This is a genomic window from Micromonospora sp. NPDC005254 (assembly GCF_042872525.1).
Taxonomy (GTDB): Bacteria; Actinomycetota; Actinomycetes; order Mycobacteriales; family Micromonosporaceae; genus Micromonospora.
In genome coordinates this window covers 1-41,876 of record NZ_JBIAKM010000015.1, presented here as the reverse complement: position 1 = coordinate 41,876, position 41,876 = coordinate 1, and the positions used below count along the sequence as shown (strand labels likewise).

Sequence of the window (41,876 nt, the reverse complement as noted above, 5' to 3'; positions counted from 1 at the left end):
GGCGGTTTCCGTGGCGGTGACCGCGAGGGCGGTTTCCGTGGTGGCGAGCGTCGTGAGGGTGGTTACCAGGGCGGTGGCGACCGTGGCCGTTCCGGCGCCCCCCGCGAGGGTGGTTTCCGTGGCGGCGACCGTGATGGGTCGCGTTCGGGTGCGCCGCGTGAGGGTGGCTTCCGTGGCGGCGACCGTGATGGGTCGCGTTCGGGTGCGCCGCGTGAGGGCGGTTTCCGTGGCGGTGACCGCGAGGGCGGTTTCCGTGGTGGCGAGCGTCGTGAGGGTGGTTACCAGGGCGGTGGCGACCGTGGCCGTTCCGGCCCGCCCCGCGAGGGTGGCTTCCGCGGCGGAGACCGCGAGGGCTTCCGGGGCGGCGACCGTCGTGAGGGCGGCTTCCGTGGTGGCGACCGTTCTGAGGGCGGCTTCCGTGGTGGCGACCGTTCTGAGGGCGGCTTCCGTGGCGGCGACCGTCGTGAAGGCGGCTTCCGTGGCGGCGATCGCGATGCCCCGCGTTCCGGCGCGCCGCGTGAGGGTGGTTTCCGTGGCGGTGACCGCGACGGTGGTTTCCGTGGCGGCGACCGCCGCGAGGGTGGCGGCTTCCGTGGCGGCGACCGTGATGGGTCGCGCTCGGGTGCGCCGCGTGAGGGTGGCTTCCGTGGCGGTGACCGCGAGGGCGGTTTCCGTGGTGGCGAGCGTCGTGAGGGTGGTTACCAGGGCGGTGGCGACCGTAGCCGTTCCGGCCCGCCCCGCGAGGGTGGCTTCCGTGGCGGCGACCGCGAAGGTGGCTTCCGTGGCGGCGACCGTCGTGAGGGCGGTTTCCGGGGCGGTGACCGTGACGGCGGTTTCCGTGGCGGCGAGCGCCGCGAGGGCGGCTTCCGCGATGGCTCCCGCTCCGGTGCGCCGCGCGAGGGCGGCTTCCGTGGCGGCGACCGCGATGGGTCGCGCTCGGGTGCGCCGCGTGAGGGTGGTTTCCGTGGCGGCGACCGCGATGCCCCGCGTTCCGGCACGCCGCGCGAGGGTGGTTACCAGGGCGGTGGCGACCGTGGCCGTTCCGGCCCGCCCCGTGAGGGTGGCTTCCGCAGTGGTGACCGCGAGGGCTTCCGTGGCGGAGACCGTCGTGAGGGTGGCTTCCGTGGCGGCGACCGCGACGGCTCCCGTACGCCGCGTGAGGGTGGCTTCCGCGGTGGTGACCGTCGTGAGGGTGGTTACCAGGGTGGCGGCGACCGTGGCCGTTCCGGCCCGCCCCGCGAGGGTGGCTTCCGTGGCGGAGACCGCGAAGGTGGCTTCCGTGGCGGCGAGCGTGGTGGCTCGCGCCCGGGCGCACCGCGTGAGGGCGGTTTCCGTGGCGGCGACCGCGACGGCGGCTTCCGGGGCGGTGACCGTCGTGAGGGCGGCGCACCCCGCGAGGGCGGCTTCCGAGGCGGTGACCGTCGCGAGGGTGGCTTCCGCGGTGGGGACCGTGACGGTGGCTTCCGGGCCGACGAGCGGCCCCGTCGCGAGGGCGACTTTCGGCGCGACGACCGTGGCGCGGCCTCCGAGTCGTCCGAGGGTGGGCGCAGCCTGGCCCCGGCGTTGCCGGACGACATCGTCGCGACCGACCTGGACAAGGACGTCCGTGCCGAGCTGCTCTCGCTGAACAAGCCGGTTGCCGAGACGGTGGCCCGGCACCTGGTCGCCACCGGTCAGCTGATCGACGAGGACCCGGCCGAGGCGTTGGCGCACGCGCTGGCCGCCCGACGGCTCGCGTCGCGCATCTCCGCGGTCCGTGAGGCGGTCGGCCTGGCCGCGTACCACGCGGGGGAGTGGCAGACGGCGATCGCCGAGCTGCGGACGTACCACCGGATGACCGGCCTGCAGAGTCACCTGGCCGTGCTCGCCGACTGCGAGCGTGCCCTGGGCCGGCCGGAGCGGGCCATCGACCTGTTCCGCGGCGCCGACCAGGCGAAGCTGGACCAGGCCGTCGCGATCGAGCTGCTGATCGTCGCGGCCGGGGCACGGGGCGATCTCGGCCAGAAGGACGCCGCTGTCGCGATGCTCCAGGTGCCGGACCTCACCAGCGAGGCGACGGTGCCGTGGACGGCGCGACTGCGGTACGCGTACGCCGACGCGCTGCTCGCGGTGGGCCGACGTGAGGAGGCCCGCGAGTGGTTCTCCCGCGCCGCCGACGTGGACACCGAGGGCGAGACCGACGCCGCGGAGCGGTTGCTGGAACTCGACGGCGTCGTCATCGAAGGTGATGACGAGGACGAGGCCGAGGAGATCGCCGCTGGCCCGGGTGCGCCCGGCGCGGTGCCGGCCCAGCCGGACGCCGACCTGACCGTCGGCGACGTCCTCGACGCCGACGACCTCGAGGACGAGGACGACCTCGACGACGAGGACGACCTCGAGGACGACGACGACCTCGAGGACGACGACGAGGACGACGAGGACGACGAGGACTACGACGACGACGAGGAGGACGGCGTCGCCGGCCGCTCGGACGAGCACGAGGGCGGCGAGGACGTCGCGGGCGACGACGAAGACGAAGACGTCGACGACCGCCACCCGGACGCGGGCGACGTCGCCCCGGCAGCCACCACGGACCGGAGCACGCCCGCCAGCGACGACAGCCGCGCAGGCGGCGCGGTGAACGGCGACGGGACCGCCCCCACCCGGGGTGACGAGCCGGAGTCGACGCAGCGGTGAGCGCGGACGCCGGGAAGCGGCTGATCGACGGGTACACCCTGGTGGTCTTCGACCTGGACGGGGTGATCTACCTGATCGACCGGCCGATTCCCGGCGCGGTCGACGCGGTGGCTCGGCTGCACGCCGAGGGGCGGGCGGTGGCGTACGCCACCAACAACGCCTCCCGCCGCTCCAGTGACGTCGCCGACCTGCTGACCGGGATGGGCGTGCCGGCGCGGCCGGAGGAGGTGCTCACCTCCGCCGCCGCGTCGGCCGAGCTGCTGCGCGAGCGCCTGCCGGCCGGAGCGCCGGTGCTGGTGGTCGGCGCGGAGGCGCTGCGCGCCGAGCTGCGCGCGGTCGGACTGACCCCGGTCACCCGCGCCGACGAGAAGCCGGCCGCGGTGGTGCAGGGCTACGGTCCGCAGGTCGGCTGGGCCGAGCTGGCCGAGGCGTCGATCGCCGTACGGGCCGGGGCGATCTGGGTCGCCACCAACACCGACCGGACGCTGCCCAGCGCCCGGGGCCCCCTGCCCGGCAACGGGTCGCTGGTCGCGGTGCTGCGAACCGCGTTGGAGCGGGACCCCGACCTGGTGGTCGGCAAGCCGGAGTCGGCGCTGTTCGAGACCGCCGCCCGGCGCGGCGACGGCGGCCGAGCCCTGGTCGTCGGGGACCGGTTGGACACCGACATCGAGGGCGCCCGCCGAGCGGGACTGGACAGCCTGCTCGTGCTCACCGGCGTCAGCGGCGTACCCGAGCTGCTCGCGGCCGAGCCACGACGGCGGCCCACGTACGTCGCGCGGGACCTGGCGGGGCTCTTCGACCCGGCGGCGGCCGTGCAGGTCCCGGGCTCGACGAACGGCGGCGGCTGGTCCGTCACCGACCGCGACGGGACGCTGGAACTGGCCGGCGCCGGCCGGGATCTGGACGCTCTCGCCGCGCTCTGCGCGGCGGCGTGGTCGGCTCCGGAGCTGCCGGCGATCCGCGCGGTGGGACCGGACGCGGCTGCCGCGCTGGAGAGCTTCGGGTTGGCCACCGACGGGTGACGCCGTCGAGCGCGCTCGTCAGAGCAGCTTGCGCAGCTTCATCAGGTCGAACGGGTTGGCCTTGATCGACACCCGGCGGGAGGTGACCGCCTTGGTGACGTCCAGGTCACCTCGGACCAGGGCGAGCAGATCGTCGCTGGACGTGCTCAGCGCGATCTTGGCCTTCGGGTCGTCGCCGTCGGTCAGCTCGACCAGCCGGCCACCGCTGATCTTGCCGTGGAACGCCGTGTCCAGGTCGGTGATCCGGCAGGCCAACGTCCGGTCCAGGTCGATCCGGTCGCGGACCGTCTCGGCGTTGCGGTCCAACCGGGCGGCCAGCTCCTGCAACGCCTGCCGGCACTCGTCCACGCTGGCCACATCTCCCCCTCGCCGATCGCCACGCCGTCCCCGGCACCGTACCGCACGAGACAGTCCGGGGTGCCCGGTAGCGTGACACCTGCAGACCCCGCCCCATGGAAGGACTCAGGCATGCAGGACGCGTGGCGCGCCTACCTCGAACTGGCCCTGGGCCTGGCGGAGGCGCCCCGGAAGAAGGCCCAGGACGCGGTGCGTCGCCTCGTCGGCTCGGGCGGCGCGACCGCCGCCCAGCTGCAGGCCCTCGGCGAGGAGCTGGTCACCACGGGCGCCGCCAACCGGGAGGCGCTGACCAAGCTGGTCCGCTTCGAGGTCGACCGGGCCCTGGGCGCGGTCGGTCTGGCCACCGCCGACGAGGTGGCCGAGCTGACCCGACGCGTGCGCGACCTGGAACGGCAACTGCGCGAGGCGCGCGCCACCGAAATGGCCGCCGGGCCCGCCCCACAGCTCGCCGTGCCCTCGACCGGGCCCGCGCCGCAACCCGATCCGACCCGCGCGGCGCAGCCCGGCAGCGGCCCGGTGCCGTCGGACGGCCCCGCCGGAGCGCCGGTCTCGGCGCCGGTGGCCAGGAAGGCCTCGGACGGTCCCGCCGCAGCGCCGGTCTCCGCGGTGGCCAAGAAGGCCGTCGCCAAGAAGGCGCTGGCCAAGAAGGCTGTCGCGAAGAAGGCCATCGTGAAGAAGCCGCCCGCGACGATCAGCCGGACCGACGACGACACCCCGCCGCCGGTCGGGCAGGACGACACCCCGACACCGGCGGTCATGCCGGCGAAGAAGGCCGCCCGTAAGCGCCGTCCGGACGGTGACTCGTGAGCGACGGCGCGCGTCCCGGCCCGCCGCCCGGCATCCGCCCCGGCCCGCCGGGAGGCTTCCGGCCCGGCCCGCCGCCGGCCGGGTCGTTCGCCGCCCGGCCCAGCCCGCCGGTGGGCGCCCGCCCCGGCCCGCCGCCCGAGGGCGTCGACGTCGGCGACGACACGGCCCGCCACCCGGCGGTGGACGCGGCCGTGCGGGCCATGGACAACGCGGCGACGCTCGCCCCGGCCGACCAGATCGCGCAGTACGAGGCGGCCTACGAGACGCTGCGCGAAACGCTCGCCACCATCGACCAGACCTGAGCAGGACGACCAGGTCGGACAGACCGGAGAACCACCCATGGCACGTCGCAACCGGCTGGACGCCGAACTCGTCCGCCGCGGGCTGGCCCGCTCGCGTGAGCAGGCCGCCGCGCTGGTCGAGGCCGGCCGGGTCCAGCTGCGCGGAGTGCTCGCGCGCAAGGCCGCCGCGATGGTCGACCCCGCCGATCCGCTGCTGGTCACCGGCGAGGACCCGACCGAGGAGTACGTCTCCCGGGGCGGGCACAAGCTCGCGGGCGCGTTGGCGGCGTTCGAGGCCGGTGGCCTACGCGTCGCCGGGCGGCGCTGCCTGGACGCCGGCGCGTCGACCGGGGGCTTCACCGACGTGCTGCTGCGCGCCGGCGCCGCCGAGGTGGTGGCCGTGGACGTCGGCTACGGGCAGCTCGCCTGGTCGCTGCGCACCGACGAGCGCGTCCGCGTCCTGGAACGCACCAACGTCCGTACCCTCGTCGCGGACGCGATCGGCGGGCCTGTCGATCTGACGGTGGCCGACCTGTCGTTCATCTCGTTGCGGTTGGTGCTGCCGGCCCTGGCCGGCTGCACCCGCGACGACGGCGACCTGGCGCTGATGGTGAAGCCGCAGTTCGAGGTGGGCAAGGAGCGGGTCGGCGCCGGCGGCGTCGTCCGCGACCCGGCGCTGCGCGCCGAGGCGGTGCTCGACGTGGCCGCCGCGGCCGCTCAGCTCGGCCTCGGGTTGGCCGACGTGGCGGCCAGCCCGCTGCCCGGGCCCAGCGGCAACGTCGAGTTCTTCGTATGGTTGCGCCGGGACGCACCACCGGCCGACCCGCAGCGCGTGCGGGCCGTGGTGGAGGCCGGGCCAAACGGCCCGACGACGGCCGGCGACGTGCCGGGCGTGGCGGCGGAGGAGGTCGCAGGGTGAACGCGTACAGCGAACGGCGCACGACGGCACGCGGCCGTGCCGGGGCGGCGGCGACGGCAGTGTGCCGTCCGATGGCGGACGGGCGGCCGCTCCGATGAGCCGCACGGCGCTGCTGGTGACCCACACCGGCCGTCGACGCAGCACCCAGCACGCCCGGTCGGTCGCCGCCGACCTCATCGCCGCGGGCTTCGAGGTGCGGGTCATCGCCGAGGAGGCCGACGACCTCGACCTGCCCGGGATGGTTCCGGTCACCGGCCCGGAAGCCGCCGAGGGCGCCGAGATCGTCTTCGCGCTCGGTGGGGACGGCACCTTCCTGCGCGCGGCCGAGCTGGCCCGCCCGGCGAAGGCGCCGCTGCTCGGCATCAACCTCGGCAAGGTGGGCTTTCTCGCCGAGGCGGAGATCAATGATCTGGACACCGCGGTCCGGGACGTCGTCGAGCGCAACTACACCGTGCACGAGCGGCTCACGCTCGACGTCACGGCCGAGTTCGACGGTGGCCCGACCATCGAGTCCTGGGCGCTCAACGAGATCAGCGTCGAAAAGGGGGAGCGGGCGCAGATGCTCGAACTCCTCGTCGACGTGGACGGCCGCCCGCTGTCCCGCTACGGCTGCGACGGCGTGGTCTGCGCCACCCCCACCGGCTCCACCGCCTACGCGTTCTCCGGGGGCGGTCCGGTGGTCTGGCCGGAGGTGGAGGCCCTGCTGCTGGTGCCGATCAGCGCGCACGCGTTGTTCAGCCGCCCCCTGGTCACCGCACCCACGTCGACGTTCATCATCACCGTCGACCCGTTCACCACCCTCGCCGTGCTCGCCTGCGACGGCCGGCGGGTCTACGACCTGCCGCCCGGCGCCCGGGTGACGGTGCGTCGAGGCGCCCTGCCGGTGCGCATCGTCCGGCTGCGCGCCCGTCCGTTCACCGACCGGCTGGTCGCCAAGTTCGGTCTGCCGGTGCACGGGTGGCGGGGCAGCCGCCGGTGACTGTGGGGCACACCGTCGGTGTCCGGCGGTTGTCCACCTGACGACATGTCGCCGCTGCGGCGGCGCAAGGCTAGTGACCTGGTTGTGCGCTGCGTCGCAGACTCCGATCGGTCCTCATCTACGGATGGCGGGCCCACCGGAGTTTAAGGAGCGCATCGCATGCACTGGTCCCCCCGCTGGCTCAGCGCCGGCGCGGTCGGCGCGCTGGTGGTCGGCCTCGCCGCACCGGCGTCCGCCGAGCCGCCCGTCCCGCCCACCGGCCCGAGCCTGGGCACGTCCGCCCCGGGCGCCGCGCCCGTCCGCATCACCCTCATCACCGGTGACCAGGTCGAGCTGGCGCCGGCCGCGCCGGGCCGGGTCGCCGCCACCGTACGCCCGGGACCCGGGCGCGAGCGGGTCATCTTCCAGACCCTGGAGGTCGACGGCGGGCTGCGGGTGCTGCCCAGCGACGCCCTGCCCTACGTCTCCAGCGGCGTCCTCGACGCCAACCTGTTCGACGTGCAGGAGTTGGCCGCCGACGGCTACGGCGACGCCGCGCAGGGCGCCCTGCCGCTGATCGTGCGCTACCAGGAGCAGGCGGCCGGCGGGGTCCGGCCGCTCGGCGGCGTCACCGACGCCCGCCCCCTGGAGAGCATCAACGGCGCCGCGTTGCGGGTCGGCAAGGCCGACCTCGGTGGACTGTGGAGCACCCTCGCCGGCACGCCGACGAGCCGGACCACGGCCGCCGCGCCCCGCCTGGGCGGCGGTATCGCTTACGTCTGGCTGGACGGGCGGGTGCACCCGACGCTGGAGCACAGCGTCCCGCAGATCGGCGCCCCGACGGCCTGGGCGGCCGGCCGCGACGGCAGCGGCGTGAAGGTGGCCGTACTCGACACCGGCGTCGACGCCACCCACCCCGACCTGGCCGGACGGATCGCCGAGGCGCGGGACTTCTCCGGCAGCGGCAGCGCCCGCGACGGCCACGGCCACGGCACGCACGTCGCGGCCACCATCGCGGGCAGCGGCGCCGCGTCGGCGGGGCTGCGCAAGGGCGTCGCGCCGGGCGCGCGACTGCTGGTCGGCAAGGTGCTCGACGACGGCGGCTCGGGCTACGACTCGGCCATCATCGCCGGCATGGAGTGGGCCGCCCACTCCGGCGCGAAGGTCGTCAGCATGAGCCTCGGCGGCGACCCGACCGACGGCACCGACCCGATGAGCCAGGCGGTGAACGACCTGACCGCCGAGACCGGCGCGCTCTTCGTGGTCGCCGCCGGCAACGCGGGCGCGGCGCGTACCGTCGGCTCGCCGGGCGCGGCCGCGGCGGCGCTCACCGTCGGCGCGGTGGACCGCGACGACAACCTGGCCGAGTTCTCCAGCCGTGGGCCGCGCCTGGGCGACAACGGCCTGAAGCCGGAGATCACCGCGCCGGGCGTCGGCATCGTCGCCGCGCGGGCCGCCGGCACCACCATGGGTACGCCGGTGGGCGACGCCTACACGACCGCGTCCGGCACCTCGATGGCCACCCCGCACGTGGCGGGCGCGGCGGCGATCCTCGCGCAGGACCACCCGGACTGGTCCGCCGGCAAGCTGAAGGACGCGCTGGTCAGCACCACCAAGGCGAACCCGGCGCTGACCGTCTTCGAGCAGGGCGGCGGTCGGGTCGACGTGGCGCGGGCGCTCACGCAGCGGGTGTACGCCTCGGCCACCGCCGACTTCGGCCGGATCACCACCGGTGGCGCGGCGGTGCAGCGCACCGTGACGTACACCAACGACACGACGGGCGCGCAGACCCTGCGGCTGGCCCTGGACCTGCGCAACCTGGACAGCGGCGCGGCCGAGAACGACGGGGTCGCCGTCGCGTCCGGCGAGGTGACCGTGCCGGCGGGCGGCAGCGTGGCGGTGCCGCTGCGCGCCGACCCGGCGAAACTGGCCCGGGGCCCGCACGGGGGATGGCTGGTGGCGACCGGCGCGGACGGCGTCGCCGTGCGCACGCCGGTGGGCCTCACCGTCAGCGGTCCGATCCACGACGTCACGATCAAGGTGCTGGGCCGGCAGGGTCAGTTGACCCTCTCGCCTGCGCTGACCCTCTTCGGTGAGCAGCCCGAGTCGGACTACTGGGGCTGGTGGCCGGGCGAGGGCACCCTGCGGGTCGAGGAGGGCACCTACCTGCTGACCGCGCTGGTCGAGCACGGCGCCCCCCTCGACGAGCAGCTGACCGAGGCCGTCGAGCCGGAGCTGACCGTCGACCGGGACCTGACCGTGGTGCTCGACGCCCGCACGGGCACGCCGGTGCGGATCGAGACGCCGAAGCCCAGCGAGCAGCGGGCCACGCTCAGCTTCTACGTGCACCGGGTGTTGGGCAACGGCCGGCAGATCGATCACGGCGTCATGGCCTACAGCACCATTCAGCAGGTCAATGTCACGCCGACCCGCCAGGTGCGTCAGGGTGAGTTCGAGTTCGCCTCCCGCTGGCAGCTCGTCGCGCCCATGGTGGACGCCACGATCAGCGGGGTGTCCGGCCCGTCGGACATCAACCTGCTGGGCACGTCCCCGGCGCCGACCGGTCGACGGAAGCTGCCGCTGGTCTGGGCCGGCACCGGAACCCCGGCCGAGCTGGCCCGGGTGCGGGGTGCGGCGGCGCTGCTCGCCGCCGACCCGAACCGTAACGAGAATGAGCAGGTGGCCGCGGCGGCGGCGGCCGGCGCCGCGGCGGTGCTGATCGTCCGGCCGGAGGACCAGAGCGCGTGGACGGTCTGGCGGCCGGCGGGGGAGCGGCTGTCCATCCCGGCGATGGTCGTCGCGTACGACGACGGGCAGCGGCTGATCGCGGCGGCGCGCAAGGGCCGGGCGACGCTGGACCTGACGCTGACCGTGGACAGCCCGTACCTGTACGACGTGTGGCAGGTGTCGAAGGGTCGGGTGCCGGAGCGGATCGTGCACACGGTGACCGCGAAGAACACCGCCGAGGTGACCGCCAGCTACGGCGACACGGGCGCGGGCTGGGCCACCGAGGAGCGGTTCGGCTGGCGTCCGTGGCAGGAGTACTCCTGGAACGACGACCAGCGCCTGGTCCGCAACGGGACCACCCGGCAGGAGTTCGTCAGCGCCGGGGACTCCTGGTGGCAGCACCGGGTGCTGCACAAGCAGATGTACATGCAGTGGGGGCAGGTGACCGGTGGGCTGACCCAGGAGCCCCGGCGGTACGCCGCCGACGACCGGGAGACCGAGACCTGGCACGCGCCGGTGGTCCGTCCGGCCGTGCCGGCCAGCGGGACGCCGGTGCCCACCCGCACGGGCGACAGCCTGGACGTGCGGGTGCCCGAGTTCGTCGACGCCGACGGGCACTACAGCGTGGCCGGCAACAGCGAGGAGGCGGACACCGTCGAGGCTCGCCTCAGCCGCGACGGTCAGCAGATCGCCGACCTGTCCGGCGGCTGGGCGCCGGTGCCGACCACAGCCGGGGCGGCCCGCTACCGCCTCGACGTGACGACGCGCCGGGCCTCGAACGAGTGGCGTTACGCCACCCGCACCGACACGGCGTGGCAGTTCAGCTCGGCCCGGCCGGCGGGTGACGCCGCCGTGCCGCTGTCGCTGCTGCAGGTGGACTACCGGGTGCCTGCCGACCTGCTCGGCACCGTACCCGGCAACCGACCGCACCAGCTGGGGCTGACCCTGCGCCAGCCGACCGGAGTCGCCGCCCCGACGGGCACCAGCCTGACGGTGCAGGTCTCCTTCGACGGGGGCGTCACCTGGCGGTCCGCGCCGACCAGAGGGTCGGGGACCCGCTGGACCGCGACCGTGCCGGCCGGGCGCGCAACCGTGTCGCTGCGGGTGCACGCCACCGACCGCAACGGGAACTCCGTCGACCAGACGGTGCTGCGCGCGTACGGGCTGCGCTGACTCCGAGCGTGTCCGGCCGGGCCCGCCGTCGCTTCGGACGGCGGGCCCGGCCGCGTTCAGAGCCAGCCGCGCCGGGCGACCTGGAACGCCAGCCCGGGTCGGGTGTCCACGCCAGCGGCGTCCATCAGGTCGGCGAGGCGCCGCTGCACCGTCCGGCGGCTCACCCCGAGCTGGGAGGCGATGGACTTGTCCGGTACGCCGGCCACGAACAGCGACAGCAGCCGGGCCTCGTCGGCGTCGGGCTGGTAGCCGTCGACCGGACGGTCGTCGGCCTCGTCGCGCCGGATCTCGGTCGCGGTGGCGGCGAGCGGGTCGTCGAGTCGCAGCCGGGTGGCCACCCGCCAGTGGCTCTCGAAGAGGGCGAGCAGCGCGTCGAGCAGTTGGCTGCGGCCGATCACCGCGGCGCTCGGCTCGCCGCCGTCGCGGTCGGGCACCAGCGGGCAGATGGCGGTACGCGCGTCCACGATGGCGAGTCGGACCGGCAGCCGGTCCAGCACGCGGGCCTGCTCGCCGGCGGCCACCCCCTTGGCCAGGTCGGCCAGCGCGCCCGGCTCCAGCAGCAGGTCCCGTTCGTAGATGGCCCGGTAGCTCACCCCGCGGGCCAGCGCGTCGAACTCCTCGACGTTCTCCGGGCCGGCCATTGCGAGGGGGTTCGCCCGGCAGAACCACAGCACCTCGTCGCGGGCCGAGTTCTGCAGGTCACGCAGCCGGTCGCGCAGCACCCGACCGCCCCGGATCACCTCGACCAGGTGGTCCACGTGGTGGCGGCGCAGCCCGGAGCGGTACTCCTCGGCCAGTTGGGTGACCCGGCGCCGGGCCGCCTCCAGGTCCTCCTGGCGGCGCAGCAGCGTCGCGCCGAGGGCGACGTCCGGGGCGGTCGGGCGCAGCGGGGCGTCCGGGTCGTTGTCGGTGGGCTGCACCAGACCCTTGGCCCGCAGCGCCTCGACCTGCTCGACGACCTGCGCCCGGGGCCGTCGCAGCCGGCGGACCAGCTCGTCGACGCGGGCCGTGGTGAGTTGGAGCAGGCAGCGGTAGAGCTCCTCCTCGGCGGGGGTCAGGCCGATCACGTCCGACACGGGGCAAGACTGTACGTCGGTAAGGTGCGGGCCGTGCCGGGGCCCGGCCGTGGGGCCCGTCGGCTGGTCAACTGTCGGCCCTCGCGTCTACTGTCGGGTGCTGTGCTGGAAGAGCTGCGCATCACCGGACTCGGCGTCATCGAGGACACCACGCTGCCGTTGACCGGCGGGATGAACGTCATCACCGGCGAGACCGGTGCCGGCAAGACGATGGTGGTGACCGGCCTCGGCCTGCTCTTCGGCGGCCGGGCCGACGCCGGGCGGGTCCGTGCCCAACCGGGCCGGGCCGTGGTCGAGGGGCGGCTACGCCTCTCCGGCCGGGTCGCCGACACGGTGCACGCCCGGATCAGCGACGCCGGTGGCGAGCCCGACGAGGACGGCTCGTTGCTGCTCAGCCGCACGGTGACGGTGGAGGGCCGCTCCCGGGCCCACCTCGGTGGCCGGAGCATGCCCGTGTCGATGCTGGGCGAGGTCGGCGAGCAGGCGGTGGCCGTGCACGGCCAGTCCGACCAGTTGCGGCTGCTGCGCCCCGCCGAGCAGCGGGCCGCTCTGGACCGGTTCGCCGGGCCGGCGCACGAGAAGCTGCTCGACGCGCTGCGCGAGGCGTACACCGGGTGGCGGCGGGTGGTCGACGACCTGGCCGACCGGCGGCGCAACGCCCGCGAGCGCAACCAGGAGGCCGACCTGCTGCGACTCGGCCTCGACGAGATCACCCGCGTCGACCCGCAGCCCGGCGAGGACGACGAGCTGAAGACCGAGGCGCAGCGGTTGGAGCACGCCGAGGGCCTGCGGACGGCCGCGCAGGTGGCCCAGCAGTGTGTGGCGGGCGGCGCGGAGGCGGCCGACGAGACACCCGACGCGGCGGCGCTGCTCGGCACGGCCCGGCGCACCCTGGAGGCGCAGGCCGGCACCGACCCGGCGCTTGGGGAGCTGGCGGCCCGCCTGGAGGAGGCGGCCACGCTGGTCACCGACGTCTCCGCGGAGCTGTCGGCGTACCTGGCGACGCTCGACGCGGACCCGGCCCGGTTGCAGCACGTCTACGAGCGGCGGGCCGCGCTGCGGGCGTTGACCCGCAAGTACGCCGACGACGTCGACGGCGTCATCGCCTGGGCCGACCGGGCCCGCACCCGACTGTCCGACCTGGACACCTCCGACGACCTGCTCGACGAGCTGGACGCCGAGGGGCAGCGGCTGGCCGGCGAGGTGGCCGACCTGGCCTCCCGGGTGTCCGTGTCCCGGCAGGAGGCGGCGGTCCGCTTCGCCGACCAGGTCACCGTCGAGCTGGCCGGTCTGGCCATGCCGCACGCCCGGATCGAGGTGGCGGTGCTGCCCCGACCGGCCGGACGGGCCGAGCCGACGCTGACGATCAACGGCGTCGAGGCGGGTGTCGCGGCGGACGGCGGCGACGAGGTGGAGCTGCGGTTGCTGGCCCACCCGGGCGCGCCGTCGTTGCCGTTGCAGCGCGGCGCCTCCGGCGGCGAGCTGTCCCGGGTGATGCTCGCCATCGAGGTGGTCTTCGCCGGCTCGGGCGGCCCGCCCACGCTGGTCTTCGACGAGGTCGACGCGGGCGTCGGCGGCCAGGCCGCGGTGGAGATCGGCCGCCGGCTGGCCCGGCTGGCCCGCAGCCACCAGGTGTTGGTCGTCACCCACCTGCCGCAGGTGGCCGCGTTCGCCGACCGGCACCTGGTGGTGGCGAAGGACACCGGCGGCGCGGTGACGACAAGCGGGGTACGCGTGGTGGAGGACACCGAGCGGGCCCGGGAGTTGGCGCGCATGCTCGCCGGTTTGCCCGATTCGGATCTGGGTATCGCCCACGCCGAGGAGCTGCTGGCCGTGGCCGCCAAGGAAAGGCGGTTGTGACGCCGCGTATTGTGAGCGCAAGCACACCGGCTTGTGCCGACGTGTGCTTCCCTGGGTAGGCGGCCCTGCTCAGGCATGTCGCGACAGAAAAGCCTGCCTCACATGCCAGGATGGTCACGATGCGTCTACCCACGTTGCGCCGGAACCGAAACGCGGAGCCGGGCAGAGTCCTCGGCACCGCGCGCCTTGATCGCCGGACGAAACGGCTGGTCGGGCGGCTGCGCCCCGGTGACATCGCGGTCATCGACCACGTCGACCTGGACCGGGTGGCGGCCGACTCGTTGGTCGCTGTCGGTGTCGCGGCGGTGCTCAACGCCAAGCCGTCGGTCTCCGGCCGCTACCCCAACCTCGGGCCGGAGGTGCTGATCGCCGCCGGCATCCCGCTCCTGGACGATCTCGGGGAGGGCGTCTTCGAGCGGATCCGCGAGGGCGACCAGGTCCGGATCGAGGGCAACACCGTCTTCGCCGGCGAGGAGCCGGTGGCGCACGGCACCCTGCAGGACGCCGAGTCGGTCGCCAAGGCGATGTCCGACGCCCGGGAGGGGCTGTCGGTGCAGTTGGAGGCGTTCGCCGCCAACACGATGGACTACCTGCGCCAGGAACGCGACCTGCTGCTCGACGGCGTCGGCGTTCCGGACATCCAGACCCAGATCCAGGGCCGGCACTGCCTGATCGTGGTGCGCGGCTACGACTACAAGGCCGACCTGGACGTGCTGCGCCCGTACATCCGGGAGTTCAAGCCGGTGCTGATCGGCGTGGACGGCGGCGCGGACGCGCTGGTCGAGGCCGGGTACACCCCCGACATGATCATCGGTGACATGGATTCGGTCACCGACGACGTGCTGCGCTGCGGCGCCGAGGTGATCGTGCACGCCTACCCCGACGGGCGGGCGCCCGGCCTGCCCCGGGTCAACGGCCTCGGCGTCCCGGCCATCACCTTTCCGGCCGCGGCGACCAGCGAGGACCTGGCGATGCTGCTGGCCGACGAGAAGGGCGCGTCCCTCCTCGTCGCGGTGGGCACCCACGCCACGCTCGTCGAGTTCCTGGACAAGGGGCGCGGCGGAATGGCCTCCACGTTCCTGACCCGGTTGAAGGTCGGGGGCAAGCTGGTCGACGCCAAGGGGGTGAGCCGGCTCTACCGGCAGAGCATCTCCGGCTCGTCGCTGCTGCTGCTGGTGCTCTCGGCGATCGCGGCGATGGCCTCCGCGGTGGCCGTCTCCACCGTCGGGAAGGCGTACCTGGGCGTGGTCGCCGAGTGGTGGGACAATTTCGTGTTCCAGTTGTACCGGCTCTTCTAGTTCCCGACCGATCAAGAGGCTGCAAGCGTGATCAACTTCCGCTACCACGTGGTGTCCCTCACCGCGGTCTTCCTGGCTCTGGCGATCGGCCTCGTGGTCGGCACCGCCGCCCTCAACGGCCCCGTCGCCGACTCGCTCAAGGAGCAGGTCACCGGGCTGCGCAAGGACAACCAGCAGTTGCGGCAGCAGGTCAACAGCATGGAGAAGCAGCTCGGTCTGGAGGAGGAGTTCGCCGAGCAGGTGTCCCAGGTCGTCCTGCCGGGCACGCTCACCGGCCGCCGGGTGGTGGTGCTCAGCCTGCCCAACGGGCGCGACCACACCGAGGGCGTGCTCAAAAAGCTCCAGCAGGCCGGCGCCACCATCACCGGCCGGGTCGACCTGCAGGACAAGTTCATCAACCCGGACAACAACTCCAACCTGCTGGAACTGGCCGTCACCGCCGCTCGGCCGACCGCGCAGACCACCGGCCTGCCGGGCAACGGCCACGGCGTGGAGACCTCCAGCGCGCTGCTGGCCAGCGTCCTGCTGGACCGGGCGCAGGGCACCGCGCCGGTCAGCGACGCCGACCGGCGGGCGGTGCTCGCCGCGTACAACAACGCCGGCTACCTGACCACCGACAACAACAAGGTCACCGGGCCGGCCGAGGCCGTCGTCGTGGTCAGCGGGCAGCCGTACGTCGACAAGGACTCCGAGAAGCGGGACGAGTCGGTCGTCAAGATCGCCGAACAGTTCGACCGGACCGGGTCGATCGTGGTGGGCGGCAACGGCTCCGCCGGTGGCAACGTGGTGTCCGTGGTCCGCGGTGACCCGGTGCTGTCGCAGACCATCTCCACGGTCGACAACGCCAACACCGTGCAGGGCCAGCTGGTCACCAGCCTCGCCCTGGTGCAGCAGCTCACCGAGAAGAAGGCCGGCCAGTACGGCGTCGGCGACAATGCCGCGTCCCTGCTGCCTAGACTGCCCCAGTGAGCGAACGACGTACCCCGGTGTCCGGAACCGACGCGCCTGAGCGGGCGACCCTGCGCCCGAGCGAGGTGGCGGCGTGAGGATGCTGGGCCGGCTGCTGATCGCCGGGGCCGGTGCCGCCGCCGCCCGGTACGCCCTCCGCGAGGTGCGGACCGCCCCGGTGGGTCCCACGCTGGAGCGCACCAACTTCCGGGGCCGGACGGTGACCCTGGCGGCCGGGCCGGCGCTCGCCGCCGGTGCGACAGCCGCGGGCGTGTTCGGCGCCACCAGCGCCGCCTCCGGTGGCGCCGCCCTGGTCGCCGGCCTCGGCGCCGGCGGTGTCGGGCTCTACGACGACGTGGTCGGAGCACGTCCGGAGCAGAAGACGGCCAAGGGCTTCGCCGGGCACCTCGCCGCGCTGCGCGAGGGACGCGTCACCGCCGGGCTGGTCAAGATCATCGGGGTGGGCGCCGCCGGGCTGGGCGCGGCCGCGCTGCTCGCCGCCGACCCGCGGGTCGCCGCGCACCCGCGCCGGAAGCGCCACGGCGCCGTCGGCCGGGGGGTCGACGTGCTGCTCGGCGCCGGGGTGATCGCCGGCACCGCCAACCTGCTCAACCTGCTCGACCTGCGGCCCGGCCGGGCCATCAAGTCCGGGCTGCTGCTGGGCGTGCCGCTGGCCGGTGGCCCGCACGGCGGGATCGCGGCCGGCGCGGCCGGCGCCGCCGCCGGCCTGCTCCGCGACGACCTGTCCGAGGACGTCATGCTCGGCGACAGCGGCGCGAACGCGCTCGGCGCCCTGCTCGGCGTCGCGCTCGCCGCCCGCAGTGGCCCGCTCGGCCGGGCCGGTCTGCTGGCCGTGCTCGCCGGGCTCACCGCCGCCAGCGAGAAGGTCAGCTTCACGGCGGTGATCCAGCGAACCCCGGGCCTGCGGCAGCTCGACGCACTGGGCCGACGCGCCGACTGACGTGACCAGACCGGCACCCCTCGCCGGCGCCGGCCGGCTGGCCGGGGCAGCCGCGCTCATCGCCGTCCTCACCGTGCTCAGCCGGCTCGCCGGCTTCGGCCGTACCGCCGTGTTCACCTGGAGCCTCGCCCCGACCGACCTGGGCGGCGCCTACGTGGTGGCCAACGCGGTGCCGAACTTCATCTTCGAGATCGTCGCCGGTGGCGCGCTGGCCAGCCTCGTCGTACCGCTGCTGGCCGGGGCGGTCGAGGCCGGCGACCGCACGGCGGTCGCCCGGACCACCGGCGCGCTGTTGACCTGGACGCTTGCCCTGCTGGTGCCGCTCGCGCTGGTCGTGGTGCTCTTCGCCGGCCCGGTGGTCGAGTCGCTGGGCCACCACCTGACCGACGCCCAGCAGCAGAGCGGCGTACGGATGCTGCGGGTCTTCGCGCCGCAGCTGCCGCTGTACGGCGTCGGCATCGTGCTCACCGGGGTGCTCCAGGCGCACCGGCGCTTCGCCTGGCCGGTGCTCGCCCCGCTGCTGTCCAGCCTCACCGTGATCGTCGTCTACCTGGGGTTCACCGCCACCCAGGGCCGGTACGCCACAGTCGCCGGGGTGAGCCCCGGCGGCGAGCTGCTGCTCTCCGCCGGCACCACCCTGGGCGTGGTGACGCTGTCGCTGTCGCTGCTCGTCCCGGTGCGCCGGCTGCGCCTGGGGTTGCGGCCCGGGTTCGGGTTCCCCGCCGACGCGCGGGCCCGGGTCGGCGCGTTGGCGGTGGCGGGCGCGGTCACCGTCACCACGCAGCAGATCGCCCTGATCGTCAGCCTGAACCAGGTCACCGCGGGCGCGCGCAGCAACCCGGGCGTCTACAACCTGGCGCAGACCGTCTACCTGCTGCCGTGGGCGGTGCTCGCGGTGCCGCTGGCCGTGGCGGCCTATCCGACGCTCGCGGCGGCGCGGTCGGCCGGCAACGAGGACGGCTACCGGGCGACCCTGGCGCCGGCCGTGCGCGGGGTGCTGCTGTTCAGTTGCCTCGGCGCGGCCGCGCTGGTCGGGACCGCGGGGCCCGTCGGGCACTTCTTCTTCCCCGCGTCCACCGCGCCGACCGCCGCCGCCGCGATCATCGGGTACGCCCCGGGCCTGGTCGGCTACGGCCTCTTCGCGATCCTCACCCGGGCGCTCTACGCGCGCGGGGAGACCCGGGCGGCGACCGCCGCGACCGCCGTCGGCTTCCTGGTGGTGCCGCCCGTCGTCCTGCTGCTCGGCGCGATCCTGCCGTTGACCGACCGGGTGCTCGCCGTGACGTCCGCCAACTCGGTGGGCATGGTGGTGCTCGGCGTGTTGCTCGTCACGGCGGTGCTGCGCAGCGCCGGCCGGCCGGCGCTTGCCGGCGCGGCGCGCGCCGGTGTGGCCGGTGGCCTCGCCGGGCTGCTCGCCGCGCTCGCCGGGCTGGGCGTGAGCCGCTGGCTCGACAGGCTGGACGGCGGCACCCCGACGACGGCCGCGGCACTCGGTCAGGGCATGCTGTCCGGGGTCTTGGTCGGTGTCGTGTTCCTCGTCGTGGTCTGGTTCGTCGACCGGCGGGACGTACGGCCGCTACTGACCGGGGTGGTACGCCGCCTCGGCCGGCGAGGGCCGCGGGGCCGGGCCGGCACGTCGACGCCGGGCGCGGTCCCCCCGGAGCGGGGCGACGGGAAGGAGACGGCGGTTCGGTGAGCGTTGTCAACACCAACCGGCGGTGGCCGGCATGACGGAGACAAACGGCTGGTCGGGCTCCGTGGCGCTGCTGCTGGCTTCCAGCACCGGCGGGGTCGGCCAGCACGTCCGCTCGGTGGCGCGCGGGCTCGTCGCGGCCGGTGCCACAGTGCTCGTCTGCGGGCCGGCGGCCACGCAGGAGCAGTTCGACTTCACCGGCGTCGGCGCGCGTTTTGAGCCGGTGGAGATCCCGGCCAGCCCGACCCCCGCCGACGCGCGGGCGGTGCTCGCCCTGCGGCGGGCGCTCGCCGCGGCCCGCGTCGACGTGGTGCACGCCCACGGCCTGCGCGCCGGTCTCGTCGCCGTGCTGGCCCGTCCGTCCGCCCCGCTGATCGTGACCTGGCACAACGCGGTCCTCGTGGGCGGCCTGCGCGGCGGGGCCTCGCGGCTCGTCGAGCGGGTGGTTGCCCGGGGCGTCCGGGTGGCGCTCGGCGCCTCCACCGACCTGGTCGAGCGGGCCGCCGCGCTGGGCGCCGCCGACGCCCGACTCGCCCCGGTCGCCGCCCCGGCGCTGCCCGCGCCGCGTCGACGCCGCGCCGCCGTGCGCGCCGAGTTCGGCGTACGACCGGAGCAGCCGTTGCTCGTCTCGGTGGGGCGGCTGCACCCGCAGAAGCGCTACGACGTGCTGATCGACGCGGCCGCCCGCTGGCGTACGCGTACCCCGCCGCCGGTCGTGGTGATCGCCGGGAGTGGCCCGGCGTACCTGCCGCTGGCCGCGCGGACCTCGGCAGCCCGAGCCCCGGTGACCCTGCTGGGGCACCGCACCGACGTGGCCGACCTGCTCGCCGGCGCCGACCTCGCGGTGGTCACCAGCGACTGGGAGGCCCGGCAGTTGTTCGCCCAGGAGGCGATGCGGGCCGGCGTGCCGCTGGTGGCGACCGCGGTGGGTGGCCTGCCGGAGCTGGTCGGCGATGCCGCCGCGCTGGTCCCCGCCGGTGACGTGGACGCGGTCGACGCGGCGGTGCGCGCGCTGCTGGACGACCCGGAGGCCCGGGCCGAGCTGGGCCGGCGCGGCGCCGAGCGGGCGGCGACGTGGCCCACCGAGGCGGACACGGTGGCCGTGCTGGCGGCCCTCTACGCCGAACTGACCGCCCGTTCGACTCCTCCGGCGGCCCCCGGCTCCGACGCGCCGATGACGGGACACCGGTGATGCTGCGTCGACTCGCTCCCGCCCTGTTGACCGTGCTCGTGGTGGTGTTGGGCGTCACCGCGCTGTCCGCCCGGCCACCCCAGGGCACCCCGCAGCGCACCGCCGACTTCGTGGTGCTCGCCGGGATCGCCGGACTGCGCTGGGAGGACGTCGACCAGCAGAGCACCCCGACGCTGTGGCGGATGGCCCGGGACGGCTCGATCGGCTCCCTGTCGGTGCGGTCCGCGCACCGGCCCACCTGCCCGGTCGACGGGTGGCTGACCCTCGGCGCGGGGAGCTTCGCCGCGTGGAACGGCACCCGGCCCGACGGCGGCTGCCCGCCCGCCGGCGTGGCCGTGGAGCAACCGGACGGGATCGGCGCGAACCTGCCCGACCAGGAGAGCGTGGTCCAGTACAACCAGCAGCGGCTGCCCTGGGGCACCATGCCCGGGTCGCTGTCGGAGTCGGTGCGCTGCTCGGTCGCCGTGGGTCCGGGCGCCGCCGTGGCCGCCGCCCGCCCGTTCGGCCGGGTCGACAGGTACGCCGCGGGGCTGCCGGCCGATCCGCGCCGGCTGCTCGGCTCGTGCGTGCTGAGCATCGTCGACCTCGGCACGGTCGAGGGGACCGACCCGGTGGCGCGTGCCGAGCAGGCGCGGGCCGCCGACGCCCAGTTGGCCCGGGTCCTGGCCGCCCGGCCGGAGCGGTCGCTGGTGCTGGTGGCCGGAATCTCCGACACCGAGCAGCCGTCGCGGCTGCACGTGGTGGTCGCGGACGGGCCGGGCTGGGAGCGGGGTTGGCTCACCTCGGCCAGCACCGGCCGCGACGGTTACCTGCAACTTGTCGACCTCGCGCCGACGGCGCTGACCGCGCTGGGACGGCCGATGCCGGAGCGGTTGTTCCTCGGCCGGCCGGCGGTCAGCACCGGCGGCCGCCCGTCCGACCTGACGGAGGCGATCAACGCGCCGGCGGACGCCGACCGGGAGGCGACGGCCCAGCGGGCCGTCTCCGGCCGGTTCTTCGCCCTGCTCGCCGGGCTTCAGGTGCTGCTGGCCCTGGCGGTGCTGCCGTTGCTGCGCCGGGCCCGACCACACGCCGGCCCGGCCGGCCCGACCCCGGTCTCCGCCCGCGTCGTGGCGGTGGTGGAGTTGCTGCTGGTGGCGGCCGCGTTGGCCGTTCCGGCCGCGCTGCTCGCCGACGCCGTGCCCTGGTGGCGGGGCGAACACCCCGGATGGATCTTCGGCGCGGTCACCGCGCTGCTGGTCGCGGGGGGCACCGCGGCGGTCCGGTTCGCCCCCGGGTACGCGAACACGCTCGGCCCGTTCGGCGCGGTGGCCGGCCTCACGACCCTGACCGTCGGGCTGGACGTGCTCACCGGGTCGAGCCTGCAGCTCAACAGCGTGGTCGGCTACTCGGCGTTGCAGGGTGGCCGGTACGCCGGGCTGAGCACCGTCGGGCTGGGAGTGTTCCTCGCCGGCGCGCTGGTGACCGGCGGGTGGTTCGGCCAGCGGGTGCACCGCCGCTGGCGGCCGGCCGTGATGGTCGCCGTGGGCGGTCTCGCCGTGGTGGTGGTCGGCAGCCCGTACCTGGGCGCCGACCCGGTCGGCGCGATCGCGCTGACCGCCGGGCTGAGCGTGGCCGCGGCGATCAGCGCCGGCGGCTGGCTGACCATCACCCGACTGGCGTGGGCCACCATGGCCGCCCTGGCGGTCGGCATCGGCTTCGCCGTGGTCGACCTGCGACGGCCGGCGGCCGAGCGGGGGAGCCTCGGCCGGTTCCTGTCCGCGGTGGCCGACGGCACCGGCGGGTTCACCGTGCACCGGTCCAGCACGGCGAACTTCGAGACGTTGGTGAACAGCCCGTTGACCGTGCTGGCGCTGGCCGGCGGGCTGCTGGTGTGGTTCGCCCTGCTGCAGCCGTGGGGCGGGCTGCTGCGGCTGTTCGGCATCTACCCGGCGATCCGGGCCGCGCTGGGCGGCACGGCGGTCGCGGCGGTGCTGGGTGGCGTGCTCGACGGCGCGGCGCTGGACGTGGCGGGCGCCGCTGCCGCCCTGGTGGTGCCGATGGCCGCGCTGGCGTCGCTGCGCGTGCTCGGGCATGCCGCCGACCGGACCCGCCCGAACACGGGCCGTGCCCGGGAGAACGGGGCCGACGACGACTCGGGCTCCGGCGGCGACGGGCCGGCCGGGGGAGGCGACGGTCCGACCGGTGGCGGTGGACCGCTGGGCGCGGGTCACCCCCGGCCGATCGGCGGCCCGCCCGCAGCGCCCCCACGAGTGGTCGTGCTGCCCCCGGGCCCGGACGCGCCCGTGGGCACTCCGGTGGTCGACGGGCCCGCCCAGTCGCCGCCGGAGCGTCCGGCGGCGGACGCGGCGACCGGGGCGCCCTCCGCGCCGGCGCAGCGACGATCGGCGGACACACCGGCGGACACCCCGGCCGCGCCGGTCACCCGGCCATCGACCGAGGTTGCCGCTTCCTGACCGCCGGACGTCGTCCTGGTGACCCGGCGCTGTCGCACCCGGGGTGCGGCCTGCGAGTACCCGCCGCAGAGGTGTTACCGTGGAATCCCGTGGATCGCGTGATCACTTTGCTGATCGAGCACGGCGGTCTGCATGACCGCGACAGACGACACGGGAGCAGGCCTTGGCCCCATCAGCACGGACGACCAGGCACATTTTCGTCACCGGGGGCGTCGCCTCCTCGCTGGGTAAGGGCCTCACCGCCTCCAGCCTCGGCAACCTGTTGACCGCGCGCGGGCTGCGCGTGGTGATGCAGAAGCTCGACCCCTACCTCAACGTCGACCCCGGGACGATGAACCCGTTCCAGCACGGCGAGGTCTTCGTCACCGAGGACGGCGCCGAGACCGACCTCGACGTCGGGCACTACGAGCGTTTCCTGGACCGGGCCCTGTCCGGCAAGGCGAACGTCACCACCGGCCAGATCTACTCCGACGTGATCGCCAAGGAGCGCCGGGGGGAGTACCTGGGCGACACCGTCCAGGTCATCCCGCACATCACCAACGAGATCAAGTCGCGGATCCTGGCGATGGCCGACCCGGACGACGACGGCGTCCTGCCCGACGTGGTCATCACCGAGGTCGGTGGCACCGTCGGCGACATCGAGTCGCTGCCGTTCCTGGAGGCGATCCGCCAGGTGCGCCACGACCTGGGCCGGGACAACTGCTTCTACCTGCACGTGTCGCTGGTGCCGTACCTGGCGCCGTCGGGCGAGCTGAAGACCAAGCCGACCCAGCACTCCGTGGCGCAGCTGCGCAACATCGGCATCCAGCCGGACGCCATCGTGCTGCGCTGTGACCGGGAGATCCCGGTGAAGCTCAAGGAGAAGCTGTCGCTGTACTGCGACGTCGACGCCGAGGCGGTCGTCGCCGCGCCGGACGCCCCGAGCATCTACGACATCCCGAAGGTGCTGCACCGCGAGGGGCTCGACGCGTACGTGGTGCGCCGGCTCGGGCTGTCGTTCCGGGACGTGGACTGGGCGAGCTGGGACGACCTGCTGGAGCGGGTGCACCGGCCCCGGCACACGGTCACCGTCGCCGTGGTCGGCAAGTACGTCGACCTGCCGGACGCGTACCTGTCGGTGAGCGAGGCGATCCGGGCGGCCGGTTTCGGTCACCGGGCGCGGGTGCAGCTGCGCTGGGTGCCTAGCGACGAGTGCGTCACCCCGGCCGGCGCGGCGGCCGCCCTGGCCGGCGTGGACGGCATCCTCATCCCGGGCGGGTTCGGGGTCCGTGGCATCGAGGGCAAGATCGGCACGGCCCGGTACGCCCGGGAGAACGGCATCCCCCTGCTCGGCCTCTGCCTCGGCCTGCAGTGCATGACGATCGACGTGGCCCGGCACCTGGCCGGCCTGGACGGCGCCAACTCGCTGGAGTTCGACGAGCAGGCCGCGCACCCGGTCATCGCCACGATGGCCGACCAGGAGGACATCGTCGCCGGCAAGGGCGACCTGGGCGGCACCATGCGGCTCGGGGCGTACCCGGCGACGCTGACCGAGGGCTCGATCGTCGCCGAGGCGTACGGCAGCACCGACATCAGCGAGCGGCACCGGCACCGCTACGAGGTCAACAACGCCTACCGGGACGCGCTGACCAAGGCGGGCCTGCACATCTCCGGCACCTCCCCGGACGGCCGGCTGGTCGAGTTCATCGAGCTGGACCGGGATCTGCACCCGTTCTTCGTGGCCACGCAGGCGCATCCGGAGCTGAAGAGCCGTCCCACCCGCCCGCACCCGCTGTTCGCGTCGTTCGTCCGGGCCGCCGTGACGTACTCGCAGGCCGACCAGTTGCCGGTCGACCTGGAGGCCGCGTCCGAGACCCCGTCGGAGGCCCCGTCGGCGCGCAAGGCCGCCCGCAACGGCGCCGCGACGAAGGCCGCGTCGGCCTCGTGAGCGAGCGGAGCGAGCGAACCAGCAGGCTCAGCAGCGGGGCGACGGCGTGAGCGACAGTGAGCACCGCTACGAGGTGCGCTCCCGCGAGGAGCGCTATCGGGGTCGGATCTTCGACGTGGTCACCGAAAAGGTGACCATGCCGGGCGGCGGGACCGCGCTGCGTGACCTCGTCCGGCACGTCGGGGCGGTGGCCGTGGTGGCCCTCGACGACGCCGGTCAGGTGGTGCTGATCCGGCAGTACCGGCACCCGATCGGCCGGCACCTGTGGGAGCTGCCCGCCGGGCTGATGGACGTCTCCGGCGAGGAGCTGCCGGCCGCCGCGCTGCGGGAACTGGCCGAGGAGGCCGACCTCACCGCCGGGCGGATCGACGTGCTTGTCGACCTGCACAGCTCGCCGGGGTTCACCAACGAGATCGTCCGGGTCTACCTGGCCCGGGACCTGGCCGACGTGCCGGCGGGGGAGCGTCACGAGCGCCGTGACGAGGAGGCCGACCTGCAGATCGTCCGGATGGCCCTGGACGAGGCGGTCGACATGGTCCTGGCCGGCGAGATCACCAACGCGTCCGCGGTGGCCGGCCTGCTCGCGGCGGCCCGCGCCCGGGACACCGGCTTCGCGGCGCTGCGTCGGGCGGAGGCGCCGCTGCCGCGCTGAGCGCCGCCGCCGGTCCTTCCCGATCGGTGGGTACGCGAGAAGGGGCCCCGCGGTCAGCCGCGGGGCCCCTTCTCGTGTCGGCGTGGCCGGTCAGTCCCGCAGCGGGCGACCCTGCGCGTCCGTGCCGCCGTTGACCAGGATCAGGATGCCGTCGATGACGCCCCAGAGCGCGCCGACGCCGCACGTCACCAGGCTCACGACGAGCTGGAGAACAGCGATCTTGGTGTGTCCGGTGTAGAACCGACCGGCCCCGAAGGTGCCGAGCAGGATGCCGAGGATGCCCGCGACGACCTTGCTCTTGTCGGAGTAACCCGGGGCGTACCCGGGCTGGTATGGAGGAGTGGTCATGGGCGGACACACTAGTGATCCACTCGCCGGCTGTCCGCACCGCCACACGGCAGATGGGACGATAATGGGCGAACACTGTCCTGACGGCTGAGGTGACGTCCCAATGCCGGCCCGTTCGGCGCGCTGACACTCCGTCAGGTCACCCGGGCACCGGATGCCACTGTGCTGGCTCCCGGCGGGGCCGGACGCGCCTAGACTGCCGCCGGCGGGACCGGTGGACCGTGGCGGCAATGGGGCCGTCGCGGCACCGAGCAGTCGGGGGGAAGCAGCCCCGAAGAGAGGTGTCTGCATCGTGAAGGTCGGAATCCCACGCGAGGTCAAGAACCACGAGTACCGCGTGGCGATCACGCCAGCGGGCGTCAACGAGTTCACCCGCAGCGGCCACCAGGTCTTCGTCGAGTCCGGCGCCGGAGTCGGCTCCAGCATCACCGATGAGGAGTTCGCCGCGGCGGGCGCCAAGATCCTGGCCACCGCCGACGAGGTGTGGGACACCGCCGAGCTGGTGCTCAAGGTCAAGGAGCCGATCGCCGAGGAGCACCACCGGATGCGCGAGGGGCAGGTGCTCTTCACCTACCTGCACCTGGCCGCCTCCAAGTCGTGCACGGACGCGCTGGTCGACCGCAAGGTCACCGGCATCGCGTACGAGACCGTCGAGCTGCCCGACCGGTCGTTGCCGCTGCTCGCCCCGATGTCAGAGGTGGCCGGCCGGCTCGCCCCGCAGGTCGGCGCGTTCTACATGATGCGCACCGGCGGTGGGCGCGGCGTGCTGCCCGGCGGCGTCTCCGGCGTGTACGCGGCGAAGACCGTCGTCATCGGCGCCGGCGTCTCCGGCATGAACGCCGCCGCCATCGCCCTGGGCCTGCAGTCCGAGGTGCTGCTGCTGGACAAGAACGTCGCCCGGCTGCGCCAGGCCGACGCCATCTACCGGGGTCACCTGCAGACCGTCGCCTCCAACGCGTACGAGATCGAGCGGGCCGTGCTCGACGCCGACCTGGTCATCGGCGCGGTGCTGGTGCCCGGCGCGAAGGCCCCGACGCTGATCTCCAACGAGCTGGTCTCCCGGATGAAGCCCGGCAGCGTGCTCGTCGACATCGCCATCGACCAGGGCGGCTGCTTCGAGGACTCGCGCCCCACCACGCATGCCGACCCGGTCTACAAGGTGCACGAGTCGATCTTCTACTGCGTGGCGAACATGCCCGGCGCGGTGCCGAACACCAGCACCTACGCGCTGACCAACGTCACCCTGCCGTACGCCCTGGAGTTGGCCAACCACGGCTGGCGCGAGGCGCTGCGTCGCGACCCGGCCCTCGCCCTGGGTCTGAACACCCACGACGGCCAGGTCACCTACGGTCCGGTCGCCGAGGCGCACGGCATGCCCGTGCTCCCGCTGGCCGAGGTCCTGGGCTGACCGACTCCACGGCCGAACGGGCCGGTGCGGGCGTCGAGCCCGCGCCGGCCCTGCGCCGTGCCGTCCGCGGCTACCTCGACCACCTCACCGTCGAGCGCGGCCTGTCCGCGAACACCCTCGCCTCGTACCGCCGGGATCTGGACCGCTATCTCACGACCCTGGCCGACGCCGGCGTCGCCGACCTCGCGTCGGTCGGCGCCGGCGTCGTCGAGTCGCACCTGGCCCGGCTGCGCGCCGGAGACGACGACCATCCGCCCCTCGCCGTGTCGTCCGCCGCCCGCGCGGCCAGCGCGGTCCGCGGCCTGCACCGCTTCGCGCTGCGCGAGGGGCTGGCCGGCGCCGACCCCAGCCGCGACGTCCGCCCGCCCACCCCGCCGCGCCGGCTGCCCCGCGCGCTGGGAGTCGACGACGTGGTCCGGCTCCTGGAGACCGCCGGTGCGATCACCGCGACCGGCGAGGACGCGCCGCTCGCGCTGCGCGACCGGGCGCTGCTGGAGTTCCTCTACGGCACCGGCGCGCGGATCTCCGAGGCGATCGGCGCCGCGATCGACGACCTCGACCCCGACGAGGGCACCGTGCTGCTGCGCGGCAAGGGCGGCCGGGTGCGGCTGGTGCCGATCGGCGGGTACGCCGTCGAGGCGGTGCGCGCCTACCTGGTCCGGGCCCGCCCCGCTCTGGCCGCCGGCGGCAAGGGAACCCCCGCCGTCTTCCTGAACGCGCGCGGCGGGGCGCTGTCCCGGCAGGGCGCCTGGGCCATCCTGCGCCGCGCCGCCGGGCGGGCCGGCCTGCCGGTCGAGGGCGCCGCCGCGGTCTCCCCGCACACCCTGCGCCACTCGTACGCCACCCACCTGCTCGACGGCGGCGCCGACGTCCGGGTGGTCCAGGAGTTGCTCGGCCACGCCTCGGTGACCACCACCCAGGTCTACACCCTCGTCACCGTCGAGCGGCTGCGCGAGGTGTACGCCACGGCCCACCCGCGCGCCCTCGGCTGAACCCCGGCCGTCGTCGGCTTCGACACGCCGGGCCGGTGCCGAACGCCCTGCTGGTCGGTGGCGTACAGTCGGCATCGGCGCGGACCTCCTGGGGCGACACGACCGGGGTGCGCAGCGGCGCCGCGAAGGACGTCGGACGGCTCCGACGCCGGGTGGGTCGTCGGGAGGGGGCAACGAGCACATGGCTGGCAACGGTGACCGTGCCGAGACCTGGACGTCGGAGCTCCGCGAGCAGCAGGCCACGCTCGGCGCGGACCTGGGTCCCGCGGACCCGGCTGCCTACACGATGCGCAAGCCGATCCCCGAGCCGATGCCCACCGACCGGCACGGCCCCGCGCGCATCATCGCGATGGCCAATCAGAAGGGTGGCGTCGGCAAGACCACGACCACCATCAACCTGGGCGCGGCGCTGGCCGAGTACGGCCGCAAGGTGCTGCTCGTCGACTTCGACCCGCAGGGCGCGCTCTCGGTGGGCCTGGGGGTCAACCCGCACAACCTCGACCTGTCCGTCTACAACCTGCTCATGCAGGACGACGTGACCGCCGAGGACGTCCTCATCAAGACCGACGTCGCGGGTCTGCACCTGCTGCCGGCCAACATCGACCTCTCCGCCGCCGAGATCCAGCTCGTCAACGAGGTCGCCCGGGAGATGGCCCTCGCCCGGGTGCTGCGGACCGTCCGCAAGGAGTACGACTACATCCTGATCGACTGCCAGCCGTCCCTCGGCCTGCTGGCGATCAACGCGCTGACCGTCGCGCACGGCGTGCTCATCCCCCTCGAATGCGAGTTCTTCAGCCTGCGCGGCGTCGCGCTCCTGCTGGACACCATCGACAAGGTGCGCGAGCGGCTCAACTTCGACCTGGAACTCGAAGGCATCCTCGCCACCATGTACGACAGCCGCACCACCCACTGCCGGCAGGTGCTCCAGCGGGTGGTCGAGGCGTTCGGCGACAAGGTCTACCAGACGGTCATCACCAAGACGGTGAAGTTCCCCGAGTCCACCGTGGCCGGTGCCCCGATCACGACGATGGACCCGGCGTCCTCCGGGGCGCGCAACTACCGTCAGTTGGCCCGTGAGGTGATCGCCGCCCAGTCGGAGCGGTAGCCGGAACGCCCCGTGTCCGTGTCGTGGACTACGGTCGTGCGGTGACCGCGCCACCCCTCGACCCGCCCGAAGCCGCTGCTGCGGCCGTGGTCGACGGCGTGCCGCCCGCCGCCCCGCCCGCCGACCTGGCTGCCGACACGGCTGCCACCGGCTTCACGGTGCGGCTGGCCAACTTCACCGGCCCGTTCGACCTGCTGCTGCAACTGATCGGCAAGCACAAGCTCGACGTCACCGAGGTGGCCCTGCACACGGTCACCGACGAGTTCATCGCCTACATCCGCGCCATGGGCGACAGCTGGGACCTCGACGAGGCCAGCGAGTTCCTGCTCATCGCCGCGACCCTGCTCGACCTGAAGGCGGCCCGGCTGCTGCCCGCCGCCGAGGTGGAGGACGAGGCGGACCTGGCCCTGCTGGAGGCGCGCGACCTGCTCTTCGCCCGGCTCCTGCAGTACAAGGCGTACAAGGAGGCCGCCGCCCACATCGCCGAGCTGGAGGCGGTCGGCGGTCGCCGGTATCCCCGGGCGGTCAGCCTGGAGCCCCGCTACGCCGAGGCGCTGCCCGACCTGGTGCTCGGCATCGGCCCGCAGCGACTGCTGAAGCTGGCCGTGCGGGCGATGACCCCGAAGCCCGTGCCGGAGGTGTCCATCGCCCACGTGCACATGGTCCGGGTCAGCGTCCGCGAACACGCGGCGATCCTCGCCTCCCGGCTGCGCCGGGCCGGCACGGCGACGTTCTCGCTGCTGTGCGCGGACTGCGAGGCCACCCTGGAGGTGGTGGCACGGTTCCTGGCGCTGCTGGAGCTGTACCGGGAGGGTCTGGTGGCCTTCGTGCAGGAGCAGGCCCTGGAGGAGCTGACCGTGCGCTGGACCGGCCCGGTCGACGGCGAGACAGAACTGCACGTCGACGAGTACGCCGGCACCCCCGCCGACCCCGACCCGCCCTCGGGGCCGGAGCCGACGGCGGAGGCCGGGCCTGGATCGGCGGGGGAGGTCGGCGCGGAGTCCGCGGGCGCGGGCGGAACGGGAACGACGGAGGGTGAGCGGGATGAGTGACGAGGAACGCCGGGACTCCCTGGCCGACCAGGCCGCCGCCTGGGTCCCGCCGTGGAATCGTCCCCGCCCACTGGCCCCAACCCCCGCCGAGGCGCCCGAGGCTGCTGAGTCTTTCGACGCTGCCGAGCCCTCCGACGCTGCCGAGCCCTCCGACGCTGCTGAGACTCCCGACGCTGCTGAACCTGCCGAGGCTGCCGCCGCTCCCGCGTCCGCCGGTGCACCCGAAGCGCCCGCGCAACACGGCACCCGCACGGTCCCCGCGGCTCCCAGCGCCGTCGCGGTCGACGGAGAACGCGAGACTGACCAATCCGCAAAATCACCTGGGGCGGTCACCGTCCCGCCGATGTCCGCCGAAGATCTCGGAGGCAAGTCGCCCCTCCAGGGGCCGCAGTCTTCCAAGATCTCTGCCGAGTCTGCCGAGTCTGCCGAGTCTGCCGAGTCTGCCGAGTCTGCCGAGTCTGCCGAGCCGGCCGAGCCCTCCGAGCCCTCTGAGCCGGCCGAGCCCTCCGAGCCGGCCGAGCCCTCCGAGCCGGCCGAGTCCGCCGAGTCGGGCGAGCCCTCCGAGCCTCGTGAGGCGGTCGGGGTGGCCGAGACTCCTGCGGCTCAGGTGGGGGAGCGGGCTGGGGGCGTACCTCGGCGGGAGGTTGTGGGGCGGCGGCGCGTGACGGCCGCGCCGGAGCCCGCGCCCGACCTGCCCGACGCCGAGCTGCGCGGCGCGCTGGAGGCGATCCTGCTGGTGGTGGACGAACCGGTCAGCGAGCTGGTCCTGGCTCAGGTGTTGGAGCAGCCGGCCGAGCGGATCGGGCCGATGCTCGACGAGATCGCCGCCGGTTACACGGCCGCCGGGCACGGGTTCGAGCTGCGCAGGGCTGCGGGCGGTTGGCGGTTGTACACCCGGCCGGAATACGCTACGTACGTCGAGCGGTTCGTCCTGGACGGGCAGTCCGTGCGGCTGACCCAGGCGGCGTTGGAGACTCTGGCCGTGGTCGCGTACAAGCAGCCGGTGACCCGGTCGCGGATCTCGGCCATCCGGGGTGTCAACTGCGACGGCGTCGTCCGTACGCTGGTCACCCGCGGCCTCGTTGAGGAGTGCGGCGCCGAACCGGACAGCGGGGCGTTCCTCTACCGGACCACCACGCTGTTCCTGGAGAAGCTCGGGCTGAACACCGTCGACGAGCTGCCACCTCTCGCACCCTTCCTGCCCGACGACGTAGAAGAGCTTGCTGATGCGACCCGATAACCGTTCCCCGAAATCCGACGCCCCCGTCTACGAGGGGGCGGAGCGCCTGCAGAAGGTGCTCGCCGCCGCCGGCGTGGGCTCCCGGCGTGCCTGCGAGGACCTGATCTTCCGACGCCGGGTGACCGTGGACGGGCGGGTCGCGAAGCTCGGCGACAAGGTCGACCCGGCCACTGCGGTGATCCACGTGGACGGCGAGCGCCTGCAGGTCGACATCCGCCTGGTCTACGTGGCGATGAACAAGCCGCGTGGGGTGGTCACCACCATGGCGGACGAGAAGGGACGCACCGAGCTGGCCGACTTCATCGGCAGACGGCTGGATCAGCGGGTCTACCACGTCGGGCGGCTCGACGCGGACAGCGAGGGCCTGCTGCTGCTCACCAACGACGGCAACCTCGCGCACAAACTCATGCACCCCTCGTACGAGGTGCTGAAGACCTACCTGGCCGAGGTGGTCGGGCCGATCCCGCGCAACCTCAGCAAGCGGCTCCTCGCGGGTGTCGAGCTGGAGGACGGACCGGTCAAGGTCGACTCGTTCAAGGTGGTGGGCACCCTGGGCAAGAGCGCCCAGGTGGAGCTGAGCCTGCACGAAGGGCGCAAGCACATCGTCCGGCGGTTGATGGACGAGGTCGGGCACCCGGTCACCCGTCTGGTGCGTACCTCCATCGGTCCGATCCGGTTGGGCGATTTGCGCACCGGGCGTCTCCGGCGCCTGACCAACGCGGAGGTCGCCGCCCTGTTCAACGCGGTGGGTGACTGACCCCCGAGGTTCGGGGTACGGCTGCCGGTAGGCTCGCGACGGCCGGAACGCGGCCGCCGGAGGTGGCGTGGGTCGCCTCGGGCGGCGGCGCGCGTGGGTCCGCCACGGACCCCGGGCATGATTGATGACGATTGACAAACCGCTTGCGGCGCCAGAGCACCGGGCGATCCGTGAGGTACGGGCTGAGGAGGACACGGTGGAGGAAAACGTACGGGCCGGGCGATGTGTGGTCGCTGTGGACGGGCCGTCCGGTTCGGGTAAGTCCACCGTGTCGCGGCGGCTCGCCGCCGGCATCGGTGCGCGCTACCTGGACACCGGGGCGATGTACCGGGCGATCACGTGGGCCGTCCTGCGCTCCGGCGTGGACCTCACCGACACCGCGTCGGTGGCCAAGGTCGCCAGCGAGGTCAACCTGCACATCGGCACCCATCCGCAGGGGTACGCCGTGAGCGTCGACGGCGTGGGAGTGGACGCGGAGATCCGCGGCCCCGAGGTGACCGGGGCGGTCTCCGCCGTCGCCGCCGTGCCGGCGGTCCGCGAGCTGCTGGTGGCACGGCAGCGCGAGATGATCGCCAACGCCGGTCGGATGGTGGTCGAGGGCCGTGACATCGGCTCGGTCGTGGCCCCGGACGCCGACCTGAAGGTCTTCCTGACCGCCTCCGAGGCCGCACGGGCTGCCCGGCGCAGCGCGGAGGACGCCGCCGACGTGGCGGCCACCGCCGCCGACCTGGCCCGCCGGGACCGGCTCGACTCGACCCGCAAGGTCAACCCGTTGGCCCAGGCGCCGGATGCCGTCGTACTGGACACGACCGAGCTGGGCATCGACGAGGTCGTGCTCCGGCTGCGTGACCTGCTCACCGAGCGGGGCGTGGCATGAGCGATCCAGGTGGATGGGTTGAGTTGCGCGAGCCCGACGTCGCCGTCGAGGAGCCGACCGGCCCGCAGCCGGTGGTGGCCGTGGTGGGTCGTCCGAACGTGGGCAAGTCCACCCTGGTCAACCGGATCATCGGCCGTCGACAGGCAGTCGTCGAGGACGTCCCCGGCGTGACCCGCGACCGGGTGCCGTACGACGCGCAGTGGAACGGCCGGTCGTTCACCGTGGTGGACACCGGCGGTTGGGAACCGGACGCGAAGGACCGGGCCGCGGCCATCGCGGCGCAGGCCGAGACGGCAGTGGTCACCGCCGACGTGGTCCTCTTCGTGGTCGACGCCATGGTGGGCTCCACGGACGTGGACGAGGCCGCGGTGAAGATGCTGCGGCGCAGCGCCAAGCCGGTGATCCTGGTGGCGAACAAGGCCGACAACACCGCCATCGAGATGGAGGCCACCTCGTTGTGGTCGCTCGGCCTCGGCGAGCCGTTCCCGGTCTCCGCGCTGCACGGACGCGGCTCCGGTGACCTGTTGGACGCCATCCTCGCCGCGCTGCCGGAGGCCCCGGAGATCGTGGAGAACCGGCCGCGCGGGCCGCGCCGGGTGGCGCTTGTCGGTCGGCCGAACGTGGGCAAGTCCAGCCTGCTCAACCGGTTCTCCGGCGAGGAGCGGGCGGTCGTCGACTCGGTCGCCGGCACCACTGTGGACCCGGTGGACAGCCTGGTCGACATCGGCGGTCAGACCTGGCAGCTGGTCGACACGGCCGGTCTGCGCAAGCGGGTCGGCAAGGCCAGCGGCACCGAGTACTACGCCAGCCTGCGTACCGCCGGCGCGATCGAGGCCGCCGAGGTGGCCGTGGTGCTGCTGGACGCCAGCGAGCCGATCAGCGAGCAGGACCAGCGGATCCTGACGATGGTGACCGAGGCGGGCCGGGCGCTCGTCATCGCGTTCAACAAGTGGGACCTGGTCGACGCCGACCGCCGGTACTACCTGGACAAGGAGATCGACCGGGAGCTGCGCCGCATCCCCTGGGCGATCCGCCTGAACCTGTCGGCCATGACCGGCCGCGCGGTGGACAAGCTGGCCCCGGCCCTGAACAAGGCGCTCGCCAGCTGGGAGACCCGGGTGCCGACCGCGTACCTCAACCAGTGGCTGACCGCGCTGGTGCAGGCCACCCCGCACCCGGTGCGCGGCGGACGCGCGCCACGCATCCTGTTCGCCACCCAGGCCGGGGTGGCGCCGCCGCGGTTCGTGCTCTTCACCACCGGCCCGCTGGACGCCGGATACCAGCGCTTCGTCGAGCGCAAGCTCCGCGAGGAGTTCGGGTACGAGGGCAGCCCCATCGAGATCTCGGTACGCCCCCGCAAGAAGCTCGGCCCCGGCGGCCGAGGCAAGGCGCACGGCTGACCCTGCACGCCCAAAATGCCGGATGGTCCTCCGAGGCCATCCGGCATTTCCCTACCCCACCCTCCTAGGACGCTCTAGGCGGTGTGCGGTGGTTCGCGACCCGCACGACCCGGGTGGGGCCTGTGCGGACGACCGGCAGGCGCTGCGCTAAGCTGTACCGGCTGTCGCAGGGGAAACCTTGCGGGGGCGGGACGTGGCGCAGCTTGGTAGCGCACTTGACTGGGGGTCAAGGGGTCGTCGGTTCGAATCCGGCCGTCCCGACAGAGTTTCGGCAGGTCAGAGGCCTTGATTCACTTCGGTGAGTCGGGGCCTTTTGCCGTTTCGTCTCACAATTTCTCACGTACGCCCGTACTGCTGAATTTGGGCGCTGGAGTTACCCGAACAGGCCTGATTCGAGGTGCTCGGCCGCCACCTTGAGGTGGCTGCTATCGGGGTGGACGTAGACGCGTTTGGCGAGCGTGCCGCCGTCGGCGTGGCCGGCCCAGGCAGCGAGGACGACGTCGGGCACTCCGGCGCCGGCGAGGTAGGTCAGGCAGGCGTGGCGGGCATCGTAGGGCCGCACCTTCCGCACGCCGACCTTCTCCATCAGCTTGTAGACCCTGCGGCGCAGCCAGTCGGTGCGTTGGGGGCGGCCGAGCTCGTCGACCAGAACGTAGCCGCTGTCGACGTAAGCCTCGCCAGCCTGCAGGCGTTCCTTCTTCTGCAGGGTCTGGAAGGCCTTCAGCGCCTTCGCGACCGTGACGGGCATCGGTAGCCCGCGCCTGCCGGCTGCAGACTTGGCCTCCTTCTCCTCGATCTCGCCGTCGACGAGCGTCCGGGTGTTGTCGCCGGCGGCGATCGTGCCGGCCTGGAAGTCGACATCGGACCACCGCAGCCCGCACACCTCAGCGGGTCGCAGGCCCATGAGTGACAGCAGGCAAGGGGCATGCAGGCGCTCGCCGGTGAGGCCGGCCAGGAACAATCTCACCTCCTCCTGGGTCCAGGCTTGCGCTTCGCCTTCTCCTCGGCGGCGGCCTTCGCCGCTGCGCGGGGGATGGTCACGAACGCCGCGACGTTCCGCACCACGAGCTGGCGGCGAACCGCGACGTTCAGCGCGGTCCGGAGCCGGCCGAGAGTCAGGCGGACGGACCGGACACCCAACCCGGTTCCCGGCTTGCCGCCCCGGCGTCGTCCTGCCTTCAGCATCCAGTCGATCAGCGCCTCGATGTCGGCCTCGGTGATGTCCTGGAGCGGCTTGGCACCGAGACGGGCGCGGACCGGCAGGAGCGCGTCGCGGTAGTTCGCGGTAGTTGCCCTCTCGACATCGCGGGTGGCAGACGTCAGCCACTCGTCGAGGAACTCGTCGACCGTGATCTTGCCGGGCTTGACGTACGTGCCGCGGTCGGTCTCGTGCTTGATCCGGGCGTACTCCGCCCTGGCCTCCTTCCTGGTGTCGAACGTGTAGGTGCGTTGGTCGCGACGTCCGTCCGGCTTGCGCCCGACATCGAGGACGAACCGGTACCGGGTCTTGCCGCTGCGAAGGGTGACCTTCTTGATCGGGTCCGAGGCGCTCACGTGCGTCCTGTTCCTTCCATGAGGGATGGGCTTCCGCCCTGTTCTCGTGCGTGAAGCTACTGCGCACTTGACTCGATGGTACCTAAAAGTGGTACCTATCCGTGGTGCCGGCCTGGCTCGTGAGTTGGTGGTTGGTGATAGGCGGTGTGGGATGTGGCAACCTCGACTCGTCACCTATTCGTTCTGACCGCCCGAGGAGTTGAGGCATGCCGCGACAGCGTCCTGTCGCCGAGAACCTGCCGCCGCTGCCGACACGTGAGAAGCGAGATCAGCAGGTCAAGATCCGGCTCACGCCTACTGAGCTGGAGAGGCTGACGGCGATGCGGCCTGACCTCACGCCGTCCGGAATTCTCGCGTTGCTCGTCGACGACGTGCTTGCCGGGCGATACTGGCCGACGTGGGCGGCCGCTGCGCCCGACGAGGCCGGCCGTCAGCGCGAGACGTAGTCAGGCGACCGTCCGGGCTGGAGCGTCCTCGCGGCGGGGCTGCGGCTGTTCGATGCCAATGAGCTCGAGCAGATCCACCGTGCGGACGCGATACGTCGCTCCGATCCGAAGCACCGGGCAGGGGAAGGCACCGCTCTTCGCCAGTTCGTAGGCCTTCGTTCGGCCGACGCCGAGAGCGCGAGCGGCGGTCGCGAGATCGACCATCGCCGGTAGTTGGAGTAGCTCGTCCCGGTTGAGAGTGCTGACCATCATCACCCTGCTCCTTAGGTCGAGGCGAGCGGACGCCTGAGCATCCGGCTGACAAGGCACGGTCTGACATGCCTCGACACGACCATGCTGTCTGCGCGTTGCTTGTGGCGCTACCTCTCTTTCGGCTGCCTAAGTCGAAGCGCCGGTAGCGCCTCGTTCATCCGGCGCCGGCTGCCGCTTAAGACGTTGACGGCAACGCAACCAGCGGGATCGCAGATTCGTGGGGTGGAAGTTCGGCGCACCAGGCGCGGCCCTCGGGTATTGCGTGGGAGAAGTTGCCCAGGATCAGGCAGAGCCGTTGGTCGGGCAGCGGCGGTGCAGGGTCTTGAGGAAGCTGTGGCACTCGCGCCAGCGTTTGCGGTCCCGGATGTGGTAATGCAGTTTCCCTTTGGCCAGGTCCAATGCGGCGATCAGGTGTCGCACGCCCTGGTCGCGGGTGTAGGTGGCCCGCAGCGGACCAGTTGTCCCGGATGTCGGCAGTTCCGGCGGGGTTGCAGGTTCAGCAGCTCGAACTTGTCAACACACAGGACCCGCCCGTCCGCGGATGGATGGTCGTAGAGGTCGAGGGTTCGGCGCATCTTCGACGTGAAGTCGGGTGGTCGACGCTAATCCCCGTGACGTGGCCCGGCAGCGATGAGGTGATCGCGCGGCTTGGGAAGCGACCAGCAGGAGAACGGTTGGCCGTCGAAACGGGGGGTCTGATGCGGTGCCGGGCGCCCTGATGCTCCGGGTGCAACCCGATCGTCGTGGGTGCATGCTCGTGTAATCCCTGCATGAGTCAGAGAACTCCATAATAGTATTGATTACTTCCTTGAGAACTTCTACTATGACCTCCATGGCGCAGAGTGACACCTTCGGCCGCCCCCAAGATTTCGCCGAACAGAGGGCGCTCTGGCGCAAGCAGGCCAGTGCGATCCCGGGTCTGCTCGGCGGTAAGGCCGTGTGGCTTCGGTTGGTCCTTGAGCTCGTCAGGCAGGTTGGCGAAGGTCGCGCGGTCGGCCTCGACATGAAGCCGGAGTTGTCGTTTGACATCGAGAGCGTCGAACGACGTCAAGGTGGCGCAGCTCCCAGACTGGAGCCCGCGACATGGCGGGACTACTACGGCTTCCTTCGCGGTCTCCAGCTCGTCGGAAACGCCGCGGACGAGCTTCACCTCACCGCGACCGGATTGCAGCTCCAGTCCGATCCGACGCCTGCACGTCTGGCGACGATCCTGGCCGATCGCATCAGGCTGTTCGCGGAGGTCCTATCGCTGATCGCCGTGGAGCCGCTCACCGTCGACGAGGTTGATGAGCGTATTCGAGCGCGATACAAGCAGTCCTGGAAAAGCAAGGGAAACACTCGCATCCGGATGGACTGGCAGGAGGTTCTCGGCCTGATCGAGGCAGTTGGCAACCGGCGGTGGGGCATAACGCCAGCTGGGCGGACTGTGCTTGTAGGTCGTGTGCTGGTGGGGCCTGATGCTTTCCGTGCAGCAGCTGCTAGCGTGGCCGAGATTCCTGAGGCTCCGGCCGAGATTGCTGCTCTTTTGGAGGAATTCTCGACGTCGGCGCGCACGCACGAGTCGCGCAACACCTACAACATTTGGGTGCCGAGTCCACCGTCGAATCCCAATAAGGTCGAAAATCTCAGAACCATCATGAATGCGACTCTGGGACGGATCGAACGGAAAGAGCTCTTCTCGTTCATATGCGAGACGTTCGACCTGAGGCGCAGCAGCGTAGAGTCGATGCTGCCGTTCCTGCGTGCGTCGGGGCTTCTCGTCGAGGTGGGTCGCGGGGTTTTTGAGGCCACACCAGCGGCGAGAGCCTGGGTCGAGTCAGGTGAGGACGTAAACTTCTTACGAATCTTGCACGCCAACATGCGATTCGTCGGCGAGATGATCCGTGCGGTTGAAAATGACGTCACTCGAAACGAGATGTACTCTGAAGCGGCCCAATTCGGGTTAAATATTGATAAGTGTCGCTGGATTGCCAGCTTCCTGCTCAACACCGGGCTGATAGAGGAGCCGCGCTACGGGAGTCTCCGGGCCACGCCGCGAGGGGCCGCGCTGGCGGCTGAATTGCCTCTAGCCGACGTGCCGAGCGCTCCGCATGAGCGTTCAGCTCAGACGCAGGACGCTCGGCGGGTGTCGGACGGACCTCAGTCGCTTCAGGTGAAGCAGGACCTAGCCCGCCTCTCCAGGGACCCTCTGGCCGGAGGCGAAGGTGCCGGACGGGCTTTCGAGAAAGCTATCTGTGACTCTTTTCTCGCTATGGGATTCGAGGCCCGTACGATCGGCAGATCTGGCGATACGGACATCCTTGTCCGATGGCGTAACGGCGACGGTTCACAAGCGACGGCGATCATCGAAGCGAAGGTGCGATCGTCCGGCCATGTTACCCACACCGACGTTAGCGATGTAGCGATCGAAACCCACAAAGGGCGCCATCATGCCAGTTTCATCGCAATCGTCGGTCCCGGCTTCAGCGGTGACACCATTAAGAACATGGCGTCGCAGAAGAAGTGGGTGCTGCTCGACGCCGACCGGTTAGGAACGCTCGCGGAGGCCTCGATCACCTTGGGGCTTCGGCCGTACGAAATAGGCCAGTTGTTCCTCGTTCCGAACGGACTTTCGGATCTCGACGACTTGATCGCAGACCGCCGGCGGGAGTTGGAAATCGTGTCGTTCCTGCTTGCCAAGCTCGCTGAGGAGGAGGGAGAGGCGGGCGAGGCGATTTCTGCCCGAGATATTTCTCGGGACGGGCGCAGAACGGAACTCCGTCCGAGTGTAGAAGAGATCGTCAATGCGATTGACGTCATGTCAAGCTTGCACGCCGGTGCCCTGCGGCTGGTCGACCCGGCTGACGACCCGAAATTCGCGACGTACGTTCTCGGGGATGCTCTAGCGGGAGCGAGGCGCCTCCGCGCGCTAGCCGACGCCATCTCACTGTCGACCCAGTGAAGCCCAGTAGGGCCCGCTACGCCTGTGAGTTCAGCTCCTTGAAGGCGAGACTTCAGGCCGATCCCGACAAGGGAACGCTCGCGACTGCGCCGCGAGCCGCATAACCGGCTCCCCAATTACCCACCCTGGTTGGTGCGTGGACCTGAGGCTGACCGGGCGCGGTACAAGCGTGTCCGTACTCGCGGCGGGAGGCCGCCCGATTTGACTTGGGCTGTGAGGCTAGGCCGATCGTTGTGGCGAGCAGTGTGTGTGGGATGTAAACCTCGCGGCGACGTCCGACGTCCCTAGCTCGGATCAATCAAACGCCTAGGGCGGCCGGTGCCGCTCGGCCTCTGAGAACGTGTTTGAGAAGCCTTCATGATCGGCGGCCTGTTGCCGTGACAGCTCCGCTGCCGATGTCCATAGTGGTCGGATGCCGCGCGTGCGTCGCTGCTACCCCTCGGACCTGACCGACGCCCAATGGGCTCTCGTTGAGCCGCTGCTGCCTCCACGGAGCACCAGCGGCCGGCCGGAGAAGCATCCGCGCCGCGACCTGGTGGACGCCATCTTGTATGTGGTGCGGACCGGCTGCTCGTGGCGACAACTGCCAATCGACTTCCCACCGTGGCAGACCGTGTACTGGCACTTCACCCGCTGGGAGGAAGACAAGGTCACCGAGCGACTGCTGGTCGCGCTGCGGCGGCGGGTCCGCGCCGCCCACGGCCGTGCCGAGGAGCCCTCGGCCGGGATCATCGACTCTCAAAGCGTCAAGGGCGCCGACACCGTGCCGGACAAGACCCGCGGCTACGACGCGGGAAAGAAAGTCAACGGCCGCAAGCGGTTCATCGTCACCGACACCCTCGGGCTTCTGCTGGTTGTGTGCGTCATGGCCGCGAGCGTGCAGGACCGCGACGGGGCCAAGACCACCCTGCTGTCGGCGTACCTGCTCACCCCAGTCAGGTTCGTCTACGCCGACGCCGGCTTTGCCGGAGTGCTGGTCGAATGGTGCCAGCGGATCCTGCGCACCACCCTGGAGATCGTGCGTAAGGCCCCTGGCCAGAAAGGGTTCGCGGTGATCGCCCGACGTTGGGTCGTCGAACGCTCGCTTGCGTGGCTGACCGCACACCGGCGGCTGGCCCGAGACTACGAACGCCACCCGGCCACCTCCGAAGCGATGATCCGCTGGGCCGCGATCAACGGCATGGTCCGCCGTCTCACCCGAGGCGGACCCGCTACCCGTCAGCAACGCAGGCGCTGGCCAGACGACGCATGAGATACCTTCCCAACCGCTTTCGGCGCACCCGGGGCTCCTGATCGGTTCTGCGACGCGAGGCTGATGGTCGGCAGATTCACGCCTGCCGGAGCGCGGCCAGCTTCTCCGACGGGAACGGAATTCCGCCCCAGTTCCGCTGGTAGCGATCCAGAGAACCGGCGCGATCGAGGGCCTCTTCCGCCATACGCTGCACCGCAGAGATCAGGCCGGCCACCTCAACGCGGCCTCGCCACCGGCTGACCCCACCGCTCCACCGACGGTCGTCCGAACCGACATCATCGAACTGCACGATCTGGACATACACCTCGTCGGTCGCGCCCGAGAAGATGAACCAGGTACCAGCGGGTTCAGCTTCTAAAAGCGCGACCGTTGCGCTGGATCCCAGCTGGAGATCAAGAGCAGCCTGCAACAGCGAGCCAAGCCCATCCCCAAGGTAGGTGGTGTGAACCGTAAGGTCATCACATCCCACCGCCCAGTGCAGGTCAGCCGATCCCACGTTCTTGACGTCCCAGCGCAGCGACAACACCAGGCCATTCTCCAGACTCGTCATCAAGTCGAGTCGCCGACCCAGGGCTTTGGCTTCTCAAACACGCTCTAAGGGTGCGGAAACATTGCCGGGTGGCGCGTTCTGCGACGTGTCTGCGACGATGCAGCGCGGTGCGGGCGGTTCGGGGGATGAGGGTCAGCGATGCCAGACCGAGCGATGTGCTTCAGCTTCGACGCCGCAACGCGTCTTTGCCGGCCAGCGGAGAGCCCTGCAGAGTTCAGTCTCCTGCCGCTTGACGAGAGCAGCGTCAGGCCGAGCCAGGTCACGGGCGACGTGGTCGACGGCGACGTGTGATGGACTCACAGTCATCCCTTCGCTCCGAGTTCGAGCAGATGTTTCGTGACCTCGCGGTCGACGTGGCCCGCGATGTTCTTGAAAATGCCAGGCCTCACATTGTGAGGTGGGTGAGCGAGCAGGCGATTCCGGCTGTGACTGCGGCGATCCCGGCTGTGGGGTCGGCGGTGGCGTCGGTTGCGACGTCAGCGTGGAGGACCTTGGCCAGCATCGGTAGCGGTGGCGACCAAGCCATCCATGTAGAGGCGACGGTGGGTCCGGTCGAAGCGGTGCGGCCAGTGGAGTCTGCGCCTGCAGAAGCGTCGTACGACGTGGTAGCCGTGCTCAATGCATACTGGGCTTGACCCGTTTCGACGGACAGGGTCGATGTGTTGATCTTAGTCAGGCTGCCTGGGCCGCTGGTAGGAGGTGCGAACCGGTGGATTCGA

36 protein-coding genes, 1 tRNA gene and 1 pseudogene are annotated in these 41,876 nt (G+C 72.4%); 29 read left to right on the top strand and 9 right to left on the bottom strand.

Annotated elements, in window-relative coordinates; genetic code table 11:
• Window positions 1–1,659, bottom strand: a 1,659-nt coding sequence (locus tag ACFYPR_RS31740) for a hypothetical protein (protein WP_387264269.1), incomplete at its 3' end; no start/stop codon positions are given.
• Here ACFYPR_RS31740 and ACFYPR_RS31735 point away from each other — a divergent pair.
• Together ACFYPR_RS31735 and ACFYPR_RS31730 are read left to right on the top strand one after the other, a co-directional pair.
• A complete protein-coding gene (locus tag ACFYPR_RS31735) occupies window positions 1,648–2,676 on the top strand; it encodes a hypothetical protein (protein ID WP_387264276.1) in 1,029 nt (342 codons plus the stop codon). The two genes, ACFYPR_RS31740 and ACFYPR_RS31735, sit on opposite strands and share 12 nt — an antisense overlap.
• Entirely contained in the window at window positions 2,673–3,698 is a 1,026-nt protein-coding gene (locus ACFYPR_RS31730; protein WP_354861615.1) for an HAD-IIA family hydrolase, read from the top strand. Before ACFYPR_RS31735 ends, ACFYPR_RS31730 begins: the two co-directional genes overlap by 4 nt.
• 18 nt (window positions 3,699–3,716) lie before the next feature.
• Here the strand turns inward: ACFYPR_RS31730 and ACFYPR_RS31725 are convergent, their stop codons facing one another.
• Complete coding sequence (locus tag ACFYPR_RS31725) at window positions 3,717–4,055, bottom strand: SCP2 sterol-binding domain-containing protein (protein ID WP_354861616.1); 339 nt, start codon at window positions 4,053–4,055, stop codon at window positions 3,717–3,719.
• A gap of 111 nt (window positions 4,056–4,166) precedes the next feature.
• Here ACFYPR_RS31725 and ACFYPR_RS31720 point away from each other — a divergent pair, with 111 nt between their 5' ends.
• The 5 genes from ACFYPR_RS31720 to ACFYPR_RS31700 all read left to right on the top strand — a co-directional run bounded on the left by ACFYPR_RS31720 (window position 4,167) and on the right by ACFYPR_RS31700 (window position 10,920).
• Window positions 4,167–4,862: a hypothetical protein gene (locus ACFYPR_RS31720; RefSeq protein WP_387264264.1), complete on the top strand. Its 696-nt coding sequence runs from the start codon at window positions 4,167–4,169 to the stop codon at window positions 4,860–4,862.
• Window positions 4,859–5,164 (top strand): hypothetical protein, encoded by a 306-nt coding sequence (locus ACFYPR_RS31715; protein ID WP_387264261.1) that lies wholly within the window; start codon window positions 4,859–4,861, stop codon window positions 5,162–5,164. The genes ACFYPR_RS31720 and ACFYPR_RS31715 overlap by 4 nt, the downstream gene beginning before the upstream one ends.
• A gap of 37 nt (window positions 5,165–5,201) precedes the next feature.
• Complete coding sequence (locus tag ACFYPR_RS31710; protein ID WP_387264258.1) at window positions 5,202–6,062, top strand: TlyA family RNA methyltransferase; 861 nt, start codon at window positions 5,202–5,204, stop codon at window positions 6,060–6,062.
• Window positions 6,063–6,156: 94 nt separating this feature from the next.
• Window positions 6,157–7,041 carry an NAD kinase gene (locus tag ACFYPR_RS31705; RefSeq protein WP_355139518.1) on the top strand — a complete coding sequence of 295 codons (885 nt, stop codon included), beginning with the start codon at window positions 6,157–6,159 and terminating at the stop codon, window positions 7,039–7,041.
• Window positions 7,042–7,200: 159 nt separating this feature from the next.
• On the top strand, window positions 7,201–10,920 hold the full coding sequence (locus ACFYPR_RS31700) for a S8 family serine peptidase (RefSeq protein WP_387264256.1): 3,720 nt from the start codon (window positions 7,201–7,203) through the stop codon (window positions 10,918–10,920).
• Window positions 10,921–10,976: 56 nt separating this feature from the next.
• Here the strand turns inward: ACFYPR_RS31700 and ACFYPR_RS31695 are convergent, their stop codons facing one another.
• Window positions 10,977–11,996: a helix-turn-helix domain-containing protein gene (locus tag ACFYPR_RS31695; protein ID WP_363941264.1), complete on the bottom strand. Its 1,020-nt coding sequence runs from the start codon at window positions 11,994–11,996 to the stop codon at window positions 10,977–10,979.
• Window positions 11,997–12,098: 102 nt separating this feature from the next.
• Here ACFYPR_RS31695 and recN point away from each other — a divergent pair, with 102 nt between their 5' ends.
• From recN to ACFYPR_RS31650, 9 genes are all read left to right on the top strand, one after another.
• On the top strand, window positions 12,099–13,856 hold the full coding sequence (gene recN / locus ACFYPR_RS31690) for a DNA repair protein RecN (RefSeq protein WP_354861628.1): 1,758 nt from the start codon (window positions 12,099–12,101) through the stop codon (window positions 13,854–13,856).
• 119 nt (window positions 13,857–13,975) lie between these two features.
• Entirely contained in the window at window positions 13,976–15,154 is a 1,179-nt protein-coding gene (gene steA, locus ACFYPR_RS31685) for a putative cytokinetic ring protein SteA (RefSeq protein WP_234591007.1), read from the top strand.
• 27 nt (window positions 15,155–15,181) lie between these two features.
• Window positions 15,182–16,123 carry a copper transporter gene (locus ACFYPR_RS31680; RefSeq protein WP_354861630.1) on the top strand — a complete coding sequence of 314 codons (942 nt, stop codon included), beginning with the start codon at window positions 15,182–15,184 and terminating at the stop codon, window positions 16,121–16,123.
• Between the two features lie 73 nt (window positions 16,124–16,196).
• Entirely contained in the window at window positions 16,197–17,063 is an 867-nt protein-coding gene (locus tag ACFYPR_RS31675) for a hypothetical protein (protein ID WP_354861632.1), read from the top strand.
• Window position 17,064: 1 nt separating this feature from the next.
• On the top strand, window positions 17,065–18,759 hold the full coding sequence (murJ, locus tag ACFYPR_RS31670; protein WP_355069051.1) for a lipid II flippase MurJ: 1,695 nt from the start codon (window positions 17,065–17,067) through the stop codon (window positions 18,757–18,759).
• A gap of 31 nt (window positions 18,760–18,790) precedes the next feature.
• Window positions 18,791–19,948: a glycosyltransferase family 4 protein gene (locus ACFYPR_RS31665; protein WP_354859370.1), complete on the top strand. Its 1,158-nt coding sequence runs from the start codon at window positions 18,791–18,793 to the stop codon at window positions 19,946–19,948.
• The gene (locus ACFYPR_RS31660; RefSeq protein WP_355069068.1) at window positions 19,948–22,404 is read left to right on the top strand and encodes a hypothetical protein; all 2,457 of its coding nucleotides are present in this window, start codon (window positions 19,948–19,950) and stop codon (window positions 22,402–22,404) included. Before ACFYPR_RS31665 ends, ACFYPR_RS31660 begins: the two co-directional genes overlap by 1 nt.
• Before the next feature lie 163 nt (window positions 22,405–22,567).
• Complete coding sequence (locus tag ACFYPR_RS31655; protein WP_354859373.1) at window positions 22,568–24,331, top strand: CTP synthase; 1,764 nt, start codon at window positions 22,568–22,570, stop codon at window positions 24,329–24,331.
• Window positions 24,332–24,377: 46 nt separating this feature from the next.
• Window positions 24,378–24,983, top strand: coding sequence for an NUDIX domain-containing protein (locus tag ACFYPR_RS31650; protein WP_387264249.1), 606 nt, complete (start codon window positions 24,378–24,380; stop codon window positions 24,981–24,983).
• 90 nt (window positions 24,984–25,073) lie between these two features.
• Here the strand turns inward: ACFYPR_RS31650 and ACFYPR_RS31645 are convergent, their stop codons facing one another.
• A complete protein-coding gene (locus ACFYPR_RS31645) occupies window positions 25,074–25,397 on the bottom strand; it encodes a TM2 domain-containing protein (RefSeq protein ID WP_387186438.1) in 324 nt (107 codons plus the stop codon).
• Between the two features lie 226 nt (window positions 25,398–25,623).
• Here ACFYPR_RS31645 and ald point away from each other — a divergent pair, with 226 nt between their 5' ends.
• The 9 genes and pseudogenes from ald (at window position 25,624) to ACFYPR_RS31600 (ending at window position 34,423) form a co-directional block, all read left to right on the top strand.
• Window positions 25,624–26,739, top strand: coding sequence for an alanine dehydrogenase (gene ald, locus ACFYPR_RS31640; protein WP_354859379.1), 1,116 nt, complete (start codon window positions 25,624–25,626; stop codon window positions 26,737–26,739).
• Window positions 26,736–27,731 carry a site-specific tyrosine recombinase XerD gene (locus ACFYPR_RS31635; protein WP_355069071.1) on the top strand — a complete coding sequence of 332 codons (996 nt, stop codon included), beginning with the start codon at window positions 26,736–26,738 and terminating at the stop codon, window positions 27,729–27,731. Before ald ends, ACFYPR_RS31635 begins: the two co-directional genes overlap by 4 nt.
• Before the next feature lie 181 nt (window positions 27,732–27,912).
• Complete coding sequence (locus ACFYPR_RS31630; RefSeq protein WP_030334877.1) at window positions 27,913–28,836, top strand: ParA family protein; 924 nt, start codon at window positions 27,913–27,915, stop codon at window positions 28,834–28,836.
• Between the two features lie 41 nt (window positions 28,837–28,877).
• A complete protein-coding gene (locus ACFYPR_RS31625) occupies window positions 28,878–29,888 on the top strand; it encodes a segregation and condensation protein A (RefSeq protein ID WP_387264246.1) in 1,011 nt (336 codons plus the stop codon).
• A 673-nt stretch (window positions 29,889–30,561) separates the two neighbouring features.
• Window positions 30,562–31,128 (top strand): annotated as a pseudogene (gene scpB, locus ACFYPR_RS31620) (SMC-Scp complex subunit ScpB); the annotation flags it as partial.
• Window positions 31,115–31,885 carry a pseudouridine synthase gene (locus ACFYPR_RS31615; RefSeq protein ID WP_234581858.1) on the top strand — a complete coding sequence of 257 codons (771 nt, stop codon included), beginning with the start codon at window positions 31,115–31,117 and terminating at the stop codon, window positions 31,883–31,885. The pseudogene scpB and the gene ACFYPR_RS31615, both read left to right, overlap by 14 nt.
• A gap of 196 nt (window positions 31,886–32,081) precedes the next feature.
• The gene (gene cmk, locus ACFYPR_RS31610) at window positions 32,082–32,762 is read left to right on the top strand and encodes a (d)CMP kinase (protein ID WP_354859386.1); all 681 of its coding nucleotides are present in this window, start codon (window positions 32,082–32,084) and stop codon (window positions 32,760–32,762) included.
• Window positions 32,759–34,162: a ribosome biogenesis GTPase Der gene (gene der, locus ACFYPR_RS31605; protein WP_387264242.1), complete on the top strand. Its 1,404-nt coding sequence runs from the start codon at window positions 32,759–32,761 to the stop codon at window positions 34,160–34,162. Before cmk ends, der begins: the two co-directional genes overlap by 4 nt.
• A gap of 187 nt (window positions 34,163–34,349) precedes the next feature.
• Window positions 34,350–34,423 (top strand) — tRNA-Pro (locus ACFYPR_RS31600).
• Between the two features lie 112 nt (window positions 34,424–34,535).
• Here ACFYPR_RS31600 and ACFYPR_RS31595 read toward each other — a convergent pair.
• Both ACFYPR_RS31595 and ACFYPR_RS31590 read right to left on the bottom strand, forming a co-directional pair.
• Window positions 34,536–35,123 (bottom strand): site-specific integrase, encoded by a 588-nt coding sequence (locus ACFYPR_RS31595; protein ID WP_354859391.1) that lies wholly within the window; start codon window positions 35,121–35,123, stop codon window positions 34,536–34,538.
• Between the two features lie 2 nt (window positions 35,124–35,125).
• On the bottom strand, window positions 35,126–35,716 hold the full coding sequence (locus ACFYPR_RS31590; RefSeq protein WP_354859392.1) for an Arm DNA-binding domain-containing protein: 591 nt from the start codon (window positions 35,714–35,716) through the stop codon (window positions 35,126–35,128).
• Between the two features lie 206 nt (window positions 35,717–35,922).
• Between ACFYPR_RS31590 and ACFYPR_RS31585 the strand changes: the two genes are divergently transcribed.
• Window positions 35,923–36,162 (top strand): hypothetical protein, encoded by a 240-nt coding sequence (locus ACFYPR_RS31585; protein ID WP_354859395.1) that lies wholly within the window; start codon window positions 35,923–35,925, stop codon window positions 36,160–36,162.
• Here ACFYPR_RS31585 and ACFYPR_RS31580 read toward each other — a convergent pair whose 3' ends face one another.
• Together ACFYPR_RS31580 and ACFYPR_RS31575 are read right to left on the bottom strand one after the other, a co-directional pair.
• Window positions 36,163–36,414, bottom strand: a complete 252-nt coding sequence (locus tag ACFYPR_RS31580) for a helix-turn-helix domain-containing protein (protein WP_354859396.1) — start codon at window positions 36,412–36,414, stop codon at window positions 36,163–36,165.
• Window positions 36,415–36,696: 282 nt separating this feature from the next.
• Window positions 36,697–36,834: a hypothetical protein gene (locus ACFYPR_RS31575; RefSeq protein WP_354859399.1), complete on the bottom strand. Its 138-nt coding sequence runs from the start codon at window positions 36,832–36,834 to the stop codon at window positions 36,697–36,699.
• Between the two features lie 412 nt (window positions 36,835–37,246).
• On the opposite strand from ACFYPR_RS31575, the gene ACFYPR_RS31570 reads away from it, so the two are divergent.
• A complete protein-coding gene (locus ACFYPR_RS31570; RefSeq protein WP_354859402.1) occupies window positions 37,247–39,355 on the top strand; it encodes a restriction endonuclease in 2,109 nt (702 codons plus the stop codon).
• A 412-nt stretch (window positions 39,356–39,767) separates the two neighbouring features.
• Complete coding sequence (locus tag ACFYPR_RS31565) at window positions 39,768–40,607, top strand: IS5 family transposase (protein ID WP_354859405.1); 840 nt, start codon at window positions 39,768–39,770, stop codon at window positions 40,605–40,607.
• A gap of 76 nt (window positions 40,608–40,683) precedes the next feature.
• Here the strand turns inward: ACFYPR_RS31565 and ACFYPR_RS31560 are convergent, their stop codons facing one another.
• Window positions 40,684–41,157, bottom strand: a complete 474-nt coding sequence (locus tag ACFYPR_RS31560; protein WP_354859408.1) for a hypothetical protein — start codon at window positions 41,155–41,157, stop codon at window positions 40,684–40,686.
• 290 nt (window positions 41,158–41,447) lie between these two features.
• On the opposite strand from ACFYPR_RS31560, the gene ACFYPR_RS31555 reads away from it, so the two are divergent.
• Entirely contained in the window at window positions 41,448–41,792 is a 345-nt protein-coding gene (locus ACFYPR_RS31555; RefSeq protein ID WP_387264234.1) for a hypothetical protein, read from the top strand.
• The last annotated feature ends 84 nt before the right edge of the window (window positions 41,793–41,876 follow it).

Coding starts and splice junctions, on each gene's coding strand:
- ACFYPR_RS31570 (WP_354859402.1), top strand. CDS start 37,247: ATGGCGCAGAGTGACACCTTCGGCCGCCCCCAAGATTTCGCCGAACAG.
- ACFYPR_RS31665 (WP_354859370.1), top strand. CDS start 18,791: ATGACGGAGACAAACGGCTGGTCGGGCTCCGTGGCGCTGCTGCTGGCT.
- ACFYPR_RS31720 (WP_387264264.1), top strand. CDS start 4,167: ATGCAGGACGCGTGGCGCGCCTACCTCGAACTGGCCCTGGGCCTGGCG.
- ACFYPR_RS31555 (WP_387264234.1), top strand. CDS start 41,448: ATGGACTCACAGTCATCCCTTCGCTCCGAGTTCGAGCAGATGTTTCGT.
- ACFYPR_RS31565 (WP_354859405.1), top strand. CDS start 39,768: ATGCCGCGCGTGCGTCGCTGCTACCCCTCGGACCTGACCGACGCCCAA.
- ACFYPR_RS31660 (WP_355069068.1), top strand. CDS start 19,948: ATGCTGCGTCGACTCGCTCCCGCCCTGTTGACCGTGCTCGTGGTGGTG.
- ACFYPR_RS31700 (WP_387264256.1), top strand. CDS start 7,201: ATGCACTGGTCCCCCCGCTGGCTCAGCGCCGGCGCGGTCGGCGCGCTG.
- ACFYPR_RS31585 (WP_354859395.1), top strand. CDS start 35,923: ATGCCGCGACAGCGTCCTGTCGCCGAGAACCTGCCGCCGCTGCCGACA.
- steA (WP_234591007.1), top strand. CDS start 13,976: ATGCGTCTACCCACGTTGCGCCGGAACCGAAACGCGGAGCCGGGCAGA.
- ACFYPR_RS31580 (WP_354859396.1), bottom strand. CDS start 36,414: ATGATGGTCAGCACTCTCAACCGGGACGAGCTACTCCAACTACCGGCG.
- ACFYPR_RS31615 (WP_234581858.1), top strand. CDS start 31,115: ATGCGACCCGATAACCGTTCCCCGAAATCCGACGCCCCCGTCTACGAG.
- ACFYPR_RS31630 (WP_030334877.1), top strand. CDS start 27,913: ATGGCTGGCAACGGTGACCGTGCCGAGACCTGGACGTCGGAGCTCCGC.
- ACFYPR_RS31710 (WP_387264258.1), top strand. CDS start 5,202: ATGGCACGTCGCAACCGGCTGGACGCCGAACTCGTCCGCCGCGGGCTG.
- ACFYPR_RS31705 (WP_355139518.1), top strand. CDS start 6,157: ATGAGCCGCACGGCGCTGCTGGTGACCCACACCGGCCGTCGACGCAGC.
- ACFYPR_RS31560 (WP_354859408.1), bottom strand. CDS start 41,157: ATGACGAGTCTGGAGAATGGCCTGGTGTTGTCGCTGCGCTGGGACGTC.
- der (WP_387264242.1), top strand. CDS start 32,759: ATGAGCGATCCAGGTGGATGGGTTGAGTTGCGCGAGCCCGACGTCGCC.